Source organism: Pseudomonas sp. PKS (assembly GCF_051913525.1).
GTDB classification, from domain to species: domain Bacteria; phylum Pseudomonadota; class Gammaproteobacteria; order Pseudomonadales; family Pseudomonadaceae; genus Aquipseudomonas; species Aquipseudomonas guariconensis_D.
On the sequence record NZ_JBEGDO010000009.1, the window covers coordinates 115,344 to 170,366 of the forward strand.

54 protein-coding genes, 1 tRNA gene, 1 other RNA gene and 1 pseudogene (2 of these 57 running past the window's edge) are annotated in these 55,023 nt (G+C 60.6%); 31 read left to right on the plus strand and 26 right to left on the minus strand.

The window, feature by feature from the left end; genetic code table 11:
- The 9 genes from ABOA88_RS12075 to ABOA88_RS12115 form a co-directional block, all read left to right on the plus strand.
- Positions 1-1,234, plus strand: the 3' portion of a protein-coding gene (locus tag ABOA88_RS12075; protein WP_367851160.1) for a hypothetical protein. 1,193 nt of this gene lie to the left of the window's left edge; only the last 1,234 of its 2,427 coding nucleotides appear in the window; its start codon lies beyond the left edge, outside the window; it ends in the stop codon at positions 1,232-1,234.
- An 8-nt stretch (positions 1,235-1,242) separates the two neighbouring features.
- On the plus strand, positions 1,243-2,646 hold the full coding sequence (locus ABOA88_RS12080; RefSeq protein ID WP_367851161.1) for a hypothetical protein: 1,404 nt from the start codon (positions 1,243-1,245) through the stop codon (positions 2,644-2,646).
- A gap of 22 nt (positions 2,647-2,668) precedes the next feature.
- The gene (locus ABOA88_RS12085; protein WP_367851162.1) at positions 2,669-3,529 is read left to right on the plus strand and encodes a dTDP-4-dehydrorhamnose reductase family protein; all 861 of its coding nucleotides are present in this window, start codon (positions 2,669-2,671) and stop codon (positions 3,527-3,529) included.
- Positions 3,530-3,655: 126 nt separating this feature from the next.
- Positions 3,656-4,666, plus strand: coding sequence for a polysaccharide biosynthesis protein (locus ABOA88_RS12090; protein ID WP_367851163.1), 1,011 nt, complete (start codon positions 3,656-3,658; stop codon positions 4,664-4,666).
- Positions 4,659-5,786: a non-hydrolyzing UDP-N-acetylglucosamine 2-epimerase gene (wecB, locus tag ABOA88_RS12095; protein WP_196169462.1), complete on the plus strand. Its 1,128-nt coding sequence runs from the start codon at positions 4,659-4,661 to the stop codon at positions 5,784-5,786. The genes ABOA88_RS12090 and wecB overlap by 8 nt, the downstream gene beginning before the upstream one ends.
- Positions 5,787-5,795: 9 nt before the next feature.
- Positions 5,796-6,764 carry a UDP-glucose 4-epimerase family protein gene (locus ABOA88_RS12100; protein WP_367851164.1) on the plus strand — a complete coding sequence of 323 codons (969 nt, stop codon included), beginning with the start codon at positions 5,796-5,798 and terminating at the stop codon, positions 6,762-6,764.
- Positions 6,761-7,771: an MraY family glycosyltransferase gene (locus ABOA88_RS12105; RefSeq protein ID WP_196169460.1), complete on the plus strand. Its 1,011-nt coding sequence runs from the start codon at positions 6,761-6,763 to the stop codon at positions 7,769-7,771. Before ABOA88_RS12100 ends, ABOA88_RS12105 begins: the two co-directional genes overlap by 4 nt.
- Positions 7,772-7,859: 88 nt before the next feature.
- On the plus strand, positions 7,860-9,851 hold the full coding sequence (locus ABOA88_RS12110) for a polysaccharide biosynthesis protein (RefSeq protein ID WP_196169459.1): 1,992 nt from the start codon (positions 7,860-7,862) through the stop codon (positions 9,849-9,851).
- A gap of 179 nt (positions 9,852-10,030) precedes the next feature.
- Positions 10,031-10,375 carry a ComEA family DNA-binding protein gene (locus ABOA88_RS12115; RefSeq protein ID WP_196169458.1) on the plus strand — a complete coding sequence of 115 codons (345 nt, stop codon included), beginning with the start codon at positions 10,031-10,033 and terminating at the stop codon, positions 10,373-10,375.
- A gap of 43 nt (positions 10,376-10,418) precedes the next feature.
- Here ABOA88_RS12115 and ABOA88_RS12120 read toward each other — a convergent pair whose 3' ends face one another.
- Entirely contained in the window at positions 10,419-10,586 is a 168-nt protein-coding gene (locus ABOA88_RS12120; protein WP_367851165.1) for a DUF2897 family protein, read from the minus strand.
- 182 nt (positions 10,587-10,768) lie between these two features.
- On the opposite strand from ABOA88_RS12120, the gene pyrF reads away from it, so the two are divergent.
- Positions 10,769-11,470, plus strand: a complete 702-nt coding sequence (gene pyrF, locus ABOA88_RS12125; protein ID WP_196169456.1) for an orotidine-5'-phosphate decarboxylase — start codon at positions 10,769-10,771, stop codon at positions 11,468-11,470.
- A 230-nt stretch (positions 11,471-11,700) separates the two neighbouring features.
- On the opposite strand, the gene ABOA88_RS12130 is transcribed toward pyrF, so the two are convergent.
- Positions 11,701-12,702, minus strand: coding sequence for an NADP-dependent oxidoreductase (locus ABOA88_RS12130; RefSeq protein ID WP_367851166.1), 1,002 nt, complete (start codon positions 12,700-12,702; stop codon positions 11,701-11,703).
- Positions 12,703-12,898: 196 nt separating this feature from the next.
- Between ABOA88_RS12130 and ABOA88_RS12135 the strand changes: the two genes are divergently transcribed.
- Positions 12,899-13,660 (plus strand): SDR family oxidoreductase, encoded by a 762-nt coding sequence (locus tag ABOA88_RS12135; protein WP_196169454.1) that lies wholly within the window; start codon positions 12,899-12,901, stop codon positions 13,658-13,660.
- A gap of 143 nt (positions 13,661-13,803) precedes the next feature.
- Here ABOA88_RS12135 and ABOA88_RS12140 read toward each other — a convergent pair whose 3' ends face one another.
- Positions 13,804-14,979, minus strand: a complete 1,176-nt coding sequence (locus ABOA88_RS12140; RefSeq protein WP_367851167.1) for an MFS transporter — start codon at positions 14,977-14,979, stop codon at positions 13,804-13,806.
- Positions 14,980-15,132: 153 nt separating this feature from the next.
- Here ABOA88_RS12140 and ABOA88_RS12145 point away from each other — a divergent pair, with 153 nt between their 5' ends.
- The 3 genes and pseudogenes from ABOA88_RS12145 (at position 15,133) to ABOA88_RS12155 (ending at position 18,609) form a co-directional block, all read left to right on the plus strand.
- Complete coding sequence (locus ABOA88_RS12145; protein WP_367851168.1) at positions 15,133-16,530, plus strand: aminotransferase-like domain-containing protein; 1,398 nt, start codon at positions 15,133-15,135, stop codon at positions 16,528-16,530.
- Between the two features lie 993 nt (positions 16,531-17,523).
- Positions 17,524-17,700, plus strand: a pseudogene (locus ABOA88_RS12150) (methyl-accepting chemotaxis protein); the annotation flags it as partial.
- A 204-nt stretch (positions 17,701-17,904) separates the two neighbouring features.
- Positions 17,905-18,609 carry a methyl-accepting chemotaxis protein gene (locus ABOA88_RS12155; RefSeq protein WP_371906669.1) on the plus strand — a complete coding sequence of 235 codons (705 nt, stop codon included), beginning with the start codon at positions 17,905-17,907 and terminating at the stop codon, positions 18,607-18,609.
- A gap of 124 nt (positions 18,610-18,733) precedes the next feature.
- On the opposite strand, the gene ABOA88_RS12160 is transcribed toward ABOA88_RS12155, so the two are convergent.
- Positions 18,734-19,924, minus strand: coding sequence for a benzoate/H(+) symporter BenE family transporter (locus tag ABOA88_RS12160; RefSeq protein ID WP_367851170.1), 1,191 nt, complete (start codon positions 19,922-19,924; stop codon positions 18,734-18,736).
- Positions 19,925-20,068: 144 nt separating this feature from the next.
- Between ABOA88_RS12160 and ABOA88_RS12165 the strand changes: the two genes are divergently transcribed.
- On the plus strand, positions 20,069-20,671 hold the full coding sequence (locus ABOA88_RS12165; RefSeq protein ID WP_196169449.1) for a glutathione S-transferase family protein: 603 nt from the start codon (positions 20,069-20,071) through the stop codon (positions 20,669-20,671).
- Between the two features lie 119 nt (positions 20,672-20,790).
- On the opposite strand, the gene ABOA88_RS12170 is transcribed toward ABOA88_RS12165, so the two are convergent.
- The 5 genes from ABOA88_RS12170 to ABOA88_RS12190 all read right to left on the minus strand — a co-directional run bounded on the left by ABOA88_RS12170 (position 20,791) and on the right by ABOA88_RS12190 (position 23,532).
- On the minus strand, positions 20,791-21,162 hold the full coding sequence (locus tag ABOA88_RS12170; protein ID WP_196169448.1) for a glutaredoxin family protein: 372 nt from the start codon (positions 21,160-21,162) through the stop codon (positions 20,791-20,793).
- A gap of 62 nt (positions 21,163-21,224) precedes the next feature.
- Positions 21,225-21,770 carry a GTP cyclohydrolase I FolE gene (gene folE, locus ABOA88_RS12175; protein WP_043209757.1) on the minus strand — a complete coding sequence of 182 codons (546 nt, stop codon included), beginning with the start codon at positions 21,768-21,770 and terminating at the stop codon, positions 21,225-21,227.
- A gap of 71 nt (positions 21,771-21,841) precedes the next feature.
- A complete protein-coding gene (locus ABOA88_RS12180) occupies positions 21,842-22,402 on the minus strand; it encodes a Smr/MutS family protein (protein WP_196169447.1) in 561 nt (186 codons plus the stop codon).
- A 139-nt stretch (positions 22,403-22,541) separates the two neighbouring features.
- Complete coding sequence (locus ABOA88_RS12185) at positions 22,542-22,862, minus strand: hypothetical protein (protein ID WP_367851171.1); 321 nt, start codon at positions 22,860-22,862, stop codon at positions 22,542-22,544.
- Between the two features lie 79 nt (positions 22,863-22,941).
- Positions 22,942-23,532 carry a cysteine hydrolase family protein gene (locus tag ABOA88_RS12190; protein WP_043209762.1) on the minus strand — a complete coding sequence of 197 codons (591 nt, stop codon included), beginning with the start codon at positions 23,530-23,532 and terminating at the stop codon, positions 22,942-22,944.
- Positions 23,533-23,710: 178 nt separating this feature from the next.
- On the opposite strand from ABOA88_RS12190, the gene prmB reads away from it, so the two are divergent.
- Positions 23,711-24,619, plus strand: coding sequence for a 50S ribosomal protein L3 N(5)-glutamine methyltransferase (gene prmB, locus ABOA88_RS12195; RefSeq protein ID WP_043209765.1), 909 nt, complete (start codon positions 23,711-23,713; stop codon positions 24,617-24,619).
- Between the two features lie 106 nt (positions 24,620-24,725).
- Here the strand turns inward: prmB and ABOA88_RS12200 are convergent, their stop codons facing one another.
- Both ABOA88_RS12200 and ABOA88_RS12205 read right to left on the minus strand, forming a co-directional pair.
- Positions 24,726-25,514 carry a hypothetical protein gene (locus tag ABOA88_RS12200; protein WP_196169445.1) on the minus strand — a complete coding sequence of 263 codons (789 nt, stop codon included), beginning with the start codon at positions 25,512-25,514 and terminating at the stop codon, positions 24,726-24,728.
- Positions 25,515-25,713: 199 nt separating this feature from the next.
- Positions 25,714-26,676 carry an alpha/beta hydrolase gene (locus ABOA88_RS12205; protein WP_367851172.1) on the minus strand — a complete coding sequence of 321 codons (963 nt, stop codon included), beginning with the start codon at positions 26,674-26,676 and terminating at the stop codon, positions 25,714-25,716.
- Positions 26,677-26,865: 189 nt separating this feature from the next.
- On the opposite strand from ABOA88_RS12205, the gene aroC reads away from it, so the two are divergent.
- The 3 genes from aroC (at position 26,866) to ABOA88_RS12220 (ending at position 29,762) form a co-directional block, all read left to right on the plus strand.
- On the plus strand, positions 26,866-27,957 hold the full coding sequence (gene aroC, locus ABOA88_RS12210; protein ID WP_367851173.1) for a chorismate synthase: 1,092 nt from the start codon (positions 26,866-26,868) through the stop codon (positions 27,955-27,957).
- A 114-nt stretch (positions 27,958-28,071) separates the two neighbouring features.
- Positions 28,072-29,226, plus strand: a complete 1,155-nt coding sequence (locus ABOA88_RS12215; RefSeq protein WP_367851174.1) for an MFS transporter — start codon at positions 28,072-28,074, stop codon at positions 29,224-29,226.
- On the plus strand, positions 29,226-29,762 hold the full coding sequence (locus ABOA88_RS12220) for an oxidase (RefSeq protein WP_367851175.1): 537 nt from the start codon (positions 29,226-29,228) through the stop codon (positions 29,760-29,762). Before ABOA88_RS12215 ends, ABOA88_RS12220 begins: the two co-directional genes overlap by 1 nt.
- Before the next feature lie 102 nt (positions 29,763-29,864).
- Here ABOA88_RS12220 and ABOA88_RS12225 read toward each other — a convergent pair whose 3' ends face one another.
- Entirely contained in the window at positions 29,865-30,137 is a 273-nt protein-coding gene (locus ABOA88_RS12225; RefSeq protein ID WP_043209779.1) for a DUF3509 domain-containing protein, read from the minus strand.
- A 270-nt stretch (positions 30,138-30,407) separates the two neighbouring features.
- On the opposite strand from ABOA88_RS12225, the gene ABOA88_RS12230 reads away from it, so the two are divergent.
- A complete protein-coding gene (locus ABOA88_RS12230) occupies positions 30,408-30,929 on the plus strand; it encodes an ankyrin repeat domain-containing protein (protein WP_367851176.1) in 522 nt (173 codons plus the stop codon).
- A 59-nt stretch (positions 30,930-30,988) separates the two neighbouring features.
- Entirely contained in the window at positions 30,989-31,519 is a 531-nt protein-coding gene (locus ABOA88_RS12235) for a hypothetical protein (RefSeq protein ID WP_196169439.1), read from the plus strand.
- Between the two features lie 89 nt (positions 31,520-31,608).
- Here the strand turns inward: ABOA88_RS12235 and ABOA88_RS12240 are convergent, their stop codons facing one another.
- The gene (locus ABOA88_RS12240) at positions 31,609-32,550 is read right to left on the minus strand and encodes a ZIP family metal transporter (RefSeq protein WP_196169438.1); all 942 of its coding nucleotides are present in this window, start codon (positions 32,548-32,550) and stop codon (positions 31,609-31,611) included.
- A gap of 125 nt (positions 32,551-32,675) precedes the next feature.
- Here ABOA88_RS12240 and ABOA88_RS12245 point away from each other — a divergent pair, with 125 nt between their 5' ends.
- From ABOA88_RS12245 to ABOA88_RS12260, 4 genes are all read left to right on the plus strand, one after another.
- Positions 32,676-32,867 (plus strand): PLDc N-terminal domain-containing protein, encoded by a 192-nt coding sequence (locus ABOA88_RS12245; RefSeq protein WP_070573200.1) that lies wholly within the window; start codon positions 32,676-32,678, stop codon positions 32,865-32,867.
- 281 nt (positions 32,868-33,148) lie between these two features.
- Positions 33,149-35,227 (plus strand): LTA synthase family protein, encoded by a 2,079-nt coding sequence (locus ABOA88_RS12250; protein ID WP_367851177.1) that lies wholly within the window; start codon positions 33,149-33,151, stop codon positions 35,225-35,227.
- Positions 35,228-35,382: 155 nt separating this feature from the next.
- Positions 35,383-35,619: a hypothetical protein gene (locus ABOA88_RS12255; RefSeq protein ID WP_196169436.1), complete on the plus strand. Its 237-nt coding sequence runs from the start codon at positions 35,383-35,385 to the stop codon at positions 35,617-35,619.
- 183 nt (positions 35,620-35,802) lie between these two features.
- The gene (locus tag ABOA88_RS12260) at positions 35,803-36,135 is read left to right on the plus strand and encodes a ribonuclease E inhibitor RraB (protein ID WP_196169435.1); all 333 of its coding nucleotides are present in this window, start codon (positions 35,803-35,805) and stop codon (positions 36,133-36,135) included.
- 93 nt (positions 36,136-36,228) lie between these two features.
- Here the strand turns inward: ABOA88_RS12260 and ABOA88_RS12265 are convergent, their stop codons facing one another.
- On the minus strand, positions 36,229-37,029 hold the full coding sequence (locus ABOA88_RS12265; RefSeq protein ID WP_196169434.1) for a cytochrome c: 801 nt from the start codon (positions 37,027-37,029) through the stop codon (positions 36,229-36,231).
- A 529-nt stretch (positions 37,030-37,558) separates the two neighbouring features.
- Between ABOA88_RS12265 and ABOA88_RS12270 the strand changes: the two genes are divergently transcribed.
- Positions 37,559-38,293: an amidotransferase gene (locus tag ABOA88_RS12270; protein ID WP_367851178.1), complete on the plus strand. Its 735-nt coding sequence runs from the start codon at positions 37,559-37,561 to the stop codon at positions 38,291-38,293.
- A gap of 188 nt (positions 38,294-38,481) precedes the next feature.
- Here the strand turns inward: ABOA88_RS12270 and ABOA88_RS12275 are convergent, their stop codons facing one another.
- The 3 genes from ABOA88_RS12275 to ABOA88_RS12285 form a co-directional block, all read right to left on the minus strand.
- A complete protein-coding gene (locus ABOA88_RS12275) occupies positions 38,482-39,453 on the minus strand; it encodes a magnesium and cobalt transport protein CorA (protein ID WP_367851179.1) in 972 nt (323 codons plus the stop codon).
- A gap of 111 nt (positions 39,454-39,564) precedes the next feature.
- Positions 39,565-40,284, minus strand: coding sequence for a lysophospholipid acyltransferase family protein (locus tag ABOA88_RS12280; RefSeq protein WP_196169431.1), 720 nt, complete (start codon positions 40,282-40,284; stop codon positions 39,565-39,567).
- A 136-nt stretch (positions 40,285-40,420) separates the two neighbouring features.
- Complete coding sequence (locus tag ABOA88_RS12285; RefSeq protein ID WP_196169430.1) at positions 40,421-41,110, minus strand: crotonase/enoyl-CoA hydratase family protein; 690 nt, start codon at positions 41,108-41,110, stop codon at positions 40,421-40,423.
- A 289-nt stretch (positions 41,111-41,399) separates the two neighbouring features.
- Here ABOA88_RS12285 and ABOA88_RS12290 point away from each other — a divergent pair.
- Positions 41,400-41,489: transfer RNA gene (locus ABOA88_RS12290), tRNA-Ser, on the plus strand.
- 99 nt (positions 41,490-41,588) lie between these two features.
- A complete protein-coding gene (locus ABOA88_RS12295) occupies positions 41,589-43,307 on the plus strand; it encodes a DUF6538 domain-containing protein (RefSeq protein ID WP_367851180.1) in 1,719 nt (572 codons plus the stop codon).
- Positions 43,308-43,388: 81 nt separating this feature from the next.
- On the opposite strand, the gene ABOA88_RS12300 is transcribed toward ABOA88_RS12295, so the two are convergent.
- From ABOA88_RS12300 to ABOA88_RS12320, 5 genes are all read right to left on the minus strand, one after another.
- Positions 43,389-43,748 carry a hypothetical protein gene (locus tag ABOA88_RS12300; RefSeq protein WP_367851181.1) on the minus strand — a complete coding sequence of 120 codons (360 nt, stop codon included), beginning with the start codon at positions 43,746-43,748 and terminating at the stop codon, positions 43,389-43,391.
- Positions 43,749-43,944: 196 nt separating this feature from the next.
- Complete coding sequence (locus ABOA88_RS12305; protein ID WP_367851182.1) at positions 43,945-44,652, minus strand: ParB N-terminal domain-containing protein; 708 nt, start codon at positions 44,650-44,652, stop codon at positions 43,945-43,947.
- 12 nt (positions 44,653-44,664) lie between these two features.
- On the minus strand, positions 44,665-44,949 hold the full coding sequence (locus ABOA88_RS12310; protein ID WP_367851183.1) for a hypothetical protein: 285 nt from the start codon (positions 44,947-44,949) through the stop codon (positions 44,665-44,667).
- Positions 44,950-45,188: 239 nt separating this feature from the next.
- Complete coding sequence (locus ABOA88_RS12315; RefSeq protein WP_367851184.1) at positions 45,189-45,788, minus strand: recombinase family protein; 600 nt, start codon at positions 45,786-45,788, stop codon at positions 45,189-45,191.
- Positions 45,789-46,158: 370 nt separating this feature from the next.
- A complete protein-coding gene (locus tag ABOA88_RS12320) occupies positions 46,159-46,860 on the minus strand; it encodes a hypothetical protein (protein ID WP_367851185.1) in 702 nt (233 codons plus the stop codon).
- A gap of 717 nt (positions 46,861-47,577) precedes the next feature.
- Here ABOA88_RS12320 and ABOA88_RS12325 point away from each other — a divergent pair.
- Positions 47,578-48,933, plus strand: a complete 1,356-nt coding sequence (locus ABOA88_RS12325) for a hypothetical protein (protein WP_367851186.1) — start codon at positions 47,578-47,580, stop codon at positions 48,931-48,933.
- A gap of 229 nt (positions 48,934-49,162) precedes the next feature.
- Here ABOA88_RS12325 and ABOA88_RS12330 read toward each other — a convergent pair whose 3' ends face one another.
- On the minus strand, positions 49,163-50,080 hold the full coding sequence (locus ABOA88_RS12330; RefSeq protein WP_367851187.1) for an endonuclease VII domain-containing protein: 918 nt from the start codon (positions 50,078-50,080) through the stop codon (positions 49,163-49,165).
- Positions 50,081-50,293: 213 nt separating this feature from the next.
- Between ABOA88_RS12330 and ffs the strand changes: the two genes are divergently transcribed.
- Positions 50,294-50,389: signal recognition particle sRNA small type (ffs, locus tag ABOA88_RS12335), an RNA gene on the plus strand.
- 360 nt (positions 50,390-50,749) lie between these two features.
- Positions 50,750-51,631 (plus strand): HEPN domain-containing protein, encoded by an 882-nt coding sequence (locus ABOA88_RS12340; protein ID WP_367851188.1) that lies wholly within the window; start codon positions 50,750-50,752, stop codon positions 51,629-51,631.
- Positions 51,632-52,032: 401 nt separating this feature from the next.
- On the opposite strand, the gene ABOA88_RS12345 is transcribed toward ABOA88_RS12340, so the two are convergent.
- The 3 genes from ABOA88_RS12345 to ABOA88_RS12355 form a co-directional block, all read right to left on the minus strand.
- Complete coding sequence (locus tag ABOA88_RS12345; RefSeq protein WP_367851189.1) at positions 52,033-54,168, minus strand: TonB-dependent siderophore receptor; 2,136 nt, start codon at positions 54,166-54,168, stop codon at positions 52,033-52,035.
- Positions 54,169-54,342: 174 nt separating this feature from the next.
- On the minus strand, positions 54,343-54,720 hold the full coding sequence (locus tag ABOA88_RS12350; RefSeq protein ID WP_196169428.1) for a hypothetical protein: 378 nt from the start codon (positions 54,718-54,720) through the stop codon (positions 54,343-54,345).
- 289 nt (positions 54,721-55,009) lie between these two features.
- Positions 55,010-55,023 carry the 3' end of an MFS transporter gene (locus tag ABOA88_RS12355; protein WP_367851190.1) on the minus strand. The gene runs 1,174 nt beyond the window's last position, so the window shows 14 of its 1,188 coding nt (coding positions 1,175-1,188); its start codon lies off the right edge, out of view — the gene reads right to left on this strand; its stop codon occupies positions 55,010-55,012.

Below are 55,023 nucleotides of genomic sequence, written 5' to 3' on the forward strand. Positions count from 1 at the left end.
GGTCGCCCTTGCGATATTTTTCCCGCTGTTTTTCCAGTTCAGAGGCGGTGTGTTCGATGATCCTTCCATTGCGTTCAGTAGTGGCGGTGTCCTGCAATTGCTGCCGATACCGCTTTCGGTGATAGCGTGCTACCTGGGTATCGTTTTGCTTGGGGCCTATTCAGGGGCGAGATTGGCGCTGCTCAGCCTGTTCTTCGTTTTTATCGGTATGTTGTTGACCAGTCTGCTGTTTGGGTTGAACACCACTGGTGAAGATCGGCAGAAGCTGATTCTGCTTTTTCAGTACATTCTCCCCATGTTTGCGCTGGTGCTGGGGCAACAGTATGGCAATCGTGAGCACAGCCTGGAGCAGCTTGCCCGGGCGGCGCTTGTAGTTCTATTGGCGGTCGTGCCTTTGCAGTTGTTGGTTACTGTGCTTCACACTCAACTGGTGCTTTCGCCATCGGTCTACTTTTTCAGCATTTATCAGCACCTGCTGTATGTTCCTGTATTGTTCGTCGCGCTCTTCATTCTGGCTCTCTTCACACAGTGGGGAGAGGCCAGAGGCCAGATCACCCTGCATCTGTTGGCCACACTGATGGGCGGATATGTCATCCTGTCGTGGTCGCTGCTTGCCGGAGGGCTTCTTGTGCTGGGGATAGGCTGTTTCATCGCTCAGCAGGTCGCACTTGGGCGCCGCTGCAGGTCAGTGCTGCCATTGGTGGGAATGGTGCTGTCCGGTGCGTTGCTGGCAGCCATGTACGTCCATTCGATCTGGCCCGCGGAGAGTTCGGTGACGGTCTCCGAGGCGGTATGGCAGGGGGGGGCTATCCTCGAGGGTAGGTTTGGCTATTCGGAGCGATGGGCGTTCTATGTCGAGGGGGTCTGGTCGACCTGGACCAGTGCCTTGCTCGGGCATGAGCAAGCACCTGCCCGTGAGCTGCATCCAAGTGCGCTGAACTATTATCTTGATTTCGCGTACAATTTCGGTCTTCTGGGGTTGATGCCGCTGGTACTGCTGGTGCTGTACAGCCTTGTCGCCGTTGGGCGGCAGTGGCAGGCCTTCCGGATTCGACCTGCGATAGCCGGGCTGGCATCGGTCGTCTTTTTCATGTTGCTGCTCGACAGTATGTTCAAGGTAGGCTTACGCCAGCCTTACTCTGGCGTGATCATGTTCTTTTTGTGGGGAGTGCTGTTGGCGGTGATATCACCTTCCGGCATGCAGCATGCGTCAGACAATAATAAAGCCGCCTGAGGATTTTCATGCGTTGGGAATTTCTAGTTAAAGGGGCTTGGGCTGTGGTATTCGCGGCAATCGCGATATTGGTAGTGTGCGCATTATCTCAATACCAAGGGAGTGCGTGGGTCTATCTTTTATTTACCGCGTTGTCCACCGCGGTGCTCTTTTTTGGGTTCGGTCGTGGTGCGATTTTCTTCGACGCGTTCATTGGCGTATTGCTGTGGATCGGTTTCTGGCTCAAATTTAGTGTGCATACGGCATTTTCCAATGGAAAGTTCAACATATCCGTGGGCGCGTTCGACGGTTCACCTGGCGCTCTGGACAAGGCTTTGCTGGTCGTTTCCTGCGCCTTGGCCGCCATTCTCCTGGTGCGTCTGGTCAGGCCGCGTTTCTTCTCCTACCCGGAGACACTGCCTGGCATTACCTATACCGGGCTGTTTACGTTCTATCGGCGATATCGCAGAGCGCTGCTGGTTGCTTTTGTCTTTGCGGTGCTTATCGTCTGCGTGATCAACGCTCATTTGGGGATTTACCAACGGGGGCTTGTTTCTCGGCTACAGCTTCCTTTCGGACTGAACGGTGTCTTTTCGTGGTTATTGATGTTCGGGATGGCGTCGGTTTCTACCTTGATCCTGCGTTTCGAATTTGAAATCAACAGAGAGCGGTACTGGATCGCAATTACCATCGCCTTGCTGGAAACGTGCCTGTCGAACATTTCGCTGTGGAGTCGCGGGATGATATTGAACGGTTCGGCGCTGATGTTTGGTGCGGTGTCACTGTTCTGGCGTACAGAGCAGCGGCTACGCTTGGGGCTTGCGGCCTATGTCGTTGTGGCGTTCATGTTCTTTTTCGTGGCCTCCGTGCTCTCTGTAAATTTTTTGCGCTCTACCGCCTTTTATCAAGGTTTCTCGCAGTCCGTGAAGGAGGATGCCGTAAGGCAGCAGACTTCCATGCTGTTCCTGGATCGGTGGGTAGGCATCGAGGGTGTCATGGCGGTCGTCGGCTCGAACCATCAGGGGTGGTCGGTGTTCAAAGAGGCGTTGAGCGAGCGTTTCGACAAAAACGTGAACTCCTATTACGACCAGCACTTTGTCGTCACTGCCTATGACAATGCGCGGGATGATGGGACGCATTTCATCTCCCTGCCGGGTTATCTGGCGTTTCTCTTCTATCCCGGCTCGTTCGTGTTCTTGTTCTTCGCTGTTATGGCATTTTCGCTGGTCGCAGTGATCTTCGAGTTTCTGGTTTACCGCTTGGGGGGGCGGAATCTTGCTTTCTGCGCCCTCATCGCTCAGGTGATTGCCTTCCGCTTCACCAGCTTTGGTTATGTGCCGCTGCAGAGTTATCTGCTGTTCGGCTCGATTCTGCTGAATGTCCTGATCCTGTTTTCCTGTGACAGGGCACTACGTTTCATCTACAAGCACTGATTTCTGGAAAGGTTGACGATTTATGGCGCGGGTTCTTGTTCTCGGTATTTCCGGCATGCTCGGCAACGCTGTCTTTCGTGTGTTTTCCGCTGACGCGGAGCATGAGGTTTGGGGAACGCTGCGCAGCACCGCAGCGATTGCCAATTTTCCGTCTCAGGCACACGGGCGCATAATCCGAGGCGTGGATGTGCTTGATCAGGATGTCCTGGCGGCCACGCTCGCCAAGGTCAGGCCCGATGTGGTTATCAATTGCGTCGGGTTGATCAAGCACCTCGCGGATGCCAATGATCCACTGACGGCGCTCCCCATCAATGCGCTGCTGCCACATCGGCTGGCACGGCTGTGCGAGTTGGTAGGCGCACGTCTGATTCATGTCAGTACGGATTGCGTGTTTTCCGGGCGGACGGGGCGCTACCTTGAGTCCGACTTGTCGGATGCCGAAGACCTGTACGGCAAGTCCAAGTATATTGGCGAGTTGCATGACTTGCCGCACGCCATCACGTTGCGAACCTCGATCATCGGCCACGAGCTGGGCTCCAGTCATGCCCTGGTCGACTGGTTTCTGGCTCAACAGGGCAGCGTGAAGGGGTTCACCAAGGCGATTTTTTCCGGGCTGCCGACCGTGGAGTTGGCGCGGGTCATGAAAGACTTCGTTATCCCACGCTCAGACCTCTGGGGCCTGTATCATGTCGCTGCGGAGCCAATCGCCAAGTTCGATTTGCTGGGGGTGGTGGCGGCTGAGTATGGTAAGCAGATCGAGATTCGACCGGATAGCGCGTTGGAAATTGATCGCTCGCTCAACGGCTCACGCTTCCGTGAGGCAACCGGTTATGTAGCGCCCGCGTGGCGCGAGCTGATTCGCAGCATGAAAGCGGGCCGTTGAGGGTACTGATATCTCACTACGGTTGGCAGTGCCAGACGTGCTGGGTGCCAGGCAGTTGATAGCTTTCCTGGCACGGATCCTTTTAATAGTGCTTCATGATGAAGCCTCAATGATTCAGAAGGTTCTATGTTCGACAACAAGGTATTGATGATCACCGGAGGCACCGGCTCCTTCGGTCACACGGTGTTGCGGCGTTTCCTCGATACCAACGTGCGTGAGATCCGCATCTTCTCCCGTGACGAGAAGAAGCAGGAAGACATGCGTATCGCGTTGGCCAACGACAAGGTCAAGTTCTACATCGGTGATGTGCGTGATTACGACAGCCTCAAGCAGGCGATGGTCGGGGTCGACTACATCTTCCATGCTGCGGCGCTCAAGCAGGTGCCTTCCTGCGAGTTCTACCCGATGGAAGCGGTACGTACCAACGTCATCGGTACCGAAAACGTGCTGAACGCTGCTATCGCCAGTGGCGTCAAGCGTGTGGTGGTGCTGTCTACCGACAAGGCGGTCTATCCGATCAACGCGATGGGTATCTCCAAGGCGATGGCCGAAAAGCTGGTGGTGGCCAAGTCGCGGATGATTCCCCAGGGCGGCACTGTGGTCTGCTCGACCCGCTACGGCAATGTCATGGCTTCGCGTGGCTCTGTCATCCCACTGTTCATCGAACAGATGCGCAAGGGTGAGCCGCTGACTGTCACCGACCCGGCCATGACCCGGTTCCTGATGTCGCTGGAAGACTCTGTCGATCTGGTGTTGCATGCCTTCGAGCATGGCGAGCAGGGGGATCTGTTCGTGCAGAAGGCCCCGGCCTCGACCGTAGGAGACCTCGCCCAGGCGCTGAAGGAACTGTTCGCCAGCGACAGCATGTTGCGTGTGATCGGTACCCGCCATGGCGAGAAGCTCTATGAGTCGCTGGTCTCTCGCGAGGAGATGGCCAAGGCCGAGGACATGGGGCGCTATTACCGTATTCCTGCGGACAATCGCGACCTCAACTACAAAAAGTACTTCGTCGAAGGCGAGGAGAAGATCTCCGAGCTGGAGGACTATACCTCGCACAACACCGAACGCCTCGATATCGCGGGCGTCAAGCAGTTGCTGCTGAAGCTGGACTACATCAAGGAGCAACTGAATGCTTAAGGTCATGACTCTGGTCGGCACCCGCCCCGAACTCATCAAGATGAGCCGGGTGATCGCCGAGCTTGATCGCCAGGTGAACCATGTCCTGGTGCATTCGGGGCAGAATTACGATTTCGAGCTGAACCAGGTGTTCTTCGATGACCTGGAGATCCGCAAGCCGGACCATTTCCTTGGTGCTGCCGGTGATACCGCGGCGCAGACCATCGCTGAGGTCATCGCCAAGGCCGACGCGGTGTTCGAACTGGAAAAGCCCGATGCACTACTGCTCTACGGGGACACCAACACCTGCCTGGCGGTGATTGCTGCCAAGCGTCGCAAGATCCCGGTGTTCCACATGGAGGCGGGCAACCGCTGTTTCGACCAGCGTGTGCCAGAGGAGCTCAACCGCAAGGTGCTCGACCACCTTTCGGACATCAACATGGTGTTGACCGAGCATGCCCGTCGCTACCTGATCGCCGAAGGCATCCGTCCGGAGACGATTATCAAGACCGGCTCGCACATGCATGAAGTGCTTGAGTACTACATGCCGAAGATCGAAGCGTCGGACGTCTTGGCCCGCGACGGTCTGGAGGCGGGCAAGTACTTCATTGTCAGCGCTCACCGCGAAGAAAACGTCGACAGCCCGGACAACCTGCGCGACTTCCTGGCCACCCTGCGTGCACTGGTGGACCAGTACGGCTATCCGGTGATCGTCTCGACCCACCCGCGTACCCGCAAACGACTGGAAAGCCTGGGCGAAAGCCTCGACCACCCGTTGATCCGCTTCGTCAAGCCGTTCGGCCTGCTGGACTACATCAAGCTGCAGATGTCGGCGTTCTGTGTGCTGTCCGACAGTGGCACCATCACCGAAGAGGCTTCGCTGCTGAACCTGCCAGCGGTGACCTTGCGTAATGCCCATGAGCGTCCGGAAGGCATGGACGAAGGGACGTTGATCATGAGCGGCCTGAAAGCCGAATCGGTACTGGCTGCCGTCAAGGTGATCACCAGCCAGCACCAGGGCGGGCAGCGGCTGATCCCGGTCGTGCCGGACTATGAAGGCGGGCCTGTATCCCAGCAAGTGGTGCGCGTGGTGCTGAGCTACACGGACTACATCAATCGAACCGTCTGGCGCAAAGCCTGAGTGTCCGGCATGACACAAAGGGTCTTCCTAACGGGGGCGACCGGATTTGTCGGCTCGGCGGTTGCCAAGCGGTTGCTGGCCGATGGCGGCTGTTCGCTGGTGTGCGCTGTGCGCAGCGACGCCGCCCCTGTACCTTCAGTCGCACAGTCGGTGGTCTGCCGCGATTTTACGGTTCTTGATGGCTGGCAGGTGGCATTGTCCGGGGTGGATGTCGTCATCCACTCGGCAGCCCGTGTGCATGTCATGAATGACACTGAAGCGGACCCGCTGGCAGCGTTTCGCCGGGTCAATGTAGAGGGCACCCTGAACTTGGCGCGTCAGGCTGCAGCCGCGGGTGTGAAGCGTTTTGTATTCATCAGCTCAATCAAGGTAAATGGCGAAGGTACCCAGCCAGGTAAGGCCTACCGTGCTGACGATGCTGCGTCGCCTCAGGACCCTTATGGCGTGTCCAAGCATGAGGCGGAGCAGCAATTGCTGCAGCTAGCGGCCGAGGGTGGGATAGAGGTCGTCATCATTCGTCCTGTGCTTGTCTATGGGCCAGGGGTCAAGGCCAATTTCCTGGCAATGATGCGCTGGCTTGAGCGTGGCGTGGTATTGCCGTTTGGCGCCATCGGCAACCAGCGCAGCCTCGTCGCGCTGGACAATCTGGTCGATCTGATCGTGACCTGTGCATCGCACCCGGCGGCGGCGAATCAGATTTTCCTGGTCAGCGATGGTGAGGATCTGTCAACCACCGAGTTGCTGCGGCGGATGGCTGCGGCATTGGGCAAGCCAGCCAGGCTGCTGCCGGTTCCCGCTTGGATGTTGAGCCTGGCGGCGACCTGTCTTGGGCGCAAGGCGCTTTCGCAACGTCTTTGCGGCTCGCTGGCGGTAAATATCGACAAGACCCGCGCATTGCTGGGATGGACCCCGCCGGTCAAGGTGGATGCTGCATTATCAGCCACCGCCCGGCATTATCTGGACTCTATTCGTAAATGATCTATTGGTTGCTTCCCCTGGTTGTCGTCTTTTCGTTGGCAATGACAGCGCTGTTGCGTCGTTATGCATTGGCCCGAAGCATCATCGATATTCCTAATGCCCGCAGCTCGCACACACTCCCGACACCGCGTGGCGGTGGGGTGGCGATCGTCGTAGCATTTTTGCTGGCACTGCCGTTGCTGACGTGGGGGGGAGCCCTTGATGGTGCTTCCCTGGCTGCACTGCTTGGAGCCGGCGCGCTGGTGGCGATCATTGGCTTTATGGATGACCATGGCCATATCGCTGCGCGCTGGCGTTTGCTCGGACATTTCTGTGCAGCCATCTGGGCGCTGGTCTGGCTGGGTGGTTTGCCGCCGCTGCAGATGTTCGGCATGACCCTGTCGCTGGGTTGGACCGGGCATGTGCTGGCGGCCTTCTACCTCGTGTGGATGCTCAATCTTTACAACTTCATGGATGGCATCGACGGTATTGCCAGTGTCGAGGCCATTACCACCTGTCTGGGCGCTTGTGTGCTTTATGCACTGTCGGGTGCGACTTCGCTGATCTGGGCGCCATTGCTGCTCGCCTGCGCGGTGGCGGGTTTCCTGTTCTGGAACTTTCCGCCCGCGCGTATTTTCATGGGCGATGCGGGCAGCGGTTTTCTCGGCATCGTGTTGGCGGTGTTGTCGCTGCTGGCGGCCTGGCATTCACCGCAGCTTTTCTGGGGCTGGTTGATCCTCCTCGGGGTCTTCGTGGTCGATGCGACCTTTACCCTGGTGCGCCGTTTGATTCGTGGTGACAAGGTTTACGAAGCCCATCGCAGCCATGCCTATCAGTTTGCCTCGCGTCGATACGGTCGCCATTTGCCGGTTACACTGGCTGTGCTGGCGATCAACCTGCTGTGGTTGTTGCCGCTTGCTGCTTATGTCGTCTGGTCTGCAGAGGATGGGTTGCTCTGGCTGCTGGTTGCCTATGCGCCGCTGGTGGCGCTTGCTCTCTTTTATCGCGCTGGCGCGAAAGAATCGTGATAGGTGTAGGTGATGGCCGGCTCCGTCGTGTAGCCATACCAATAAAGTCGAGATTTGCGGGAAGCAAGGACAGGACCAGGTTCTGATGATGGATAAATTGAGAGCGAGGCTGCTGGCCTTGCCGCGTCGCAACAAGCGGATTCTGCAAGTGGTGGTCGACCTGCTGCTGGTTTGGTTGGCCCTCTGGATGTCCTTTATCGTGCGTCTGGGGTTCGATGACGCAGGCAACCCCGTGCTGCTTCATCCTTGGCTGTTCATTGTTGCGCCGTTAGTGGCCATTCCGATTTTCATCCAGTTCGGCCTGTACCGGGCCGTTATGCGTTATTTCGGCAACGAAGCGCTGGTGACAATCTTCAAGGCAGTCGGGTTGTCATCGCTGGTTCTGGCGCTGTTCGTCTACTGGTACAGCAACCACACCACCCTGGTGCCACGTTCGATCGTGTTCAACTATTGGTGGCTGACTTTGGTGATGGTGGGCGGGTTGCGCTTGCTGATGCGTCAGTACTTCATGGGCGATTGGTTCTCCGTGTCGCGAGCGCCTTTTACAGACCGCGATGAAGGGTTGGTGCGTGTAGCCATCTATGGCGCTGGGGCCGCAGGCAACCAACTTGTATCGGCCCTGCGTATGGGGCGCATGATGCGTCCAGTTGCATTCATCGACGATGACCCGAGCATCGCTGACCGAGTCATCGCTGGGCTGCGCATCTACAAGTCTCATGATATCCAGCAAATGATCGAGGATACGGGCGCCCAAGAGATCCTCATGGCGATCCCGTCGGCAAATCGGGCGCGAAAACGGGAGATCCTGGGTTATCTGGAAGGCTTCCCATTGCATGTGCGCAGCGTGCCCGGCCTGATGGACCTGGCCAGCGGTAGGGTCAAAGTGGATGACATTCAGGAGGTCGACATTGCCGACCTGCTTGGTCGCGACGCTGTACCGCCGGAGGCCGGACTATTGCAGCGATGCATCACCGGCAAGGTCGTGATGGTGACAGGGGCTGGAGGGTCGATCGGGTCTGAACTCTGCCGGCAAATCATGAAGCTGGGTCCGACCACGTTGCTGCTGTTCGAGCACAGCGAGTTCAACCTCTACAGTATTCTTAGCGAGCTGGAGCAGCGTTGCCAGCGCGAGGCTTTGAATGTGCGTCTGCTGCCGATTCTCGGCTCGGTGCGTGACCAGGGCAAATTGTTGCATGTCATGAAAACCTGGCATGTCGAGACCGTTTACCACGCGGCGGCGTACAAGCATGTACCCATGGTCGAGCACAACGTTGCCGAGGGGGTGCTGAACAATGTGATCGGCACGCTCAATGCCGCGCAGTCCGCGTTGCAGGCAGGCGTTGCCAACTTCGTGTTGATTTCCACCGACAAGGCGGTCAGGCCCACCAATGTGATGGGCAGCAGCAAGCGCCTGGCCGAGATGGTTCTGCAGGCGTTGAGTCGGGAAAGCTCCCTGGCGTTGCAGGATGACAACCAGAACGTCTCGTACATCAACTCGACCCGCTTCACCATGGTGCGCTTCGGCAATGTCCTCGGCTCTTCTGGATCGGTCATCCCCCTGTTCCGCCAGCAGATCAAGGCAGGTGGTCCGTTGACGGTGACGCACCCGAAGATCACCCGCTACTTCATGACCATCCCTGAAGCTGCCCAATTGGTGATCCAGGCGGGCTCCATGGGGCAGGGGGGCGATGTCTTCGTGCTGGACATGGGCGAGCCGGTGAGAATCGTCGAGCTGGCAGAAAAAATGATCCATCTGTCTGGCTTGAGCATCCGCACCGAAACCAACCCAACGGGCGATATCGCCATTGAGTTCACCGGGCTGCGTCCAGGCGAGAAGCTGTATGAAGAGCTGTTGATCGGCGATAACGTCGAGTCGACCCGGCATCCTATGATCATGAGTGCGCATGAGGACTTCTTGCCTTGGGATGTGCTCAGGGAGCGACTCGACCAGTTGGTCGCAGCGGTAACGACCGACGACTACGCAAGGGCGCGTCAGTTGCTGCGAGAGACCGTGAGCGGTTACACCCCAGATGGGGAGATCGTGGACTGGATTTATCAGCAGCGTCGATTGGAACCTTGAGTACGAAAACGCCCGACTATTTGTCGGGCGTTTTTGTATCCACGGGCTTTGGCCAACCTATTGAAACTTCTGGAATAAAGTTCTGCAGGCTGTCGGTTTGCGCAACCTCAAGGGGATGTCTACTGTTGGTCTCGCAACCAAGGAGCGTTGCTTGAACCTAACCTCAAGGAGTGACATTTATGCGCAACATCATCCTGTCTTACTTACTGCTTCCGCTCTTCGCCGGGCTGTCCCTCACCTGTAACGCCGTAGCCAATCCAGCACCGGCTCAGGTCACAGAACTGGCCGCAACAAAGATGAGCCTTGCCACCGACACCCAACCCGCCAAGCTCGACCTCAACACCGCCGACGCCCTAACCCTGCAAAAGGAACTCAACGGTATCGGTAGGGCAAAGGCCGAAGCGATCGTGGCCTACCGTGAAGCCAATGGCCCATTCACTTCGGTGGATGAGCTGCTGGAAATCAAAGGTATCGGCAATGCGTTGCTGGAGCGCAACCGTGACAAGCTGGTGGTGGCGGAGTAATTCACCGGAAAATGGCCGGTCCGTGTGGGTCGGCCATCAAGATTCAGCGATCCTTCGCGTCCTTGGCATCCGCTTCAGCATTGCGCTCGTGAATTTTTCTCAACTGCTCGTCGGTCAACGGCAATTTCTTCGCCGTGTCGCGTAGCAACAACAACCCGCCAATGATCGAGCCGAGGGCTATGATCAGTATCAACCAGGCGTACCAGGGCATGACGTTCTCCTTGTAGACCATGGATGGCAAACGCTCGCTTAGTTTCGAGCCGTTGCCGTCTCCGTTGGTTCAATTATAGGAGTGACCCGGAGCCGGGCCAATTCTCGTGATCCGCGGCCCCAAAGCCTAGGCCACATCGTTTACAATGCGCGCCGATTTCGACTTGCCAAGAGACTCTGCCCATGTCCGCCTGCCAGACGCCCCTGATTGTCGCCCTGGATTTCCCTACCCGTGAGGCCGCCCTGAAGCTGGCTGACCAGCTCGATCCGGCGCTGTGCCGGGTGAAGGTCGGCAAGGAGCTGTTCACCAGCAGCGCTTCGGGGATTGTCGAAACCCTGTGCGATAAAGGCTTCGAGGTGTTTCTCGACCTCAAGTTCCACGATATCCCCAACACCACGGCGATGGCAGTGAAGGCTGCGGCCGAGATGGGTGTGTGGATGGTCAACGTGCATTGCTCCGGTGGCCTGCGCATGATGTCGGCGTGCCGCGAAGTATTGGCCAAGCGCAGTGGCCCGCAGCCGTTGCTGATTGGTGTGACGGTGCTGACCAGCATGGAGCGTGAGGACTTGGCAGGGATCGGCCTGGATGTGGATCCGCAGGAGCAGGTGCTGCGTTTGGCGGCGCTGGCGGAGAAGGCGGGAATGGACGGGCTGGTGTGCTCGGCGCTTGAGGCGCCGGCGCTGAAGGCGGCGCATCCGTCGCTGCAGTTGGTGACCCCGGGCATTCGTCCTGCTGGCAGTGCCCAGGATGACCAGCGCCGGATCCTTACTCCACGCCAAGCACTGGACGCGGGTTCGGATTACCTGGTGATCGGGCGTCCGATCAGCCAGGCGGCGGACCCGGCGAAGGCACTGGCGGCGGTTGTAGCTGAGATTCGCGGCTGACGTTCGATCGCAGGGGCCGCTTTGCGGTCCTTCGCGGGTAAACCCGCTCCCGCAGGTGCGGCGGTGACATTGAGAGCACCGGAGAATCTGTAGGAGCGGTTTTACCCGCCAATAGGCCAGTGCAAATAATACAAGGCAGTTGCGCCTCCCTGGCCTGGACTATGTTCAGGCCCACAGCGCCCCCGCGGGGGATGGCTGCAAAAGACAGCAGCCCCCACAATGGCCTGGGCTCACACTTTCAACACCAATTTCCCGAAGTTTTCTCCGCTGAACAGCTTGAGCAGCGCCTCCGGGAACGTCTCCAACCCTTCCACTACATCCTCCTTGCTCTTCACCTGGCCACTGGCCAACCATCCGGCGATTTCCTGTGCGGCTTTGCCGTACTCCTTGGCGTAATCCGTCACCACGAACCCTTCCATCCGCGCGCGGTTGACCAATAGCGACAGGTAGTTGGCCGGTCCTTTGACGGCTTCCTTGTTGTTGTACTGGCTGATGGCGCCGCAGATGACCACGCGGGCCTTGAAGTTCAGGCGGCTGAGCACGGCGTCGAGGATGTCGCCGCCGACGTTGTCGAAGTACACGTCCACCCCTTTCGGGCATTCGCGTTTGAGGCCGGCCAGTACGTCTTCGGCTTTGTAGTCGATGACGCCGTCAAAGCCGAGCTCGTCCTTGAGGTACTGGCATTTCTCCTTGCCCCCAGCGATGCCGACCACGCGGCAGCCTTTGAGTTTGGCGATCTGTCCGGCGATGCTGCCCACGGCACCGGCAGCGCCGGAGAGAACGACGGTTTCGCCGGCCTTGGGTTGGCCGACGTCGAGCAGGGCGAAGTAGGCGGTCATGCCGGTCATGCCCAAGGCCGAGAGATAGCGGGGCAGGGGGGCCAGGCGTGGGTCGATCTTGTACAGGCCTTGGGGTTCGCCGGTGAAGTAGTCCTGCACGCCGAGCGGGCCGTTGACGTGGTCGCCGGGCTTGAAGTCAGGGTGCTTTGAGGCGAGCACTTCGCCGACGCCCAGGGCGCGCATCACCTGGCCGAGGGCAACGGGGGCGATGTAGGACTTGCCTTCGTTCATCCAGCCACGCATGGCGGGGTCCAGGGAGAGGTAGAGGTTTTTCACCAGCACTTGGCCTTCGGCGGGCTCGGTGACGGGGACCTGCTCGTAGGTGAAGTCGTCGCGGCGCACGACGCCGACGGGGCGTTTGCTGAGCAGGAAGCGGCGGTTGGTCTGGGGCATGGCGGTTCCCTTTGGGATGGGGTAGGCAGCTTGAACGTTCAAGATAGACCCCTTTGATAGCCCGAGGGTCGGTGGCGATCAAGTTTCACTGCTTGCGCAAATACACCTCGATACACCTGGATGATCGTGCTGCCCAGCGCGCGGCTGTCATGACTAGACTCAGCCTTCATAACGAATCAGCGTGCAGGAGCCCGTAATGAGCATGACGTTTTCTGGCCAGGTTGCGCTGGTCACCGGAGGTGGGGCGGGAATTGGTCGGGCGACCGCGCAGGCGTTCGCGGCCGAGGGGTTGAAGGTGGTGGTGGCCGACCGCGATGCGCCAGGCGGCGAGGCGACGGTGGCGATGATTCGTCAATCCGGTGGCCAGGCGCTGTTCGTGGCGTGTGACGTAACCCGCGAGAGCGAGGTGCGGGCGCTGCATGAGCAGGTGATCCAGGCGTTCGGTCGGTTGGACTATGCCTTCAACAACGCCGGCATCGAGATTGAGCAAGGCCGTCTGGCTGAGGGCAGCGAGGCGCAGTTCGACGCCATCATGGGCGTGAACGTCAAGGGCGTGTGGCTATGCATGAAGTACCAACTGCCGCTGATGCTTGCCGCAGGCGGTGGGGCGATCGTCAACACCGCGTCGGTCGCGGGGTTGGGGGCGGCGCCGAAGATGAGTATCTACAGCGCCTCCAAGCACGCGGTGATCGGCCTGACCAAGTCGGCGGCCATCGAGTACGCCAAGAAGGGCATTCGGGTGAATGCGGTATGCCCGGCGGTAATCGATACCGACATGTTCCGCCGGGCCTATGAGTCCGACCCACGCAAAGCGGAGTTCGCTGCCGCGATGCACCCGGTAGGGCGCATCGGCAAGGTCGAGGAGATCGCCAGTGCGGTGCTTTACCTGTGCAGCGATGGCGCGGCCTTCACCACCGGTCACAGCCTGGCTGTCGATGGCGGTGCCACGGCTATTTGAGGCCAATTGAAACTGCGCCGGCTTTTTCGCGGGTAAACCCGCTCTCACAGGTTCTCCGGTGTTCTCAACAACATCGCTGTGCCTTTGGGAAACTGCGCCAGGGCTGGTGTTTGCAGGGCTGAAAAGTGTAGGCAGCCCACTAATCACCGCAAGCCTTGTGGGAGCGGGTTTACCCGCGAATGGGCCCGTGCTGACAGCCATAGTGTCAAGGCAACCACTCCACACCCCGCGAGTAACACGGCGCCAAACACCACCAACGCTGTTCGTGAGCCAAGACGGTCACTGAGCAGCCCCGTGAAGATGACCGGCAAGCTGAACCCCAGATACGCCAGCAGGAAGAACCCCGCACTGGCGCGGGTTTTCTCGTTGCCGGCCAACTGGTTTACCGCCGCCAGCCCGCCCAGGTAGATGAATCCGTAGCACGCGCTGCTGGCGGCGACCGCGCCGAGCAGCACGCCAGCCAGTTGCCCACTGTCGGCGCCCCAGGCCAGCAGGGCGTAACTACACGGGAGAATCGCCAATCCCAGCAAGGTCGCACGAACGCTGGACATGCGACGTGCCATGGGTTGGAACAACAGGCCGCAACTGATCACGCAGAAGGTCGAGAAGCCGGACCAGGCGCTCAGCCCGTGTTGACGCAAGACGCCCGGCAACAGGGCAATCACCAGGCCTACGCAAGCCCAGGCAAGCAGGATGGCCAGGCCATAGGCCAGGCTGCCCCTGGGGTAGAAGGGCAGGCGCAGCATGGCGCCGCGCTGCGCAGGACGCGGATCGGGCAGGCGCCAGACCAACCCCAGCGCGACGGCGGCGAGCAGCAGTTGCAGGTGGAAGCTGCCCGGCGTCAGGGTGGGGCCGCGCAGCAAGAAGAGGCTTGTCAGCGCGGCGCCCAGGCCAAAGCCCAGGGACGTGCTGGCGGTCACCCAGTTGGCGGCGCGGCCGCTGTCGTTGCCGGCCATCAGCTCGCCCATGTAGGCGGTGGCGGTCGCCGAGGCCAGGCCCGTGCCCAGTCCCAGCAATAGCCGCGCCAGGCCCAGCGTCTGCAGGCTCGGGGCGAGCAGCATCAGTACAGTGGCGATCATCGACAGGGCGAGGGCCGTGAGAATCAGCGGCCGTCGCCCGACTCGGTCCGCCAGGCCGCCCAACGCCAGCAGCACGGGCAACACGCCCAATACATAGCCGGAGAAGGCCACCGCTGTGGCGGCCGCGCCTTGGCCGCAGAGGTCGGCATAGGCGATGTACAGGGGCGCCTGCAGGTTCACCGCGAGGGTGATCAGGCACAGGGCGAAGGCCAGGCGGGCCGGGGCTGAGCGGGTGGGCATCTGGGCATCCTTGGGTCATTTGTAGCGGCTGTTCGCGGGTTACCCGCGAATGAACCAGTACGATCAACGGTGATCTCTAACCCTTGCGCCAACAAGGCACACTCCCGACGCATTTGTGATTAACTGTTCGTCAAAAATCAGCGAACACTTCCCATGCCTATCCTTTTGGATCGTGACTGCGCCACCCCGCTGGTGCAGCAACTGACCGAACAGTTGCAAGCCTGGATCGAACAGCAACGCCTACGCCCCGGCGCGCGGCTGCCGTCGATCCGCACTCAGGCGAGCAACCTCGCCGTCAGCCCTGCCTGCGTGATCGAGGCTTACGACCGTCTGGTGGCCAGCGGCTGGCTTCAGGCGCGCCACGGTACGGGCTTCTTCGTCGCCGAACGCAAGCCAGGCCTGCCGCTTGAAGAGGAGCAAGCATGGGGCGAAGCGGTGGATGGCAGCTGGCGACAGTTTCGCGAGGGCCATGACGAACTGCTCAAGCTCGGCTGCGGCTGGCTGCCCAGCGCATGGCGGGCCAACACCGAGGTGGCCCAGGCCGTACGCCAAGTCAGCCGTGGCAATGTGGAGGATCTGTTCGATTATTGCCCGCCCCTGGGCCTGGCCAGCCTGCGCCAGCAACTGCACAAGCGCCTGGCACGCTTCGACATCGCCGCCGGCCCCGAACGCATCCTCACCACCCAAGGTGCCAGCCATGCCCTCGATCTACTGGTGCGCACCCTCCTGCGCCCTGGTGACGCGGTGTTGGTGGAAAGCCCGGGTTACTACAACCTGTTCAACCTGCTACGCCAGCACCAAGTGCGCATGCTACCGGTGCCGCGCACGGCCAGTGGGCCGGACCTGGACGAGCTCCAACGCCTGCTCGCCGAACACAGCCCGCGCCTGTTGTTCACAAACAGCCTGTATCACAACCCCACCGGCACCAGTCTGACGCCCAAGGTGGCCTATCGCCTGCTGGAACTGGCCCGCGAGCACGATTTGCGCATCGTCGAGGATGACATCTACGCAGATTTTCAGGACGGCCCGGCCACGCGCCTGGCGACGCTCGACAGCGAGCAGCGGGTGATCTACATGGCCAGTTTCTCCAAGACCCTGAGCAGTTCGCTGCGGGTGGGCTACCTGGTGGCCGATGCGGCGCTGATCGGCCGCCTGGCGGAACTGAAGATGGTCACTGGCATCGGCACGTCGCGCTTTGCCGAACAGGTGGTGGGGCAGATGCTTGCCAATGGCAGCTACCGCAAAAGCGTGCAGCGCCTGCGGGTGCGCCTGGGGCAGCACATGGCCAAGCTGCTGGGGCAACTGGAGGCGTTCGGTTGGGAGGTGTTCTGCGAGCCCTATGGCGGGATGTTCGTCTGGGTGCGCTCGCCCGGGCGCGACTTTGCCACCCTGGAACGCGTTGCCCTGGATAACGCGGTGCTGCTGACACCAGGCAGTGCGTTCGACCACCAGGGCGCGCCGAGCGACTGGTTGCGGATCAATGTCGCCTATGGGCAGGACCAACGGGCCCAGGCGTTCTTTCGGCACGCAGGGCGACCTTCAGCACGCTGAAAGCGACACGCTCATAGCTATTTGACACCATTGTGACGGGTGGGGCTTGTGGGTGAGGTTGTGCAGTTGCCACTCTTGGCTGAAAAAGGGCTGTTGTGCAGCCTGAAAACAGTGATGGACTGGTAGGGGGAATGGGCGATGCGGGCAACCAAGCACGGTGTTCTGGCCAACCTGGGCATGGCCCGCAAGCTGGGGCTGGGCTTTGCCCTGGTGCTGTTGCTGACCCTGGCGGTGGCGGCCATCGGCGTCTTCGCCCTGCAGGGCCTGGGCCAGCGCTTCGATGACCTGCGCCAGATGAGCCAGTTCAACACCGACCTGCTCACGTTGCGCCAGCACGAACAGGGTTTTGCCTTGCGCTCGGACATCAAGGAAGCCGAAACCCTGCGCAAGGACCTGCAAGGCCTGATCGAGCGCGCTCGCACGCTCCCGGCCCTGGCTGCCACCGAAGGCGACCTGACCGCCTATGGCCAGGCCTTCGATGTCTTCGTCGAAGCAGTGCAGGCCAAGGAACTGGCCCTGGACATGGCCAGTTGGTCGGTCTCCAGTGTCGCCAATAACCTCGATGTGCTGCAGTCAGGTCTTACCGACGATGGCACCTACACCCTCAAGCAGTCCCAAGGCCAGCAGGGCAGCGAGTTCCTCGAGCAGGCCGGCCAGGTGGCGCAGGTGTCGCGCCTGATGCTGCAGGCCATGGACGAGGCGCGGGTGCGCCTGGAGCAGGGGCGCAAAGGTGAGGAGGCGGTCAACGAAGGGCGCATCGCCCAGACCGTCGAAGCGGCGAGCCTGGTCGATCAGCTCAAGGCGTCGGTGAGCGACACCGGTTATCAGAGCGTGTTGGGCGAGGTGGCAGGGCACATCGCCAGCTTCTCCGACAAGCTCAACGAATACACCGATCTGCTCGCCAAGGAGCAGGGTATCAAGGCTCAGTTGCAGACCCAGGCCGAGCAGGTCACCCAGCGGGTCAACCAGGCCTATGCCAACCAGGAGCACGTCATGCAGGGCGAACTTGCCCGCAGCACGGTCGCCATCGCCTTGGCCACCGCACTGGCCTTGCTGGTGGGCGTGCTCGCCGCCTGGTTGATCACCCGTGCCGTGGTCGGGCCGCTCAAGCGTGTGATCGCCCGGGCCCAGCGCATCGCTGCGGGCGACCTGGTCGTCGAGGCCGAAACCATGCGGCGCGATGAGGTTGGCCAGCTCACCTTGGCCATGCAGCAGATGGCTGCCGGGCTTGCCGGCATTGTCAGCGGCCTGCAACAGGGCATCGAGCAACTGGCCGGGAACGCTCAGTCGCTGTCGGCCGTCACCGAGCAGACCAACCGCGAAGTGGGCAGCCAGAAGGAAGAAACCGAGCAAGTGGCCACCGCCATGCAGCAGATGACCGCCACCGTGCACGATGTGGCGCGCAACGCCGAGGAGGCCGCCCAGGCGGCCCAGAGCGCCGACGACAAGGTCGAGTCAGGCCAGCAGGTGGTGCGCCAGAGCATGCAGCGCATCGAGCAGTTGGCTGCCGCGGCGGAAACCGCCAGCGCTGGCATCGACAGCTTGAGCGCCGAAATCCATACCATTGGCGACGTACTGGAAGTGATCAAGAGCGTTGCCGAGCAGACCAACCTGTTGGCGCTCAACGCGGCGATCGAAGCTGCCCGGGCCGGCGAGCAGGGGCGCGGTTTTGCCGTGGTGGCCGATGAGGTGCGGGCCCTGGCGCGGCGCACCCGGCAATCCACCGAAGAGATCGAGCGCCTGGTCGCCAGCCTGCGCGGTAACGCCCAGCAGTCGGTATCGCAGATTCGCGGCAGTACCGAGCTGGTGCGTCTGGCGGTAGCCGATGCGCTGCACACCGAAAGTGCGCTGGGCAGCATCGCAGCTGCGGTGTCGTTGATCCAGCAGATGAACCAGCAGATCGCCGCGGCGGCGGAGCAGCAAAGTTCGGTGGCCGAGGAGATCAGTCGCAGCGTCACGCAGATCCGCGGCAGCGCCGATCAGGCCGCCCTGGCCATGCAGGACAACGCTCGCTCGAGCGTCGAGCTGGCGCAGTTGGGCACGGACCTCAAGGGCATGGTTGGCCACTTCAGATTGTGATCGCGTCTACCGGCCCTTCGCGGGCCAAACCGCTCCACTGGTACTGCAACAGATCCCAAGACCTATGTTGGCCCTGTGGGGCAGGTTTACCCGCGAACAGACCGGCACTGGCAACCAGGTATCCTCAGGCCTTGCGTGGGCTCAGGATCAGCAAGGTCAACACCCCCGCCACGATCCCCCAGAACGCCGAGCCGATCGAGAACAAAGTGAACCCTGAGGCCGTCACCATGAAGGTGATCAGTGCCGCCTCCCGTTCACGGGCTTCTCCCATGGCCACACTCAGGCCGTTCATGATCGAACCGAACAGCGCCAGTGCGGCAATAGACAGCACCAGTTCTTTGGGCAGCGCCGCAAACAGGGCCGCTAGCGTGGCGCCGAAGACACCGGCGATGCCGTAGAAAATCCCGCACCACACCGCCGCGGTGTAACGCTTGCTCGGGTCTTCATGGGCATGGGGCCCGGTGCAGATCGCCGCGCTGATCGCCGCCAGGTTCACCCCGTGGGAGCCGAATGGCGCCAGCAGCAGCGAGGCGAAGCCGGTGGCCGAGATCAGCGGCGAGGCCGGCACCTGATAGCCATCGGCCCGCAGCACAGCGACGCCTGGCATGTTCTGTGAGGTCATCGCCACCACGAACAGCGGGATGCCGATGCTGATGGTCGCTGCCAGCGAGAAGCTCGGGGTGGTCCACACCGGCTTGGCCACTTCCAGGTTGAAGCCGCTGAAATCCAGCAGGCCCAGGGCGCCCGACAGGGCGGTGCCCACCAGCAGCGCGACCAGCACGCAGTAGCGCGGCGACAGGCGCTTGACCAGCAGGTAGCTGAAGAACATGCCCAGCACCAGCACGGTACGATGCTGGGCGGCGACGAAGATCTCGCTGCCGATCTTGAACAAGATACCGGCCAGCAGCGCCGAGGCCAGGGACGCTGGAATGCGCCGCACCAGGCGCTCGAAGCTGCCGGTCAAGCCACAGATGAGCACCAGCACCGCGCAGGTGATATAAGCGCCGATGGCCTCGCCATAGCTGACCCCGCCGAGGCTGGTGATCAGCAGTGCAGCGCCCGGGGTCGACCAGGCGATGGTGATCGGGGTGCGATAGCGCAGCGACAGCCCGATGCTGCACACCGCCATGCCGATCGACAAGGCCCAGATCCACGAGGAAATCTGCGCGCTGGTTAGCCCAGCAGCCTGGCCCGCTTGGAACATCAGCACCAATGAGCTGGTGTATCCCGTGAGCATGGCGATGAAGCCGGCGACGATCGCCGACGGAGAACTGTCTGCCAGGGGGCGCAGGCGCGCGGAGGTGGCATCGGTCATTGAAAAGTCCTTGTAAAGGTGTAAGCAGTTTTTTCAGACTACCGTGACCTGGCGCAATCGGTGCGATACAGCGGCCATTGCATTTAGCCGTACAGTCGCCAACTATTGGGCACGATTGCGCAACTGCACGAGAGGGGAGGGGCGATGTACAAGGTTTATGGGGATTACCAGTCCGGCAACTGCTACAAGGTCAAATTGATGTTGCACCTGCTGGATCGCCCTTACACGTGGCACCCGGTGGACATACTCAAGGGCGAGACCGAAACGCCGGAATTCCTGGCGATGAACCCCAACGGCAAGGTGCCTGTGCTGCAGCTTGAGGATGGCACCTGCCTGTGGGAGTCCAACGCCATCCTGAACTTCCTGGCCGATGGCAGTGATTTTTTGCCCACCGAGCCACGTCTGCGCACCCAGGTGCTGCAATGGCAGTTCTTCGAGCAGTACAGCCATGAGCCGTACATTGCCGTGGCGCGGTTCATCCAGTTCTACCTGGGGCTGCCTGACGAGCGCGTGGAGGAATACCGCAAGCTGCACAAAGGCGGCTACAAGGCGCTCAAGGTCATGGAGAGGCAACTGCAGATGACGCCGTACCTGGTTGGCGACCAGTACTCGATCGCCGACGTGGCGTTGTATGCCTACACCCATGTGGCCCATCAGGGCGGGTTCGACCTGGCGGACTATCCGGGCGTGCGGGCGTGGTTGGCGCGGGTGGCGAGCCATCCGCGGCATGTGCCGATGGTGGATTGATCCCAGCGTTTTTGCTGACTGTTCCGGCCCTTTCGCTGGTAAATCCCTCCCATAGGGTTATGCGTACCTGTGGGAGCGGGTTTACCCGCGATGAGGCCGGTGCAGCCTGATGGGATGTTTCAGACTGCCGCGAAACGCTTGTCCAGGTAGGCAATGATGTCCTTGGATTCGTACATCCAGGTCACCTCGCCGGCTTCCTCGATCCGCAGGCACGGCACCTTCACTCGGCCGCCGCCTTCGAGCAGGGCTTGGCGGTGCACCGGGTCGTTCTTGGCGTCGCGCAGGGCCACCGGCACGTTGAGGCGGTGCAAGGTGCGGCGGGTCTTGACGCAGAACGGGCAGGCATGGAACTGGTACAGCGCCAGGTTCTGGGCGTCTTTGGCGACTTGCGCCTGGGCTGCGGCATCACGCTTGCGCTTGGCCGGACGGCTGATCCAGTCACCGAACACGATAAGCTGGCCGAGGCCGACCCGCAGGGCTTTGACGATCATGGACAACTCCTGAACAAAAGAAAAAGCCGACCCCGAAGGGTCGGCTCGCAGTCACACGCCGATCACTTGATCAGGCTGAGGAACTCGCTGCGGGTGGCAGCATTGGAGCGGAACTCGCCGAGCATCACCGAGGTGATCATGGTGGAGTTCTGCTTCTCGACACCGCGCATCATCATGCACATGTGCTTGGCCTCGATGACCACGGCTACGCCAGCGGCGCCGGTCACCTTCTCCACGGCTTCGGCGATCTGGCGGCTGAGGTTTTCCTGGATCTGCAGGCGGCGGGCGAACATGTCGACGATGCGCGCGACCTTGGACAGGCCCAGGACCTTGCCCTTGGGCAGGTAGGCCACGTGGGCCTTGCCGATGAAGGGCAGCATGTGGTGTTCGCACATCGAGTAGAGCTCGATGTCCCGGACCAGCACCATCTCGCTGTTGTCGGAGGTGAACAGCGCGTCGTTGGTGACTTCTTCCAGGGTTTGTTCATAACCGCGGCAAAGGTACTTCATGGCCTTCGCGGCCCGTTTGGGCGTGTCGCGCAGGCCCTCGCGGGAGACGTCCTCGCCGAGCTGGCTGAGGATCGCGGTGTAGTTCTGTTCCAGGGACATGGATCTACCTGTGGGGGATTAATCGCAAAGACGAAGGGTACGGCGGCGAGGGCGAGGCTGCAAGCCTGGCGTCACTCGTCGCGGCCTTCGAGCATGGTGCGCTTGAGCATCACATAGACCGCGCCTGTGCCGCCATGGCGGGCCTGGCAGGAGGTGAAGCCAAGCACTTGCGGGTGCTGGCGCAGCCAAGTGTTGACGTGGCTCTTGATCATCGGCCGCTTGCCGTCCAGGCGCGCAGCCTTGCCGTGGGTGACGCGCACGCAGCGCACTTCGAGCCTGGTGGCCTCGGCGATGAAATCCCAGAGGGTCTCGCGGGCTTTTTCCACGGTCATGCCGTGTAGGTCGAGGCTGCCTTCGAAGGCGATCTGACCGAGTTTGAGCTTGCGGATCTGGCTTTCCTGTACGCCGTCACGGCGCCACATCAGTTCGTCCTCGGCGCCGACGTCGATGACGAACTGGTCGGACATGCCATCGACCACGAGGGGTTGGTCGCTGTGCACGGTCGCGGCCATGCGCAGGCCGGCCAGCTTCTTGCGGTCGGCCTTGGGTTTGCCGACATCGGCGCGGTCGTGCTTGATCGGCTTCACGCCGCGCATCTGGGCGCTGAAGAGGGAAAAATCGTCGTCTTGCATGGTGCCTCCACGTAGGGGGCGCATTTTACGTGAGTGGGCGGCGTTGTGTCGCCTGTTGGCCTTTTCGCGGGTACAGGCCACCCTTTGAATCGTGCACGCAGATTTAGAGCCGCCGCGAATCGGTCAGCGGCACACGCCGCTAATCATGCTTTTTCATCAGGTGCTGCGAGAGGTTCAACCCATGCCCGCGACGCAGGCGAATCCGGCTGCGCCGCCAGAAACGCACGCCCAGGTAGAGCAATAGCAAACCGATCCCCGCCAGGATCACTGACAGTGGGCGGTTGGCATTGAGTTCGGCCAGGGCGCTGTAGTTGCCCAGAAGGCCTGCGACGCCGGCCATGGCCAGCAGCACGCCGAGGGTGGCCACCAGGGCGGACAGGCCGGCGGCCAGGCGCGCACCCCAGTTGCGCGGTTCGCGCTGGCGCAGGCGTTTGGCGTCGAAACTGCCTTTGAGCTTCATTCCGATTTCCTCTGTGGGTATCCGGAATTCGACCTGGGGTCGGCCCTGGGGTTCCGCCCGGCTGCCGGGCGGTCGTGGCTCAGATCAGGCTGGCGGTTGGGGCGACGCAGGCGAAGTTGTCGGCCATCACGGCCATTTCACACTGGTGGATCTGCGCGGCCGGAATCACCGTGTCCTTGAACGCCAGGTCGCGGGTGGTGGAGGCATCGGCGACCAAGGTGCACCGATAACCATAGTCCTTGGCGCGGCGCACGGTGGTGCTGACGCTCGAATGGCTCATGAAACCGCAGACGATCAGGTCCAGATGGCCCAGCTCCTGCAGCGTTTCGTGCAGCTTGGTGTTCTTGAAGGCGTTGGGCATGCGCTTTTCGATGATGATCTCACCCTCGCGAGGCTCCAGGCCCGGGATGAACTCGCCGCGGCTACCCTGCGGGTCGAACAGGCCACCGACGGTGCCCAGGTGGCGAACATGGATGATCGGACGGCCGGCCTTGCGCGCGGCGTCGAGCAACCGGGCGATGTTGGCCACGGCCTCGTCCATGCCCGACAGCGCCAGGGGACCGCTGAGGTACTCCTTTTGCGCATCGATGACAATCAGGCTGGCTTGGCCCAGCTTTGCCGGCGGATAGTCGCGGCCGCTGAGGCGGAACATCGTGGTTGGAACGGACATCAAGGGCTCCTTGGGTAGGGCTTTTGTATACCTATTCTCCCTTGCCTCGGCGCCAATGTGAATGGTTGACATTGCAGACAGCATGGTTACTGGCCTGTGGCTACCGCCCGGCCAATCGAAGGAAACATTTGTGTCGGTGGGCTGTTAGACTTTTGTCCTGTCTTAAAAGGAGTCATCCGTGATCACATCCCGTCTGCGCACCCTGCGCGACCATATCCGCTGGGCGGTCAGCCGCTTCCATGAGCACGACCTGTTCTTCGGCCACGGTGCCGACAACGCCTGGGACGAAGCCCGCCTGCTGGTGCTGGGCGCCGTGCACCTGCCGTGGGAAGTGGCCGATAGCTATCTGGACTGCCAGCTGGAAGATGACGAGCGCGTGCGCCTGCAGCACCTGCTCAAGCGCCGAATCGAAGAGCGGGTACCCACCGCCTACCTGCTGGGCGAGGCATGGTTCTGCGGCATGTCGTTTGTGGTCGACGAGCGTGTGCTGGTGCCGCGCTCGCCCATCGGCGAGCTGATCGAAAAGCGCTTCGAACCATGGCTGGCCGCGCCGCCTGCGCGCATCCTGGACCTGTGCACCGGCTCCGGCTGCATCGGCATCGTTGCCGCCGACGTGTTCCCCGAGGCCGAGGTGGTGCTGGCCGACCTGTCCTTCGATGCCCTGGAAGTGGCCAACCACAACATCGAGCGCCACGGCCTGGAGGAGCGTGTATACACCGTTCAGGGCGATGGCTTCGCCGGCCTGCCCGGGCAGCGTTTTGACCTGATTCTGTCCAACCCGCCGTATGTCGATGCTGAAGACTTCGCCGACATGCCGGCCGAGTATCACCACGAACCCGAGCTGGGCCTGGCCTGTGGCAACGATGGCCTGGACCTGGTGCGGCGCATGCTCGCCGAGGCAGCTGACCACCTGAACGAAAAAGGGTTGCTGATCGTCGAGGTGGGCAATAGCCAGGTGCATGTCCAGGCCCTGTACCCAGAGGTGGACTTCGCTTGGCTGGAGTTCGAGCGGGGGGGGCATGGCGTGTTCATGCTGACTGCCGAGCAGTGCCGCCAGCACCAGGAACTGTTCCGCTCCCGCGTTTGATCAAGACAGCGGGCTGCTTTGCAGCCCATTCACGGGTAAACCCGCTCCCACAGGTTGCGATGACTCTTGTAGGCGCGGGTTTACCCGTGAAAAGAGCGCCACGTCTCTAGCGCGTGGCGATCCAGATCAGTAGCCCCGCCTGGAACACGGCAAACGCCACCAGGCACGTGATGGTGAAGCGCAGGCCGCTGTCTTCGCGGCGGTACTTGGCGACCCGTTCATCGCGCTCGCGCAACTGCGCCTGCTTCTCCAGCAATTGCTGCTCGGCCTGTTGCAGCATTCCGGCGGCCTCAAGGATGTCGACGCGCTGGACCCTTTCATTGTTCCAACCGCCCTTGAGCTGGCCTACCGAGGTATCCACGGTGCGCCCCTTGAGCAGTTGTCCGCCTTCGTATTCCACCTCTAGCCCTGCACTGCGTAGCACATGGTCGCGGCGCAGGCGGTTGTCTTCGTTCAGGGCATCCTTGCTGGGCAGAGCCACGCCTTCGACCTGGTAGTTCGACCAACGCTGTTGCAGCCACTGCACCGCCTGTCCCAGCAGGAACCGGCCCAGGCCGCGGTTCGCCGGTTCGAGCTGCAAGCCACCGTCATCACCGATACGCACCTGGCGCAGCTCATGATCGACACGGATGTCCAGCTGGTTCTGCTCCTTGCGCACTTTCTGACCTGGCAGGCGGATTTCCAGGCGCAGCAGGCTGTGCGTCTTGCTATGCCGCTCGGCATGGCCGAACTCGACGAAACGCAGCGGGCGGGCGCCGCTGTTGCGGTCGGTAGGCAGGGCCGCCAGGCGCAGCAGTTGGAAGTGTTCGGGGGCCAGGTCTTCCCAAGGCAGCGGAGCGCTTGCTGGGGCTTGTGGCTCTTCGTCCGCCTCAACGGCGGCGGGGGCGTCGGTCATCAGGGGTGTCCTCGAATGCACGGCGGGCAGGACGGTGGAAAGGGGCTGGTGCGCTGCCCAATCGCGACGCAAGGTCACTCCTACCTTCAACCTGTCGGAGCGGGCTTGTCTTGCGATGGGGCGCAAACGACCTCAAAAACACCGATCACTGCCTCGATCAACCGGTTATCGGCAGCACCGAAGACTTCCTGAGGGCAATCTAGGCCGGTGGCAACTGGCGAATGAATGCCACGATCCGCTCACCCAGTTCACGGGCCAGTGGCAGCCCCGGGTTGCGGTAGCTGTCGCGCTGCTGGCGCATGTCCCGAGGGGTGATGCGCAGCGTGTGGTTCATGCCGTCGATCAGTGCCAGCTGTGCGTCGGGCTTGGCGGCCTTGAGGCGTTCGGCGTCGGCGACTTCCACCTGCACATCGTTGCGGCCCTGGATGATCAACGCGGGTATCTGCAGGCGAGCGAACGCTGCCGCCGGGTCTTGGCGCAGCAGCGAGATCAGGTAAGGCTGCACGCTCGGGCGAAACACATCGCGCAGCGGTGCCGGCACATCCAGGGAGGTCTGGCCGGCCTGCAGGCGGTCGATCACCGCATTGCCGCGCGCCAGTTCTGCCGGCGGCAGGCGCTGGGCCAATTGTTCGCGCAGCACGTCCGCCACGGGGCGACCGCTGCCGGCCACGGTGATCACCGCACTGGCACCGGCCTGTTCAGCGGCCAGCGTCGCAATCAGCGCACCTTCGCTGTGGCCGAGCAGGATCAGCGGACCGAAGCGTGGGTCGGCCCTGAGCTTGCGGCCCCAGGCCACGGTGTCGGCCACGTAGCGCTCGACGCTCAGGTCCCGCTCATCGGGCGTGGCCGGTTGGCTGGCGGCAACGCCACGCTTGTCGAAACGCACGCTGGCAATGTGCTCGCCGGCCAGCAGCAGGGCCAGGCGCTTGAGGTTGTCCAGGCGACCACTGGCGGGGTTGTTGCCGTCGCGGTCGGTGGGGCCGGAGCCGGCAATGATCAGCACTACCGGCGGTGGGGTGGCCTGTTGGGGGAGCAGCAGGCTGCCATGGAGCACGCCCTGGCCGGTGTCCAGATCGATGGGGCGTTGCAGCACGGTCGGGGCGGCGGCCTGGGCGAGGCCTGAGCACAGCAGCAGAAGCAGGGCGGCGAGGCGCAACATCATAGGGCTACTACTTGGTGGGATGTCGGTTGGACCGGGTGGTTGACCGAAGGTTCTCTCATCCCCCTTCGCCGAGGAACCCAATTCCATAGGTTTGAGCGTGATCGAAGGGGCTGAACCGACCACCCGAATAAAGGGAATTTCCGTATACTGCCTGCCTCCTTCACATTCAGGCTGATTCGCGGAGCGTCCATGTCCGGTAATACCTACGGCAAGCTGTTCACTGTCACCACCGCAGGCGAAAGCCACGGCCCGGCGTTGGTCGCCATTGTCGATGGGTGCCCACCGGGTCTGGAAATCTCCCTGGCCGACCTGCAGCACGACCTGGACCGCCGCAAGCCGGGTACCAGCCGGCACACCACCCAGCGCCAGGAGCCGGATGAGGTCGAAATCCTCTCGGGCGTGTTCGAAGGTCGCACCACCGGCTGTTCCATCGGCCTGCTGATCCGCAACACCGACCAGAAATCCAAGGACTATTCGGCGATCAAGGACCTGTTCCGCCCAGCCCACGCCGACTACACCTACCACCATAAATACGGCATCCGCGACTACCGCGGCGGCGGCCGCAGCTCGGCCCGCGAGACCGCCATGCGCGTGGCCGCCGGCGCCATCGCCAAGAAGTACCTGGCCACCCAAGGCATCCGCGTGCGCGGCTACATGAGCCAGCTGGGCCCGATCGAAATCCCGTTCAAGACCTGGGAGTCGGTCGAGCACAACGCCTTCTTCAGCCCTGATCCTGACAAAGTGCCGGAGCTGGAGGCCTACATGGACCAGTTGCGCCGTGACCAGGACTCGGTCGGCGCGAAGATCACCGTGGTCGCCGAAGGCGTGATGCCTGGCCTGGGCGAGCCGATCTTCGACCGCCTGGACGCCGAACTTGCCCATGCGCTGATGAGCATCAACGCCGTCAAGGGCGTGGAGATCGGCGCCGGTTTCGCCAGTGTCGCCCAGCGTGGCACCGAGCATCGTGACGAGCTGACGCCTGAAGGCTTCCTGAGCAACAACGCAGGTGGCATCCTGGGCGGAATCTCGTCCGGCCAGCCGATCGTCGCCCACCTGGCGCTCAAGCCGACGTCGAGCATTACCACCCCGGGCCGCTCCATCGATGTCGACGGCAACCCGGTCGACGTCATCACCAAGGGCCGTCACGACCCGTGCGTGGGCATCCGTGCCACGCCTATCGCCGAGGCGATGATGGCCATCGTGCTGATGGACCACCTGCTGCGCCACCGTGCGCAGAACGCCGATGTGAAGGTGAATACCCCGGTGCTGGGCCAGCGCTGATTCGTCCGCACGGGTCACTTCGCGGGTGAACCCGCTCCTAGAGGATCACCTCAGGTCCAGTAGGAGCGGGTTCACCCGCGAAGGGGCCGGCACAGGCAACCAAAGGCCCCGCCCATGCCCTCGATTCCCTACTGGCGCCTGTCCAGCTTCTACCTCTTTTACTTCGCCCTGCTCGGTTCCACCGCGCCGTTCCTGGCGTTGTACTTCGACCATTTGGGCTTCTCGCCGGCACGCATAGGCGAACTGGTGGCCATCCCCATGCTGATGCGTTGCATCGCACCGAACCTGTGGGGCTGGCTGGGGGATCGCAGTGGCCAACGGTTGCTGATCGTGCGCCTGGGTGCCTTGTCGACCTTGGCCACCTTCTCGCTGATCTTCGTCGACAAAAGCTACGCCTGGCTGGCGCTGGTGATGGCGCTGCATGCGTTCTTCTGGCATGCGGTGCTGCCGCAGTTCGAAGTGATCACCCTGGCGCACCTGCACGGGCAAACCTCGCGCTACAGCCAGGTGCGCCTGTGGGGCTCGATCGGTTTCATCCTCACCGTGGTCGGCCTGGGACGGCTGTTCGAGTGGCTAAGCCTGGATATCTATCCGGTGGCTTTGGTGACCATCATGGCCGGGATTTTCATCGCGAGCCTCTGGGTGCCCAATGCCCAGCCGGTGGAGCATGCCGAGCGCAAGGGGGCAGGGGGTTTCCTGCGGCAACTGGCGGAGCCGGGTGTAATACCGTTCTACGTATGCGTGGCGCTGATGCAGCTCAGCCACGGCCCTTACTACACCTTCCTCACCCTGCACCTGGAGCATCTGGGCTACACCCGTGGCGCCATTGGCTTGCTGTGGGCGCTGGGGGTAGTGGCTGAGGTGCTGGTATTCATGGGCATGAGCCGAATCTTCGCCCGGGTTTCAGTGCGCCGTGTGCTATTGGCGAGTTTCCTGTTGGCGGCGCTGCGTTGGCTGCTGCTGGGGAATCTGGCGGATATTCCGGCAGTGCTGGTGTTCGCCCAGCTGCTGCATGCGGCGACCTTCGGCTGTTTCCATGCCGCAGCCATTGCCTTCGTCCAGGGTAGCTTCGGCGCGCGTCAGCAAGGGCAGGGGCAGGCGTTGTACGCGGCCTTGTCCGGCACCGGCGGTGCCCTGGGCGCACTCTATTCGGGCTACAGCTGGAAACTGCTGGGCCCATCCTTCACCTTTGGTATGGCCAGCGTCGCGGCGCTCGCGGCAGCCGTTATCATTGCCCTTTGTTCGAAACAGACCAGGACCAGCCCCTGATGAGCATTCTCAGCGTTTTCCATCTCTCCACACCCGAGCTGCCGAACAAGGTGCTGACCCACCACGACGATATCGCCGCCACCCTCGCCGAGCAGGGTGTGCACCTGGAGCGCCGCACCGATGAGCTGCGCATCCGCCCGGGCACGGCCCAGGAGCAAGTGTTGGCTGAATGCCAAGGGCAGTTGGACCAGTTGATGACCGCACATGGCAGCGTGGCGTTCGGCCTGCTCAATCGCGATGGCCTCGACTCCACCCAGGCTGATCTTCGCGATGAGCATGTGCACGAAGCGGTTGAGGTGTTTGCCGTGATTAGCGGACGCGGGCAGGTCAGCTTGCGCTTGGGTGACTACGTGTATGCAGTGTTGTGCGAGAAGGGTGACGTGTTGGTGGTTCCGGCTGGCGTGCGCCGTTGGGTGGACTTGGGAGACAACCCGTTCTGCCTGGCCTTGCGCCTGTTTGGCAGCGAGTCGGGGATGCAGCCGCGGTTCACCGGCGATCAGGCGGCCCGGCAGTTTGCCGGCATGGATGAGCTTTGAGGTCCTTTTTTTCACGGACAAGCCGCCCCCACAGCCACTCCACCGCTTTAGGAACGATGGAACACCTGTGGGAGCGGGGTTACCCACGAAAGTCGCGCCGCATCAGCGATAGGTCGGCAGGGCGAAACGCTGCTGGCTCTGCAACATCGAGATCACTGGAAGCTCACTGGCCTGTTCGGCCAGGTCGCGGCGGATGGCGCTGATCGCCCAGGACAACTGCTCGGCGCTGTGCAACTGTGCGTAGGTCAATGCACGGCGAGTCACCTTGCCATCGGCTGCCCGCAGGGTCAGCTGGATACCGCCGTCCGGGCGAGGCTGGGTTTCGACTTGATAGGCGCAGAATACCGAGGCGAACTTTTCCTGGATGAGGTCCATATCTCAACTCCTGACTGTTGTATGGGCAGACGTGAGTTGAGTGTTGCAGTGACCGTGCCAGCCTTTCCTATTTGAAAATTTCCTTTAAATTCAATGAGTTGTTTAGAAGTTGAATTTCGGCGACCGTGCATTTCGCATGGTCGTGCATTTTGCACAGTGCAATTTGCAAGGGTCATAAGGTTTGTCTTTCGAGCCGATAGAATCTGAACCTTTGACCGCCTGGCAGTGCCTGACAAAGACTTGGGCTCTTTTCTTGCCAGGAGGTTCCAGATGTCCGATCAACAGCCCACCGCCATGACTGACGAAGAGACGGCCGCGTTTGCCGAAGAAGTCTTCGAGCGTGCCCGGCGCGGCGATGCGCCAATGCTCGAGCGCCTGCTGCAGAGCGGCCTACCCGCCAACCTGCGCAATCACAAGGGCGACACCTTGCTGATGCTGGCCAGCTACCATGGCCACATCGACGCGGTGCGTGTGCTGCTGGCCCATGGCGCCGACCCGCTGATCGCCAACGACAACGTTCAACTGCCCATCGCGGGAGCTGCATTCAAGGGGGACCTGGCCATGATCCGCCTGCTGATCGAACACGGCGTGCCAGTGGATGCCGCCGCCGAGGACGGTCGTACCGCCCTCATGCTGGCGGCGATGTTCAACCGCAGCGAGATACTCGAGTTCTTGCTGGCTCAGGGGGCCGACCCTGCACGCCAGGATATCCGCGGCGCCACCGCCCTGGCCGCTGCCCAGACCATGAGGGCACCGGACACCGCCGCGCGCCTGCAGGCGCTGGCCGGCTAACCCTCAGGGGGCATTTGCGGCTATCCTTGGCGACTTTTTCGCCAGCGCAGGGGCCCCCCATGAAAAACCAGTTGATCGAACTCATCAGCCTCATCGGCGCCGGCTGCATGCGCGAGCAGGATATCGAGCGCATCGCCGACGAAGCAGCCCAGGCCTACGCCGACCCCGCCGCCTTCCTGGCCGCCAACCCAGACATCAACTACGACGACAGCTTCCCCATCCCGCTGGGTGAATGGGTGGTGGTCGGCAGCCTGCCGGACACCGTGCTGTTCCAGGCCGATAGCTACCAAGAGCTGTTCGAGCGCATCACCGACTCGTTCGACAAGAGCGTGCCGTTCAACCTCAAGCCCAAGCAGCTGGCGCGCACCGAGCCGCTGACCGCGCTCAATCGCATCCAGGTCCAGATGGGGGCCTTGAACAAGGAGGCCGGCGGTTATGTGCTGGTCAACTTCAGCCAGTTGCTCGATGACGAGCTGCAGATGGTGATGGTGGGGCAGAACGACCTGGCCCGGGTGCTGGAGCTGGGCGCTGAGGTTGGGATCAAGGTCGAGCCGGCGTTGGAAGCGTTGAAGGTCGCTGTTCACGTCTGATTGGCTGCTCGTTCGTGGGTGGACCCGCTCCCACAGGTATCGATGCGGGCCTGTTGGGAGTGGGTTTACCCACCAAGAGGCGGTAGAAGTCAGCCCAACGCGGTATCGAGGAACATCATCACCGCGAACCCGCCCATCAGGCCCAAGGTTGCCGAAGTCTGATGCCCGTTGCGGTGGGTTTCGGGAATCACTTCATGGGACACCACGAAGATCATCGCCCCCGCCGCCAAGCCCATGCTCACGGGATAGGCCAGTGCGAAGCCGGTAGAGATGCCCAGGCCGATCACCGCACCCAGCGGCTCCATCAGGCCGGAGCCAATCGCCACCAGCGCCGCCTTGAGGTTCGACAGGCCTGTCGCGCGCAGAGCCAGGGCTACGGCCAGGCCTTCGGGGATGTCCTGGATGGCAATCGCGCTGGTCAGCGGCAGGCCGATGTTCATGTCGCCGTTGGCGAAGCTCACGCCGATGGCCATGCCTTCGGGCAGGTTGTGCAGGGTGATCGCCAGCACGAACAACCACACCCGGTTGATGCGCTCTGCCTCTGGGCCGCAAGGGCCAGTGCTTTCATGTTCGTGCGGGGTGAAGCGATCAAGGCCAAGCATCAACAGCACACCCAATCCCATTCCCAGCACCACGGTGAAGGCCGCTGCCGGGCCATTGCCGGTGATTTCCCGGGCAGCGTCCAGGCCTGGGAGGATCAACGAGAAGGAACTGGCCGCGAGCATCATGCCGGCGGCAAAGCCGAGCATCACATCCTGGCTGCGCGCGCTGACATCGCGCAGCACCACTGCCAGCACCGCGCCCAGGGCCGTGGCGCCGAACCCTGACAGCCCACCCAGCAGCGCCAAGTGCAGGTTGTCGGCATGGTCGCCATGGATCGCGTTCCACAGGCTGGCCGCGAGCAGGCCAAGCACCACCAGCAGGCTCAGGCCCAGGCCGGCACTGAGCCAAGGGGTGGTTGCGGCTTGTTGCCGCCAGGCGTTGAACAGCGAGGCGGGAGCAGGGCTTTCAGGGGCGTGGGCAGGGGGCATGCGGACCTCGTGACAATGTATGAACGCAGTCTAGCCATTGACCTGCTCCAGCGGCCAAGCATTCCATTCTATCGACGCCATAGGCGGCTATGCTTGGCAGCAAACCGTTTGTCAGGAGCAGTCGCATGGGTTCCACCTTCAACAGCCTTGTCGGGCTGATCATCCTCGCCCTGGACATCTGGGCGATTCTTCACGTGCTCAAGAGCGGCGCCGAGGTGGGCATCAAGGTGCTCTGGATCTTGTTGATCGTCCTGTTGCCGGTGATCGGGCTGATCATCTGGGCCATCGCCGGGCCCAGGGGCAACTTGAAGTTCTGAATGCTCTGGTGCAAATCAGGCCTATACGCGGGTAAACCCACTCTCGCAGGTTCATGCAGGGTTTCGAGCTGGCGCCGCATGAGGGCGCGGGTTCAGCCGCGAATGGGCCCGCTAGACACCGCAAACGCCGCCTCGTGACGAAATTTTCACACTGGATTATCGAAAATCCGCGCCGCACAATGCTGCGTTGGCCCTATAGCCGTGCTTTGATGGCCGGGCCCTTCAGGTAGCAGGGCGATTTCGCCTTTCCGCAAACCCGCAATCCTAGGATCCCCTCATTCATGGCTAACACGGATGCCTTGAAGCAACGGGCCGTGCCGACTCCGTTCGCGCCGACCCTCAAATCGCACCTGGCCTACACACTGCTCAGCGGCCTGGTGATCATGCTGATGCTGAGCCTGGTTCGCCTGGCCCTGCTGATCTACAACAGCGACATGATCGGCGACACCCCGTCTTCCACCGTGGCCGAAGGTTTCCTCAACGGCCTGCGCTTCGACCTGCGGGTGGCGGTGTACCTGAGCATTCCGCTGCTGCTGGCGTTGCTCAGCCCTTGGGCGATGGCCCGTCGCGGGTTCTTCCGGCTGTGGCTGACCCTGGCTTCCAGCGTGGTGATGTTCCTTGGCCTGATGGAAATGGACTTCTACCGCGAGTTTCACCAGCGCCTGAACGGCCTGGTGTTCCAATACATCAAGGAAGACCCCAAGACCGTCCTGAGCATGCTGTGGTACGGCTTCCCGGTCGTGCGCTACCTGTTGGCCTGGCTGTTCGGGACCTGGTTGCTGAGCCTGCTGTTCAAGGGCATCGACCGCCTGACCCGTAGTGGCGGCGCCTCCCAGAGCCTGGCGCCGCGTCGGATTGCCCCTTGGTACTACCGCCTGGCGGTGTTCATGGTGGTTCTACTTGTCGCCGTCGTTGCTGCCCGTGGCACTCTGCGCCAGGGCCCGCCGATGCGTTGGGGGGATGCCTTCACCACCGATTCGAACTTCGTCAACCAGCTTGGCCTGAACGGCACCTTGACCCTCATCGACGCTGCCAAGAGCCGTTTCGGTGAAGACCGTGCCAACATCTGGAAGCCCACCGTCGAGCAGGACGTGGCCACGCAAACCGTGCGTGACCTGCTGTTGACCCCCAACGACACCCTGGTCGAGGCCGACGAAGCGGCAGTGCGCCGTGACTTCCTGCCACCCGCTGACCGTACCCTGCCGGTCAAGAACGTCGTGGTGATCCTCATGGAAAGCTTCGCCGGTCATTCGGTGGGCGCCCTGGGCAGCCCGAACAACATCACGCCGTACTTCGACAAGCTGGCCAAAGAAGGCCTGCTGTTCGACCGCTTCTTCTCCAACGGCACCCACACCCACCAGGGCATGTTCGCCACCATGGCGTGCTTCCCGAACCTGCCTGGCTTCGAATACCTGATGCAGACCCCGGAAGGGGGGCACAAGCTGTCTGGCCTGCCAGCGCTGCTGAGTGCTCGTGACTACGACGATGTCTACGTCTACAACGGTGATTTCGCCTGGGACAACCAGTCCGGTTTCTTCGGCAACCAGGGCATGACCACCTTCATTGGCCGTAACGATTTCGTCAATCCGGTGTTCTCCGACCCGACTTGGGGTGTGTCCGACCAGGACATGTTCGATCGGGGCAACGAGGAATTGGCCAAGCACGACGGCAAAAAGCCGATCTACGCGCTGCTGCAGACCCTCTCCAACCACACGCCGTATGCGCTGCCCAAGGACCTGCCGGTCGAGAAGGTCACAGGCCAGGGCCGCCTGGACGAACACCTCACGGCCATGCGCTATTCCGACTGGGCCCTTGGCCAGTTCTTCGAGAAGGCGCGCAAGGAGCCGTACTTCAAGGACACGCTGTTCGTCATTGTCGGCGACCATGGTTTCGGCAACCAGCAGCAGGTCAGCGAGCTGGACCTGGGCCGTTTCAACGTGCCGCTGTTGCTGATTGCTCCTGGTATCCAGGAGAAATTCGGTTCGGTCAACCACACCGTGGGTACCCAGGTCGACATCGTGCCGACCATCATGGGGCGCCTGGGCGGTCAAACGCGTCACCAATGCTGGGGCCGCGACCTGCTCAACCTGCCTGAGGGTGATCCGGGTGTCGGCATCATCAAGCCGTCTGGCAGTGAGCAGATCGTGGGGCTGATCAAGGGTGACCGCCTTCTGATCGAATCCAAGGACATGACCCCGCGCCTGTACCGCTATCAGTTGGGCCGCGAGTTCAAGGCCGAGCTGATCGAGAGCCCCGATCAGCCTGAGCTGTTGAAGAACCTCGAGTCCTACATCCAGACAGCAACCAAGAGCCTGTTGGACAACACCGCCGGTGTCGTCCACGGCGTGCCTAAGGATTGACGTACTCGCGCGCTCCCTCCCACAGGTGATGCACAAGCCTGCACCTGTGGGGGCGGGCTTGCCCACCCCAGGGATGAACTGAACGAACGCCCTCGCCAACGGTCAAGGATACTGGCAGCACACACCCGGTATTCTTTGATTGAGAGGGCAATTCAATGAAAGAGTGGGAAGTCACCTTCGTCGACCAGAATGGTGTACAGAGCTCACTGCTCTACAACGGCGATGAACGCCCAAGCGATGAGCAAGCCGCCCGGCTGATCCGCTCGCATTTGTTCCCGGTCATCGATGAACTTGACCTCAATGACTTCCAGGACCGCAGTCCCTTCCCCACGGTGCGCTGGCTCAAGGAACAGAGCGGCGTCTCCATCACCCGCATCGAAGAAAGGCCCTGAGCGCGCTGCGCTGGCGCTGTGAGCCAGCAGGCACTACGCTCAGACGAGGCCCGGATCTTTCTGCGGATCCGCGTCGGCTCCATTCGCGTCTCTCATTAGCTCGATCTGCCAGGCACTCGATTGTGCAAAGCAGGTGCGTTGTGCACGGAAAGTCTATCCATTGCATTTGTAGGAGGACGTTTCATGAGCAGCCAGAACGACGATATCAGCAGCAATGTCCTTCGCCAGATGAAAGCTGGCGGTTTCGACTTCACCCGAATTCATCCCATCGAGTTCTATGCAGTGTTTCCTGACGAGGCCGGTGCCCGTCGTGCGGCCGGACAGTTCCGTGGTGAATCCCTCAATGCTCAGGTGCGTGAGCTGGACGACGGCGCATGGCACCTGGAGTTGAGCAAAATCATGTACGCCACCTACCGAGGGATCGGAGCCTTCGAGGAAGCCTTCGAGCAGGTTGTCTCGCCCCTTGGGGGCGAGGTCGAGGGATGGGGCGTGAAGCAGGAGCGCCCCGTCGCCTGAGTACCCTGGGCCTGGGGCCGCTTCGCGGCCCATCGCAGGCTGCGTCAGCTCCTACGGTGCTTGGAGAGATTCGCAACAAGGGGGCGCAACCCCTCAAGGCTTGCGCTTGGCCATGTGCGCCAGGTAGGCGATCAATTCGTCGAGCTCCTGCTCGCTCAGCACGTTTTCGGCAAACCCTGGCATCTTCGCCTGGGGCCATTGCCGCAGGCTTTGCGGATCACGGATGTAGCGGCGCAAAAAGCCCGGCTGGAAGTACTCGGTGGGGTTGTGAGGCACGTTCAGGTCCGGTCCGAACTGGGCATCGCCTGCGCCATTGAGGCGGTGGCATGCCAGGCAGTTCTGCTGGAACAGGGCAAAGCCTCGGCGCACCGGGTCGTTCGCGGCGAGCGAGGGGGCGGGCAGCAGGGCAGGGAAGCGCTCCTGCACCGGTGCCAGGCGGCGAATCGTGGTGATCTGGAACGGCCATTGCTCTGGGCGGATGCTCCCGGCCTGAGGGTCGGTCCACACCAGGTAGAACGGCCCGGCGCTCGGCTTGCCGTTACCCAGGGCGGGCCAGGGTTTGGCCGGGTCTTCCACGGCCAGCCATGCCCGTGCGGGGCCAGCCTGGAGCAGGGGGGCGGCAGGCATTTCGGCGGCGAAGCCATCCAGCGCGACGGCTTGCAGATGATCGTTGGGACCTACCCCCTCGAGCAGTGCACTCAAAGGCACTGCGCGGTAGTGCATGGGGCGCTTGTAGGAGACATCTTGCTCGATGTTGATGTTCTGGGCCTGTGGGTGGGCCAGCAATGCCTCGCTTTGCCACTGGCGCGCGGTATTACCGAGTTCCAGATGCAATTGCGCCGCCGACAGCGGCAGGCAGAACAGCAAGGTCAATAGGGCAAGGCAATGGCGCATGGGTAATCTCCAACCCTGTGTGGTCAGCAGATTACCTGTGCGATGCCAATAAAGGCCACGGCTGCGTTTATCCGAACAAGCGTGTCAGGTTCGGCAGGATGAGCAGCAAGGTCGTGGCGAAGAGAATGAGCCCGGCTTGGCGTACTTTCGATTGTCTGAACATGGCGGACCGCCTTCTTGTTGTTATTCCTGAATAGCCCTTGGCTTCCGTGTCTTGCTTCGGGTCGATCGCAACGGCGCCTGGTGACGCCGGTCCTGCATGCCTCTTGTGTCTGGATATACAACCAACAGTAGGGTGTGCGTTATCCATGTTTGAGAACCCTTTGTTCTATTGGTTGGTTCGTTGATTTCTTTCACTTATGAGGCCAAGGGCTATCACGCTGGCATCCTCTGGCTAGACAGCTGCGCCATGAACAACCGCCCCGGTGAAATAAGTGACCGTTCGTCAGTGCATCCTACTTGCTTGTAGGTAGGTTTCGCGTCAGTCTCTACAGCAAAAATCCCACACACGTCGTTCAGGACTATCCCTATGTCGTTACGCATCTGCATCCTGGAAACCGATGTCCTGCGACCGGAGTTGACCGCGCAGTATCAGGGCTACGGAAGGATGTTCGAGCAGCTGTTCTCGCGTCAGCCGATCGCAGCGCAGTTTCACGTCTACAACGTGATGAACGGCGAGTACCCTCCCGAAGGCGAAGCCTTCGATGCGTACCTGGTGACCGGCAGCAAGGCAGATTCGTTCGGCACCGATCCCTGGATCCAGACGCTGAAGGCCTATCTGCTCAAGCTCTACGAGCGTGGCGAGAAGCTGCTGGGTGTGTGTTTCGGCCATCAGGTGCTGGCGCTGGTGCTTGGCGGCAAGACCGCCCGGGCCGATCAGGGCTGGGGCCTGGGTATCCATCGTTATTCCTTGGCTGCCCACGCGCCGTGGATGGACCCGGAAGTGTCCGAACTGACCCTGCTGATCAGCCACCAAGACCAGGTGACCGAGCTGCCTGAGGGCGCCACGGTCATTGCCTCCAGCGATTTCTGCCCCAATGCGGCCTACCACATCCGCGACCAGGTGCTGTGCTTCCAGGGGCATCCGGAGTTCGTCCATGACTACTCCCGCGCCTTGCTCGACGCGCGCCAGGAGGTGTTGGGCGAAGAGGTCTACCAGCGGGCGATTGCCAGCCTGGAAGAAGACCACCAGGGCGATCTGGTCGGTAAGTGGATGCTGAGGTTCATCGGGCACTCGGACAAGGCCAAGGAAAACGCGGCCTAGGCCCAGTAAAGGCCCTCTTTAGGAATTGCGCCGTCTATTAGAACGGCGTCGGACCTGAGGGGCATCTGCGGCGTCCCTTTCGCGGGTAAACCCGATTCCACCTGATCTGCGCAGGCTCTTGGGGGAGCGGGTTTACCCGCGAGGCGGCCGCCGCAACGGGTTGCGCTGCAACGCAGTTTCAGAAAGCGCTACAGCCAGCCCGAGCGCTTGAAGCTCGCGTACAGCGCGCTACATCCCACGCCAATCACCCCCAGAACCCCAAAATACCCGTAATGCCAGCCAAGCTCCGGCATATTCTGGAAGTTCATCCCATAGATGCCTGCAATGGCGGTGGGGAGGGCCAGGATCGCCGCCCAGGCAGCGAACTTGCGCTGCACGATGCTCTGGCGTGACGACTCCAGCAGCATGCCGATCTCGATGGTCTGACTGGCGATGTCGCGGATACTGGCCAGATCTTCCATCTGCCGAGTGACGTGGATCTGCACATCGCGAAAGTACGGGCGCATGTTCTTGTCGATGAAGGGGAAGTTCAGGCGCTGCAGCTCTTCGCTGACCTCCACCATGGGCGCCACGTAGCGGCGCAGGCGCAGGATGTCCCGACGCAGGCTGTGCAGGCGCTGGACGTCCTCCTCTTGGAGCGAATTGCTCAGCACGCTCTGTTCCAGCTCCTCGATCTCGCCGTGGATGGCCTCGCTGACCGGTTGGTAGTTCTCGGTGACGAAGTCGAGCAGGGCGTAGAGTACGAAGTCTTCGCCATGCTCGAGCAGCAGCGGGCGCGCCTCGCAACGTTGGCGCACCAGGGCATAGGATTTGGAGTGGCCGTTGCGGCAGGTAATGATGTAGCCGTTGCCGGCGAAGATGTGCGTCTCGATGAATTCCAGCTTGCCTTCATGGCGCACCGGCGAATAGGTGACGATGAACAGGGCGTCGCCAAAGGTCTCGAGCTTGGGGCGGCTGTGCTTTTCCAGGGCGTCTTCGATGGCCAGTTCATGCAGGCCGAACTGGCGCTGCAGGTTGGCCAACTCTTCGGCATTGGGCTCCTCCAAGCCGATCCAGACGAAGTGCCCGGGCTTACGCGCCCACTCGCTGCCTTCATCGATACTGATATTGGTGACCTTTCTGCCGGCGCTATACACCGCCGATGCCACGACTCGCCCCATGGTTGTCCGCTTCTTCGGTTGAACACCCGATACAGCTTGGGCTCAGTCACGTCATAGAGCAACCATCGCCTGCGCGTGCCGCTGGGGGCCTCAAGCGCATTGCCGATCGAATCAGCTTTGCACCAGCTCGCCTTCCATACGGTCGATGCACTGCTGCATCTGCGTGCGGCATTGCTCGATCAGTGTCGGCAGGTCCTGCTGGCTCATGCCGGCGGTGGCGATCGGCGGCAGCGAACGCACGATCACCGTGCGCTGGCGCCAGCTGTTGAGCCCCAGGCGCTTGGAGTAGCGGCTGACGCACACCGGCACGATGGGCACACCGGCCTCGATGGCCATGTGGAACGCGCCTTTCTTGAAGGCCAGCAATTGCTCGCCGGGGTTGCGGGTGCCTTCGGGGAAGATCCAGATCGAGGTGTCGTTGCGCAGGATGCGGGTGGTCACCTGCATGGCCTTTCTCGCCTGGTAGGCGTTCTTGCGATCCACCAGCACGTTGCCGCCCAGCCAGAACAGCTGGCCGAACAGTGGGATCCAGCCCAGGCTCTTCTTGCCGATGGCCACGGTGCGTTGCGGTACCACTTGGCCGAGGATGAACAGATCGAAGTTGGACTGGTGGTTGGCGACGATGACGCAGCCCGGTGGCTGGTCCCACAACGGGCCGACCTCGGCCTTGACCTTGATGCGCATCAGCCAGGCGGCAGGCAGGCTGTAGAGGCGGGCGAACAGGCGGCTGTTATCGGGGTTGAACGGCCGGCACAGGCCGATGACCAGGCCCGCCACGCCGACGAACAGAAAATGCAGCGCCAGAAGGAGCATGCGGAGCATATAGAGCATGGGACGACTCACACACCAGACAGTCGCGGCGCAGTGTACGGGTGTGCACTGCCCGGGGCAAACCTTTGGGTGTGGCGCAGCGGGAAAGCCCGCGGCTACTGGCGCGCGGGCTCCCATCGTGAAGGGCGCCGGGGACTCAACCCATTTGTTGCTGGTCCAGCAAGATGGCGTTGTCCAACGTTTCGAGCAGGTCTTTGCGCACCTTGAGCTTGGTGTTCTTGTGCGCCAGCATGTTGATCTTCTTCAGCTCGCGGGCGGCAGCCAGGGCGGTCTCCTGCAGTTGTTCAGCGGGCACCACCTTGTCGAGAAAGCCTGCATCCACCGCGGCATGCGGGTCGAACACTTCGGCATTGATCACCGCACGATGGAAGGCCGAGCGGCGCAGACGGTCACGGGCCAGCTCGATGCCGGCGTGGTGCATGGTCATGCCGATCTGCACTTCGTTCAGGCAGATCTTGTAGGGGCCTTCGACACCGATGCGGTAGTCGCCCGACAACAGCAGGAACGCTCCCTTGGCCACGGCGTTGCCCGGGCAGGCGACCACCACCGGGAAGGGGTGGCTGAGCAGGCGACGGGCGAGGGTGGAGCCTGCGGTGACCAGGCCGACGGCTTCCTTCGGGCCGCAGGTCATCACCTTGAGGTCGTAGCCGCCGGAGAGAATGCCCGGCTGGCCGGTGATGATCACCACGGCGCGCTCTTGCACGGCGCGGTCCAGGGCGGCATTGAAGGCGGCGATGAGATCCGGCGAGATGGCGTTGACCTTGCCGTTGTTCAGGGTCAGGGTGGCGATGCCGTCTTCGGCATGGTAGGTAATCAGCTCGCTCATGACAGAGTCCTTTGGGTGACGTGGCGACGACGGTACCCAGCGGCGCCGGTCAGGTAAAGCGATAAGGCTGACCGGTCGGTCAGCGTCTGGGCCGCGCCCCTTGTCGCGACGGGGCAGGGGCAATATGGACTGTAAAAGCACTGGCCAGATTGGCAGCATTGCCCTGGCAGGCCCGGTGTTTTGGCCAATTGGCTTAAGCGCATGAAAATTCTGAAAAAAATGCTTGCCAAAGGAAAAGTCTTCTACTAAATTAGCGCGCCTCGACAGGCTGAACTGCTTGAAGAGATCCGGTGAAGTGTCCGAGTGGTCGAAGGAGCACGCCTGGAAAGTGTGTATACGAGAAATCGTATCAAGGGTTCAAATCCCTTCTTCACCGCCACATACCAAAACCCCTGATAGTTAACGCTGTCGGGGGTTTTTTGTTTCTGGTCGTCCGTAAACCCTCCCTTCTTGCGTACACAGGGAGCATACACCGAGCATGGCCCTAACAATGGTTAGACCTACGAAAGACTCTCGCGGCGTTTACGAATACAAGCGCCGCTACCCCTCCGACCTGGCGCCGTTCTTCAAGAAGAATGCGCGCTGGAAGTGCAGCCTCAAAACGCGGGACCCCTCGGAGGCACTTAAGCGTTTCGCGCCAGTCCACGTGGAGTGTGAGCGGGCGTTCGCCATGCTTCGCGCCGTTCACCTCAAGGGTGCCCAGTTGAGCTTGACCGATGCCCAGCAGCTGGCTTCGCGCTGGATGGAGGGCAAGATGGATGCAATGGAGGCTACAGGGGACTACTCGGAGTTCGTGTACCTTGACGGGCACGAAGACCAGGAGGGCGAGTCATTCAGCTATTGGACACCCCTGGCTGCCTGGCACGAAGGGCCTGCCGCGTCTCTGGTTAACGTCTACATCCGTGAGGCGCTGGACGCCAACCAGTACCCGCCTGTGGCTGAAGGTACAGACCTGCACACACTGTTGGTCGAGGTTTTCCATGGTGCCGTGGCTCAATTGTCCAGCCTTTGCTACGCCCGTCTGACTTACAAGGGGCATTACACCCCGCGTCCGGTCGTAATGCCGCATGCCCCCTTGTCTGTTGAGGTGGCGGTCAACCCTGCTTTGTCCGGCTCCGGTCCGACGTTGCAATTCGTTTTTGACAAGTGGGCAGAGGACAAGCTTCAGACGGACCCGCATGGACAGCGGACCGTCGATGACTACAGCGGCACCATCCGCCGGTTCCAAGAGCTGTACGGCGACCTGCCGGTATCCTCCATAACACGGGCCTTGATAGGTGATTTCCGCATTGCCCTGGGGAAAATTCCTACCAAGGGGGCCGGTATTCGGGCTCTGTCGGCCCCAGAGGCCATTGCCAGGGGCGAGGCTGAGGGCCTTCCTACCGCCTCGCTTGCGACTCTTATCAAGCAGCTTAAAGCTTTTGGGGCTGTCCTCAACTTTGCTGTCCAGCGCCTTGAGGCCATGCCGGAGGAGCCTGTCACTGCCTCCGGTATCTTGAAGTCCATCAGCAAAGCAGCCCAGCGCGCTGAGGTTCGGACGGGTGAGGAGAAAGTGTTCACTCGGTCCGATCTGCTCCGGATGTTCAACAGCCCATTGTTCAAGGGCGCCTATCAGCCGCCGCGTGCCGACTACGGCGAGGCTCTTTTCTGGTTGCCCCTGCTGATGCTCTATACCGGGGCGCGTCGGGAGGAGGTCGCCCAACTGTTGGTTGGTGACGTTGGTCAGTGTCCAGATACCGGTATCTGGTTCCTCGACTTCAAGCCGGGGGAGGGCAAGACGGTAAAAACCTCAAGCAGCCGTCGGCGCATTCCGCTTCATGACGACCTGCTAGAGCTGGGGTTCATCAAGTACGTTCAAGGGGTGCCAGCGTCCGGGCGCGTGTTCCCTAAGCTGACGGCCAAGACCTCCAACGGCTATGGCTATGCGGTAGGTGTCGCGTGGTCCAAGTACCTTGCCAAGGTCGTCAAGTTGGACACCGAGGCTGATCCGTCCCACGGCTTCCGGCACACCTTCAAGACCATCTGCCGGGAGGTCCATATCGAGACGGCTGTGGCCGACTGGATTACTGGGCACGCTTCTACGAACGTCGGGGCGAAGTATGGTGTGCGCCCCTTGCAGCGTATGGCTGAGGAGTTGAAGAAATTCCCGAGCTTGGCCAGGGAAGTTGGGTTACTGCCCCGAGAGAGCGCCGCCTGAATCTACCGGTTCAGGCAATGTGGCCCTGAGCTGAAAACCGCAGGGGGGCGGAGGGATAGACCCTCAACATCCCCTGCTGGGTTACGCCTTCTTCTTCCTGGGAATTGGGTGGCAGTACAGGATTGCCAGCGCCTCTAGGGTCTCCCATTCACTGGCGAGATTGGGGGCAGCGCCCAGGTTCCTGGAGCCGGTGTACACCTCTGCTGCTGTCGCCAGGTCCGCCTGGAGTATTCCACCCAGTGACTGTCCGTATGGGTCGCTGTCGTCGTCCAGGGGGAACGACCCGGCATGATAGGAGACGGTGCTCCGGGTATCGATACGCTTGTTGCGGATGCGGCGGAGGGTCTTCGCTTCCAGCTCCCTGTGTTCGGGCTGTAGGTGCCCAGCGTGGCGCGGTCGCATGGTCAAGTAGCTGTAGATCTGGTCAGGCAGGAGCGCCATGGAGTGCGCCACTTGTGCCAGGGTTTCGCCCGCGCGCAGGCGACCCAGGACTTCAGCCGAAGTGGGGGTGTAAGGGGTCATTGGGTACGTATTCCGGTTTCGAGTTGATGACGCTGCAGGCCCTGTCCAGCAAGGGCCCGACAGTCGTGTTGTTGCCTGCACCTGTTCAAATTGAACAGCGTGCCTGGAGGTGTCGTCAGAAGTCCGTGGAGTCGCGCCAGTCGTTCCCCAAGACCGCTTCTGCAAGGTCTCGGAGCCGGTTCTTGAAGGCCTCCCTCGCAACGGGGCAGGTAGCCTCCTGGAATGCCTGACGAGCGCTGTCCAGGTGACTGACGACGGCCTTGGTGGTGGCTGGAATGGGTGGCGGTAGTTGGTGGCATCCTCCGTCAGCGTCACAACTACTTCCACCGTACTGGTTGAAAATCTTGCGGAAGTCCTTCTCCATCCAGTTCCTTATCGTGGTGTGGGGGCGACCAAGTTCCAGGCCAATGTCCCGGTAGGACTTCAAGCGCCCCCGAGACTTACGGTGACGTCCTGTGCGGACGTAGACCCGAAAGACCTCCCTCATTTCACTGGGTTTCAATTGCAGGCCGTGGGTCAGGTTCGCTTTAGCGGCCATCCACTGGGCTTCTTCCCTAGTGGCCTCGGTGATTGACGCGTCAGCCTCTAGATGACCCAAGCTCTCCAAGGCTGCAGCCCGATGATAGCCGTCGACCAAGCAGGGCACTCCATCGACCACGGCCACCTGGAGCGGCGGTAGTTGCTGGCCTGCTTTGATGGCTGTGGCGTACCGGGCAACGGTCTTGGGGCATAGTTTCTTGCGGATCTGAAAGGCGGGTGAGCGGCAAAGCTGCGCAATGACTACCTTGCTGTCGGTGGCGGTGCTGTTAGGTAAGGTGTCCATAGCAGGGCTCCGTCAGTGGCGCAGGTTGGCGGGGACTAGGGCTGTTCCACCCTTTCGATTGACCGGTCCGAGCTGGAGCCAGTGGGTGGTATCGTGGTCGACGGGGGCAAGGTCCAGTAGGTCGGGGCTACTCCAGGAGCGTGTCGCGTTGATGACCAGCTCCAGGGCTTCGCCCAGGCGGACGTCTCTGCGCTTCTTCCTGGCCAGGGCATTGGCGAGCTGAACCAGGTGCCGGACGTGGTCACGTCGCATGTGGATGTGGAAACGGACCAGCGTGGGTGGGATTGTGCGTAGCATAGGTGGTAGGTGTTCCTTGGGGAGGTAAACGCCGATACCCCGCCAGGAGGTCCGGGCAGGGGTGTATGGGGCGTTTCGGTGATGGATGGGTGGGGCACGGCCCCCAGCGTCGCAGGCAATCAGGGACGGTGCGGGTGGGTCTTGCTAAGACTGGCCCTAAATGCTTTTCGGGGGGGGCGTGGCCTTACCGCTGGTGGAGTAGTCCTATGACTGGCTGTAAATACCATTCCGGCGGGAGTTCAGGGGCGGCAAGCGTCCACCGGGTCCGCGCCCATGGCAGCTCTACAGGCCCGTTTCACAGTGGCCTGGGACACCTTCCAGTGGTGGGCGGTGGCGGCGATGCTGGAGCCGGTCTCCCTCCTCCAGGCCGCAATGGCGGCGTCGTCGTGCTGCTTGGGGGCGCCCAGCTTGCGACCATCGGCCTTGGCCTTGTTAATCCCCGCCATCTGCCGCGCCCTGATGTTCTCCCGCTCCAGTTCGGCCACGCCGGCCAGCAGGGTGAGCATCAGCTTCCCGGTGGGGTTGGACAGGTCGAAGCCCTCGCGCATCGAGACCACGGTGACACCCTTCGCTTTCAATGCCTCCACGGTTTCCAGGACGTCGATAGTGTTCCGGCCCAGGCGGTCGATGGCAGCGACGACAACGGTGTCCCCCTTCCTGGCGTAGCTGAACAGTGCCGCGAACCCCTTCCGGTCCATCGCCTTGGTCGTGCCGCTGGTGGCTTCGTCGGTGAACCAGCCGTCCTCAGATACGTTGAAGCGGTGGCCGATGGCGTGGCGCTGTGCCTCGATGGACTGGCCGTCGGTGCTGACGCGGGTGTAGGCGATGATAGCGGTCATGGTTGGGGCTTCCTGGTCCACAATGTAGGTTCAAAAAGCTATCGGGTAGCTCAGATAAAGTCAACACTTGTGAGCTACCCTGCACCCCCCATTCCTTTGTGGGCATACCCGGCGTCCCATGGTGGGTCACAAGGTGTACTTAATGAGCTAGGTGGGCCGTGGCCTGAGCTAGGCCATGAGGGCATTGAGTGCGCAATTGCGAATGGGCTCGTGGCCGCGATAGCTGGAGGCGTCAGCCGACCGAGCCCCCGTCCCTGCTTGCGGTGTGATGCTCCGTCGGCTCAACGACCAAGGGCGGGGTACGGGGGGAACGGCGCTGGTGCCCATACTTACTATCGGCTCTCAAATTTTTGTCCCGCGAATAGCCCGACTAAACGCCGAAGTGGGGGCGGGAATGCTCGTACATGCTGGGGATGCCGAGCTTCTCGAAGAAAGCATCTGCAAATGCAACCGCGCTTGCTACTGCCCACGTAGCACAACCCGCCCCCAGCACCTTGTCCGGGTAAAAGGGGTTGCCCTCACTAGTCAACTTATTAAGCTCAAACTTTCCCCGGAGCTTCTTCTCGAAGTCGTGCTCAGTCCCTTGAGCCTCGTCGCCAATACCAAAGTTGAAGACGGTTTCAGGCTCATAGTGAATCAGCGCATTTCGAAGCTCGACCAGCAGCTTCACGTCCTGATAGGGGCTAGCTCCCCTCGATAAACCTGGCTTCGCATTCAACTCAAGCGCCAGCTCAAACTTCTCAAGCATTGTGGACCGTTTGAGTGGGGAGTTTCCCCATAGAGCCCCCATTACCTTATGACTCGGTACACCTTGGAGCCAGCCTGGGTCGAAGCCCTCACGGCAATCTGCCCATAGCTCGTTGATTACAGCCTCTAAAAACGCGACTGACAGCATAGTGCTGGTGACGACACATGCCTTGTGCTCACGGAAGCCTTCACTCGCTGAAGGGTCTCCAAGCGTCAAGACGGACTCAAGCGCGGTTGCACGCTGGGAGAAGAGTGCCGCCGCAGATAGGTGGGATGTGGACAGGTAGTGCCTAGATGAAGCGCTGCACGAGATCGTGATGGGCATGGCCGTCTCCTTGCTCTGAAACGTCGATAACAATGGCGCTACACCATGCCAGCAATGCCTGGTCTTGGGTACACTTCGTGCCTTACGACCTCCTTTGAGGGCGCGTTCTAAGTGGGTTTACAGGTTTCTCCCAGTGTCGGCGGTTCGACTCCATTCCATAGCTGTAGACAGTTGTCTTTCACATTGGCGGGCTGGGACGATGCCTGTTTGTCTGCCTATGGTCTTTTAAGTGGTGCCAGTATCGGTGGAGTCGTTGAAACAGGCAGCGGATTCTATGCGGCTCCATTACCGTAGTATCGGAGCTGTGCTTATCGGGATATGCCCTTACGAATAAGTACACCGGTGGCCTGGTCTGTTGAGGTCTCTTGGATGGAATTGAGCGTTTGCCAGTGAGGGAGTTTGAAGCATCACCTGGGGGGAGGGGGATTGTCTATACGCTTCTCTTTACAAGGCGGCTCAGATTTTTAATCCAGAAATAGCCGCCAGTCAATTGGGGCACCACGTCTCTACTGACACCAGGCAGCACTGCCACATCAGAAAATGGTGGTCGAGTGAGCATAAGAGCGTAAAGCTGTTTTGAGACTCGCATCTCTGGCCCCTGTAGCCCCATGCAATTTGGATCTAGGAAATAGGAGCGAATGCGGGCATAGTAGCCAAGAGCCATCACGCTGATGGTCGTGCTTGAATGGACCCGAACTACATCAAAAGGACCTCTTTATGCAAACACTCGCCACATACTTACTTGAACGCACAGTGGTTTCAAGTGAAGCTAAAGAAGATACTCTAAGTTCTGTAAATCAGCTAATAAATAGGTGGTTAAAAGGTAAGGGTGTTGCCAGTCCCGAGCAGTCCGATGGAGTATTCTACTCTTTAAACTCAGAAACTGCAGGTAATTACAGGCGAGAAATCATTGAGCTGGATGGTGACTATCTCATAAAATTGAGTCTTGAAGAGTCTCCGCGGGATAATCAGATATTTACAACCACGATTTCTTTGGCGGCAATTGCGTCAAGGATTTATGTGTATTCGACTTTAAAGGCTACTACTAAGTCAAGTATCCTCTCCCCGCTTACTATCGATGCACGATGCCCTTCTATCGTGAGGGATATACTGCGTAGCAGTACCGAGTGGAGGATAGGCGAATATCTTGTTCCTGCTGGGGAGAGAGTGCTATGTCGTGGAGAGGATGAAGGATTAGAGTTGGCGAGAGTTATTACTTCCGATGATAGGATTTTCCCTTTGGTTGTTGTTTCGGACTACGATGGAGACCAAATTTGGTCAGGTTTAAGCAAGAAAATTGCTCATGATCTAGCTGGGCTCGCGCACGTCTATGAGGTGGATGACCAATCATCGTGGGCTTTAACCGATGTATTAGGGAAAAAGAACTCATGCTATAGCGGGGCTGTACGGCTGTATTGGCCCACCAAGGCTAAGATTTCGGGAACTAATTGGACGCCGTATGCGCTTCTGTCGGGTGATCCGGATGAAGTTGAATCCAGATTCCGGCGCCAACTTAGGCGTCGTATTATGTCAGTCTCAACAATGACCCTCCTTCCACCCAAGGAAACTGTAGAGATTCAGAGTGCGTGGTCTCGTCGGCGACTTAAAGAGCTTGAGGGTGAGCTCGCGAATTCTAAAGAACTGTACGAGCTTGCACTCACTTATCTAAGTGATGCCGATACACTGAGAGAAGAAAACGCCAAGCTGCAGAACGAGCTGTCGTCGGCGGTCAATCGCGCTGAAAACGCTGAAGCAATGTATGAATCATTTATCGCGCAGTTTCAAGGGGAACCTCCCATTGCTAACGGAGAGGAAGCGGACATTCAGGTCGGTGATGCCGTAAATGGTGACCCCGTAGTCGGTGAGGTCAGGTATTACAAGAAAGTTCGTAATACGCCCTCTTATGATGTGCTTGCTAGAGTTGCTGATTGCGGGCATAGCAGCTGGCAACCTGGTAACAAAGCGGAAAAGGCCAAGAAGGGCGTTGAGCGCCTGGAGGGCCGCAATACCTGGGATACAATTCAACATTGCGGTACATGCAGTGGAGGAGGCATGTGGCGGGTGAAGTGGTAGCTTTGCCTGGCTAGTTTTAGTCTAGAGGATTATAGCCTCAGGCGGATGGTGCGGGTCGTTAACACAAATGCGTTCAGGCTCATGAGTGCTGGGCTTGAACGCTTGCTGGCTTAAGTGCCAGTCGCTTCGATTGGCATATGTGGCGAATGGATTACTCGTTTTTCTTGTGTGCTTTGTTATAGAGGTTTGTGCGGATTTATTCATAAGGTGAAGTGCTGTTTTTGGTCTTCTATTCTGTTGGTTGTGATTCTAGATAGTCTGCAGCGCGTCTTAGATTTTGGATGCTGTCTTTGAATAGGCCGAGTCCTTGATTGCATTTGTTGCACAGCAGTCCTCGGATCTTTCCCGTGTCATGGCAGTGATCTACGACCAATCCATCAATTGCGGTTTTATAAATGATATGCCCGTCTTGCTTGCATATTTTACAGACTCCACCTTGTGCGTTTTTCATGTCGAGATACGTGGAGTACGACATGTCATATTTTTCCCGGTATAGCCTATTTCTGCTCTTGCACTGCTTTGTGCAGTAAGTTTGTGGTGGTGCGTGTGGTAAAAACTTTTCTCCACACCCTTTGCATTCCTTGGCTCCGAAGCATTTTCCATAAATTATGCTTGGGTTTCTTCTTGCTTCAATTTCGCATTCGTCAGAGCAGAAAGTTAACTGAGTCCACGAGGGTTTGAACTCATTTGTGCAGGAAGGTATTCCGCACTGTCTAGAGGCTTCTAGTGAAGCTGGAGATGCTCGGTTTGCGACTTTTCGTGTCTTTCTTTGTTCGAGTGACTTGCATTCTGTGGAGCAGTATTTCCTGTTGTGAGCTGGTGTAATAATTTTTTCTCCGCAACCTGCTCTCCAACAAACTATCTCATAGGGTCCTAGTTGGGTGCCTGTTGCTCTGCTTCGTGCTGATTGTCGATTCATGCAAGTGTCTGAGCAATAGTTACTTGTTTTTCTCCTTGGGGTGAAAATAGCGCTACATCCAATAGCACGGCAAACTCTATCAGTTAGTGGGGCCGTTCTTGGCTTTCTGCGGGCTTCTGACTCGCGTCGTTGGCATGATAAGGAACAAAATTTTCTATTATTTCCTCTGCCATGTGTCTCGATTCTGAAAGTTTCATTGCATGGCGGGTAATGACAGGTTTTTATCATGAGGTGCGCTCGATTTGGCCTGATTATTTTTTAGCTCACTATTTTTCACTCTGCAATTTTTCGGAGGGCTTAAGGTTCTGGCGAGTCACGCATTGACTAGGTTGTCGCATCCATGACTGCATTGGTCGTTCGGGGAAGTGAACGACCGTAGAAGGGGGCCCCAGACCGATACAATAGCGCGGCTCGTCACATGGTGAGCCGTCGTGGTGGCCTCATCGGTCCCCCGCAACGATTACCCGTTAACCTGGTTAGGCCCGGAAGGGAGCAGCCATAGCGGTAACATCATGTGCTGGGGTGTGGCTGGCAGGTTGCTTCCACGGAGAATGGAAAACAACGCCATTGTGGTCGACCTCCATATCAGCGATGCAAGTCGATTTGTATCACCGCCCTGCCACCCTTTTGTACCACTTCGATGACAATGCTCCCGCCGTTACCGCTAGAGGTAGTACACCTTAGTGATGCAGGGAGCAGGTGATAAGTGTTCTGGCGTTCATAACTTGTCAGGCCAAATTTTGCGATGTTATAGATTCTCCAGCCCATAATGGTGTCTGACGGCCCTTAATTTTGCTAATGGAAATGAGCTAGCATCGGCTTCGCTCCCCTTCCATGGAAGTAGGAGGCTGGTTTTGAGTTGGAATACCTATTTTGAATAGCTTGTGGATGGGGCATATGGAAAGAATCAATGAGGCGTTTATTCGTACGATGGATGATAAGCTGATAGATGAGGATGTGTATCTTCATCAGCGGCCATTCCGCATTGTTGCGGAGTGGATGACGCAGCACGGTCTGGAGGGGGACTTTCTCGATGAGCGTATATGGGGCCCGCTTATGGAGGATTATAGAAAACTATACCCTACCGGTGATTTTTCTATTCCCGCGCTTCTAAAAGCGGGAGTGGCGATGAGGGATAGGTTTTATCCTGTCAGGGTTAATGTTGGACTTGGAACTTACAGCATCCAGCCGTTTGATATGATAGAGGTTTCAAGGCCCGAACTTGAGCGTATTTTCAAAAACTACCCAGACATAGGGTGGGCGGCACTCTATGGTGTGTGCGACCTTTGGGATTTTGCTTATGGTGTCGATGACCTACGACTCCATGATACTCCGGCAGTTCAACAGCTCAAAAATGCACAGTCAGCCATAGCATCAACTGCTAGCATTCTATCTCAAACCTTAGATACTGATTCTGCTGTCCAGACCTGCTGCCTAGCTGCAGAGCTATCGTTGAAAGGTGTGCTGTTACATTTGGGGGTAGATGCGGTTATTGTTAGGAATTACGGACACAATTTGCGGAGAATTGCGGAGAAGCTTTCGCAACTTAGGCCAAACGCCAATGACATCCGGTTGTTAGAGGCATGCGAGAATTTCCCCAACTATGTGAATAGTCGCTACTCAGCGCACGGGCTAACTAAAGTTCAGCTGCTGGCTTTGGCTATGCGTGCTCAATTCGTAGCGGCTGAGGCTGTACGTAGAATTTCAGAAAGAAATCTAGCTGGGCAAGTGGAGGCTGGCGAAGGCATGCCGCGTCCAGGATTTCAGATTATGTCCTGAATTTACTGGTCAAACGTCTTGCATTTTGCAGATTCAACCCGCTGAAACTATGTAGCCGAGCAGGCTGAGTCATTGACTCGACGTAGCGTCGCAGCCCCCAATGCCCACCTACCCGATGGTGAGGATGGTGGCGTATATGAGGGAGGAAGCTTTGGGGGTGGTTGTGCGTACCCAGAATGCGTACACTTGTAGGCGCAAGGCGTGCTTGAGTGCCTTGTACTTATTGGGGTTTACGATGGTGGATTATCTTCAAGGGTTCAAATCCCTTCTTCACCGCCACATTCCACAAGAAGCCCCCGCGCAGAAATGCCGGGGGCTTTTTGTTTGTTCGTCTTTGGGTTCGGGGCTGCTGTGCAGCCCGTCCTGTCCCGCCATGGGGCTGCCAGGCAGCCCCTGATCTCTCAGAAGCTGACCGAAGCCGACAGTCTCGCTGTGCGGGGCGCGCCCTGGAACAGGTAGTTGTCGCCCAGGTAGTTCCCCACATCCCGCCAGTAACGTTTGTCGAAGACGTTATCCACTGTCAGGCGCAGCACAGTGTCATAGCCGCCGATGCGAGTACGATAGCGGCTGCCGATATCGAACACCGTGTAGCCACCCACCTCCACGTTCCCCGCCTGGCTCGCATACTTGCTGGCGCTGTAGCGGGCGCCACCGAGCAGGGCCAGGCCCGGGACCGGCAGGCTGTAATCGGCCTGCAGCGCGGCGCGCAGACGCGGGACGTTGATCGCCTGGTGCCCTTCGTAGGCATCGGTGCCGCTGTTGTGCACCCGGGCGTGAATGGCCGCGGCGCTGGCCTGGATTTGCAGGCGCGAGGTCACCCAGCCGCTGGCGCCCAGTTCCAGGCCGGTGTTCTTCTGTTGGCCTTGCTGCACATAGGTGAAGCCGCCGTTGTCCGGGCGTGCGTATTGATAAGCCTGGCGGATCTGGAACAGCGCGGCGCTGAAGCTCATGCCCTGCCAGTCATGCTTGATGCCCAGCTCCGTCTGGTGCGACAGGGTGGGGGCGAGGATTTCAGTGGCATTGCTGGCAAACCAGGGCGCGGTACCACCGGCGGACAGGCCTTTTGAGTAGCTCGCGTAGAGCGTGGTGTCCGGCTGCGGCTTGTAGATGAGCGCGGCGTTGGGCAGCAGCTGGTATTGCTGGGTATGGCGACCGGCATCGCCGTTCTCGTCCCAGGTTTCTTCGTCCAGGCGCACTTCGCGGGCACCGATGATGGTTTGCCACTGTTCGTTGAAGGTGATCTTGTCGCTGACGAACAGGCCATACTGGCGGCTGTCCAGGCGGCGCTCGCTGGCGCCGATGGGTTTGTCCGAAGGATCTTGCGCTGGAGCACCGGTGTAAATGTTGCCGGTGCCGATCCGATCCATATAGCTCGGGCGCTGATCAAGCGTGCGACGCTGGGCACTGGAGCCGAGAGTCAATTCATGCCCAATGCCTAGTGCGTCGAAATGACCATTGAGCATTGCTTGGGCTTCATCGATGCGTCTAGTGTCGTCCGGGCTTCGGAAATCATAAATGTCGTAGTCGCCCTCGGGGCTGAAATGCGACAGCCCGCCATTTTCGCTGCCCCAGGCGAATGCACTGTAATCATCGATCACTACTTTGCTGCGCGAGGCGCTCAGGGTGCCGCTCCAGGCATCGCTGAAGCGGTACTCGAACCGCCCACCCACGTTCAGCGAGTCGTTCTGCACAGGCTTGGCCCAACGCTGATAGGCCAGATGGTCGTCAGGGTCCACGCCATGGGGCACTTCGGTACCGCCCAGCAGTTGATACCCTGGAACCGACAGTTGCTCGCGATGTTGGTACTCGGCATCGAGTTGCAAGATGGCATCGGGGTTGATCTGCCAGTCGAACGCCAGGGAGGCGAAATCGCGCTTGCCGTCGGCATGGTCGACGTAGGAGCGGATGTCTTCATGGGCCAGGTTGGCGCGCAGGCCAAACTGACGCTCGCTGCCGAACCAGCCCCCAAGGTCGGTGGCCAGGTAGCGCTCGCCTTGCTCGTTGGTCGCTACGCTGACGCTGCGCACGTCCTCGGGACGCTTGGTCACGTAGTTGATCAGGCCGCCAGGCGCCGACACACCGCTCTGCAAGCCCGACAACCCCTTGAGCAGTTCCACCTGCTGCTTGTTCTCCAGGGCCACATTCTGCTCGCCAGCGATGGTCTGCCCGTTGATGCGGTAGCTGCTGGCGGCGTTGAGCTCGAAGCCGCGCACGTTGAAGTTCTCGTAATAGCCGACCGGGGCGTAGCTTTCGCCGACCGAAGCATCGCTTTGCAGCACTTCGCTGAGCGTGCGGACCTGGCGATCATCCAGCAACTGACGACTGAACACGCTGACCGAGGCTGGTGTGTCGAGCAGCGGGCCCGGTTGCAAGCCGCCGACCTGGGCTTCGCGAGCCTGATAACCCTCATCGCCGTAAACCTCCGATACGCGCAGCGGCGCCAAGGTGACGCTGTCATCGGCCAGCCCCTGGGCGCTGTGCAGGGCAAGGCCCAGGCCAAGCAGGCTGAGAGGCAGGCGAGGGCGAAGCGGGGTCATGCAGGGCTCCTTGAAGCTGGGCGCGGGTCGCGGTGATACCGGGATGTCAGGCAGGGGGCGCCGCCGACGTTGCGTCGGGCGGGCAAAAGGGCGCCATGGTAGCAGGCACGAACGCCCCAGGCGCCAGCATTTCGCAGGCACCTGGGGACTGAAACGATTGGGGTGGAAAAAAGATTAGGAAGAGGAAGAGCGCTGCCGTTTGCGCCAGTTGTCGTCGATCTTCGACCAGGTCTTGCCGTCGGTAATGGCCATCAATTTGCGACCGTCCTTGAAGGTGGCCAGGAAGGTAGCCTCTTCATCCTTGCCGCCCAGCCAGAGCCCGGCGAGCAGGCCGACGGGCCCGGCCACCAAGGCACCGGCCACGCCCCAGCCGATGGCGCTGCCCAGGCTGCGACAGGGCTCGAGGCTGGCGAGCCTGAGGTCCTGGATGCGTGTGAGGGAAATCCGCTCGCCCGGGGATGGGCTGCGCGGGGTCTTGAGTGTGAGCGATCCATTGCGATACTCGCCTTCACCTTGCAAGAAATCGCCGGATTGCACCGTGAGTCTTGTCATTGTGTCGTCCTGTCCGGGAAAGGGCTTTGACCAGCGCCTACTGAGCGCTGTGGCGCTCGGCAAGTCAACGGGCAGGCGACGGAGGGTTGGTGGCGCATCGCCGCAGGATTTTTGCGGGTTAATCCCACGGGCAGATCATCTGCACCGGCCCTTTCGCGGGTAAACCCTTCCCCACAGGTTCGGCGGAGCCCTTGAGAGCCACGCGGTCCAGCGCTGTGGCGGTTCAGCGATGCCTTGCGGTTCGACGCGGGCGTTGTGGGAGCGGGTTCACCCGCGAAAGGTCAGACAGTCACGCCGCCTGCA

Bases quoted from the DNA above. Each gene is read 5' to 3' on its own strand.
- ABOA88_RS12080 (WP_367851161.1), top strand. From the start codon at position 1,243: ATGCGTTGGGAATTTCTAGTTAAAGGGGCTTGGGCTGTGGTATTCGCG.
- ABOA88_RS12085 (WP_367851162.1), top strand. From the start codon at position 2,669: ATGGCGCGGGTTCTTGTTCTCGGTATTTCCGGCATGCTCGGCAACGCT.
- ABOA88_RS12090 (WP_367851163.1), top strand. From the start codon at position 3,656: ATGTTCGACAACAAGGTATTGATGATCACCGGAGGCACCGGCTCCTTC.
- wecB (WP_196169462.1), top strand. From the start codon at position 4,659: ATGCTTAAGGTCATGACTCTGGTCGGCACCCGCCCCGAACTCATCAAG.
- ABOA88_RS12100 (WP_367851164.1), top strand. From the start codon at position 5,796: ATGACACAAAGGGTCTTCCTAACGGGGGCGACCGGATTTGTCGGCTCG.
- ABOA88_RS12105 (WP_196169460.1), top strand. From the start codon at position 6,761: ATGATCTATTGGTTGCTTCCCCTGGTTGTCGTCTTTTCGTTGGCAATG.
- ABOA88_RS12110 (WP_196169459.1), top strand. From the start codon at position 7,860: ATGGATAAATTGAGAGCGAGGCTGCTGGCCTTGCCGCGTCGCAACAAG.
- ABOA88_RS12115 (WP_196169458.1), top strand. From the start codon at position 10,031: ATGCGCAACATCATCCTGTCTTACTTACTGCTTCCGCTCTTCGCCGGG.
- ABOA88_RS12120 (WP_367851165.1), bottom strand. From the start codon at position 10,586: ATGCCCTGGTACGCCTGGTTGATACTGATCATAGCCCTCGGCTCGATC.
- pyrF (WP_196169456.1), top strand. From the start codon at position 10,769: ATGTCCGCCTGCCAGACGCCCCTGATTGTCGCCCTGGATTTCCCTACC.
- ABOA88_RS12130 (WP_367851166.1), bottom strand. From the start codon at position 12,702: ATGCCCCAGACCAACCGCCGCTTCCTGCTCAGCAAACGCCCCGTCGGC.
- ABOA88_RS12135 (WP_196169454.1), top strand. From the start codon at position 12,899: ATGAGCATGACGTTTTCTGGCCAGGTTGCGCTGGTCACCGGAGGTGGG.
- ABOA88_RS12140 (WP_367851167.1), bottom strand. From the start codon at position 14,979: ATGCCCACCCGCTCAGCCCCGGCCCGCCTGGCCTTCGCCCTGTGCCTG.
- ABOA88_RS12145 (WP_367851168.1), top strand. From the start codon at position 15,133: ATGCCTATCCTTTTGGATCGTGACTGCGCCACCCCGCTGGTGCAGCAA.
- ABOA88_RS12155 (WP_371906669.1), top strand. From the start codon at position 17,905: ATGACCGCCACCGTGCACGATGTGGCGCGCAACGCCGAGGAGGCCGCC.
- ABOA88_RS12160 (WP_367851170.1), bottom strand. From the start codon at position 19,924: ATGACCGATGCCACCTCCGCGCGCCTGCGCCCCCTGGCAGACAGTTCT.
- ABOA88_RS12165 (WP_196169449.1), top strand. From the start codon at position 20,069: ATGTACAAGGTTTATGGGGATTACCAGTCCGGCAACTGCTACAAGGTC.
- ABOA88_RS12170 (WP_196169448.1), bottom strand. From the start codon at position 21,162: ATGATCGTCAAAGCCCTGCGGGTCGGCCTCGGCCAGCTTATCGTGTTC.
- folE (WP_043209757.1), bottom strand. From the start codon at position 21,770: ATGTCCCTGGAACAGAACTACACCGCGATCCTCAGCCAGCTCGGCGAG.
- ABOA88_RS12180 (WP_196169447.1), bottom strand. From the start codon at position 22,402: ATGCAAGACGACGATTTTTCCCTCTTCAGCGCCCAGATGCGCGGCGTG.
- ABOA88_RS12185 (WP_367851171.1), bottom strand. From the start codon at position 22,862: ATGAAGCTCAAAGGCAGTTTCGACGCCAAACGCCTGCGCCAGCGCGAA.
- ABOA88_RS12190 (WP_043209762.1), bottom strand. From the start codon at position 23,532: ATGTCCGTTCCAACCACGATGTTCCGCCTCAGCGGCCGCGACTATCCG.
- ABOA88_RS12200 (WP_196169445.1), bottom strand. From the start codon at position 25,514: ATGACCGACGCCCCCGCCGCCGTTGAGGCGGACGAAGAGCCACAAGCC.
- ABOA88_RS12205 (WP_367851172.1), bottom strand. From the start codon at position 26,676: ATGATGTTGCGCCTCGCCGCCCTGCTTCTGCTGCTGTGCTCAGGCCTC.
- aroC (WP_367851173.1), top strand. From the start codon at position 26,866: ATGTCCGGTAATACCTACGGCAAGCTGTTCACTGTCACCACCGCAGGC.
- ABOA88_RS12215 (WP_367851174.1), top strand. From the start codon at position 28,072: ATGCCCTCGATTCCCTACTGGCGCCTGTCCAGCTTCTACCTCTTTTAC.
- ABOA88_RS12220 (WP_367851175.1), top strand. From the start codon at position 29,226: ATGAGCATTCTCAGCGTTTTCCATCTCTCCACACCCGAGCTGCCGAAC.
- ABOA88_RS12225 (WP_043209779.1), bottom strand. From the start codon at position 30,137: ATGGACCTCATCCAGGAAAAGTTCGCCTCGGTATTCTGCGCCTATCAA.
- ABOA88_RS12230 (WP_367851176.1), top strand. From the start codon at position 30,408: ATGTCCGATCAACAGCCCACCGCCATGACTGACGAAGAGACGGCCGCG.
- ABOA88_RS12235 (WP_196169439.1), top strand. From the start codon at position 30,989: ATGAAAAACCAGTTGATCGAACTCATCAGCCTCATCGGCGCCGGCTGC.
- ABOA88_RS12240 (WP_196169438.1), bottom strand. From the start codon at position 32,550: ATGCCCCCTGCCCACGCCCCTGAAAGCCCTGCTCCCGCCTCGCTGTTC.
- ABOA88_RS12245 (WP_070573200.1), top strand. From the start codon at position 32,676: ATGGGTTCCACCTTCAACAGCCTTGTCGGGCTGATCATCCTCGCCCTG.
- ABOA88_RS12250 (WP_367851177.1), top strand. From the start codon at position 33,149: ATGGCTAACACGGATGCCTTGAAGCAACGGGCCGTGCCGACTCCGTTC.
- ABOA88_RS12255 (WP_196169436.1), top strand. From the start codon at position 35,383: ATGAAAGAGTGGGAAGTCACCTTCGTCGACCAGAATGGTGTACAGAGC.
- ABOA88_RS12260 (WP_196169435.1), top strand. From the start codon at position 35,803: ATGAGCAGCCAGAACGACGATATCAGCAGCAATGTCCTTCGCCAGATG.
- ABOA88_RS12265 (WP_196169434.1), bottom strand. From the start codon at position 37,029: ATGCGCCATTGCCTTGCCCTATTGACCTTGCTGTTCTGCCTGCCGCTG.
- ABOA88_RS12270 (WP_367851178.1), top strand. From the start codon at position 37,559: ATGTCGTTACGCATCTGCATCCTGGAAACCGATGTCCTGCGACCGGAG.
- ABOA88_RS12275 (WP_367851179.1), bottom strand. From the start codon at position 39,453: ATGGGGCGAGTCGTGGCATCGGCGGTGTATAGCGCCGGCAGAAAGGTC.
- ABOA88_RS12280 (WP_196169431.1), bottom strand. From the start codon at position 40,284: ATGCTCTATATGCTCCGCATGCTCCTTCTGGCGCTGCATTTTCTGTTC.
- ABOA88_RS12285 (WP_196169430.1), bottom strand. From the start codon at position 41,110: ATGAGCGAGCTGATTACCTACCATGCCGAAGACGGCATCGCCACCCTG.
- ABOA88_RS12295 (WP_367851180.1), top strand. From the start codon at position 41,589: ATGGCCCTAACAATGGTTAGACCTACGAAAGACTCTCGCGGCGTTTAC.
- ABOA88_RS12300 (WP_367851181.1), bottom strand. From the start codon at position 43,748: ATGGCGCTCCTGCCTGACCAGATCTACAGCTACTTGACCATGCGACCG.
- ABOA88_RS12305 (WP_367851182.1), bottom strand. From the start codon at position 44,652: ATGGACACCTTACCTAACAGCACCGCCACCGACAGCAAGGTAGTCATT.
- ABOA88_RS12310 (WP_367851183.1), bottom strand. From the start codon at position 44,949: ATGCTACGCACAATCCCACCCACGCTGGTCCGTTTCCACATCCACATG.
- ABOA88_RS12315 (WP_367851184.1), bottom strand. From the start codon at position 45,788: ATGACCGCTATCATCGCCTACACCCGCGTCAGCACCGACGGCCAGTCC.
- ABOA88_RS12320 (WP_367851185.1), bottom strand. From the start codon at position 46,860: ATGCCCATCACGATCTCGTGCAGCGCTTCATCTAGGCACTACCTGTCC.
- ABOA88_RS12325 (WP_367851186.1), top strand. From the start codon at position 47,578: ATGCAAACACTCGCCACATACTTACTTGAACGCACAGTGGTTTCAAGT.
- ABOA88_RS12330 (WP_367851187.1), bottom strand. From the start codon at position 50,080: ATGATAAAAACCTGTCATTACCCGCCATGCAATGAAACTTTCAGAATC.
- ABOA88_RS12340 (WP_367851188.1), top strand. From the start codon at position 50,750: ATGGAAAGAATCAATGAGGCGTTTATTCGTACGATGGATGATAAGCTG.
- ABOA88_RS12345 (WP_367851189.1), bottom strand. From the start codon at position 54,168: ATGACCCCGCTTCGCCCTCGCCTGCCTCTCAGCCTGCTTGGCCTGGGC.
- ABOA88_RS12350 (WP_196169428.1), bottom strand. From the start codon at position 54,720: ATGACAAGACTCACGGTGCAATCCGGCGATTTCTTGCAAGGTGAAGGC.